This is a genomic window from Stenotrophomonas sp. Marseille-Q5258, assembly GCF_946900935.1.
GTDB lineage: Bacteria > Pseudomonadota > Gammaproteobacteria > Xanthomonadales > Xanthomonadaceae > Stenotrophomonas > Stenotrophomonas nematodicola.
Genome location: NZ_CAMPPN010000002.1, coordinates 1 through 56,378 on the forward strand (window position 1 = coordinate 1; position 56,378 = coordinate 56,378).

Annotated in this window: 49 protein-coding genes and 2 riboswitches (1 of these 51 running past the window's edge); of the genes, 25 read left to right on the plus strand and 24 right to left on the minus strand. The window is 69.0% G+C overall.

What is annotated here, in order from left to right; genetic code table 11:
- Positions 1-139 precede the first annotated feature (139 nt).
- Positions 140-1,990, minus strand: a complete 1,851-nt coding sequence (rpoD, locus tag OC534_RS01245) for an RNA polymerase sigma factor RpoD (protein ID WP_017357507.1) — start codon at positions 1,988-1,990, stop codon at positions 140-142.
- A gap of 89 nt (positions 1,991-2,079) precedes the next feature.
- Positions 2,080-2,520, minus strand: a complete 441-nt coding sequence (dtd, locus tag OC534_RS01250; RefSeq protein ID WP_017357508.1) for a D-aminoacyl-tRNA deacylase — start codon at positions 2,518-2,520, stop codon at positions 2,080-2,082.
- Positions 2,521-2,638: 118 nt separating this feature from the next.
- Here dtd and OC534_RS01255 point away from each other — a divergent pair, with 118 nt between their 5' ends.
- The 4 genes from OC534_RS01255 to OC534_RS01270 all read left to right on the plus strand — a co-directional run bounded on the left by OC534_RS01255 (position 2,639) and on the right by OC534_RS01270 (position 6,878).
- Positions 2,639-3,556 carry a lauroyl acyltransferase gene (locus OC534_RS01255; protein WP_017357509.1) on the plus strand — a complete coding sequence of 306 codons (918 nt, stop codon included), beginning with the start codon at positions 2,639-2,641 and terminating at the stop codon, positions 3,554-3,556.
- 67 nt (positions 3,557-3,623) lie between these two features.
- Entirely contained in the window at positions 3,624-4,760 is a 1,137-nt protein-coding gene (gene ribA / locus OC534_RS01260) for a GTP cyclohydrolase II RibA (protein ID WP_026071013.1), read from the plus strand.
- Between the two features lie 82 nt (positions 4,761-4,842).
- Positions 4,843-5,358 (plus strand): PH domain-containing protein, encoded by a 516-nt coding sequence (locus OC534_RS01265; RefSeq protein ID WP_136004458.1) that lies wholly within the window; start codon positions 4,843-4,845, stop codon positions 5,356-5,358.
- Complete coding sequence (locus tag OC534_RS01270; protein WP_229296489.1) at positions 5,355-6,878, plus strand: PH domain-containing protein; 1,524 nt, start codon at positions 5,355-5,357, stop codon at positions 6,876-6,878. The genes OC534_RS01265 and OC534_RS01270 overlap by 4 nt, the downstream gene beginning before the upstream one ends.
- A 22-nt stretch (positions 6,879-6,900) precedes the next feature.
- On the opposite strand, the gene OC534_RS01275 is transcribed toward OC534_RS01270, so the two are convergent.
- Positions 6,901-7,959: a CDP-glycerol glycerophosphotransferase family protein gene (locus tag OC534_RS01275; protein ID WP_026070936.1), complete on the minus strand. Its 1,059-nt coding sequence runs from the start codon at positions 7,957-7,959 to the stop codon at positions 6,901-6,903.
- Here OC534_RS01275 and OC534_RS01280 point away from each other — a divergent pair.
- On the plus strand, positions 7,958-8,776 hold the full coding sequence (locus tag OC534_RS01280; protein WP_017357127.1) for a glycosyltransferase family 2 protein: 819 nt from the start codon (positions 7,958-7,960) through the stop codon (positions 8,774-8,776). The genes OC534_RS01275 and OC534_RS01280 overlap by 2 nt on opposite strands.
- On the opposite strand, the gene OC534_RS01285 is transcribed toward OC534_RS01280, so the two are convergent.
- From OC534_RS01285 to def, 5 genes are all read right to left on the minus strand, one after another.
- Positions 8,761-10,050 carry an O-antigen ligase gene (locus tag OC534_RS01285; RefSeq protein WP_262071241.1) on the minus strand — a complete coding sequence of 430 codons (1,290 nt, stop codon included), beginning with the start codon at positions 10,048-10,050 and terminating at the stop codon, positions 8,761-8,763. The genes OC534_RS01280 and OC534_RS01285 overlap by 16 nt on opposite strands.
- A gap of 111 nt (positions 10,051-10,161) precedes the next feature.
- On the minus strand, positions 10,162-11,883 hold the full coding sequence (locus OC534_RS01290) for a glycosyltransferase family 39 protein (RefSeq protein WP_136004460.1): 1,722 nt from the start codon (positions 11,881-11,883) through the stop codon (positions 10,162-10,164).
- Positions 11,884-11,908: 25 nt separating this feature from the next.
- Positions 11,909-13,249, minus strand: coding sequence for a 16S rRNA (cytosine(967)-C(5))-methyltransferase RsmB (gene rsmB, locus OC534_RS01295; protein ID WP_262071242.1), 1,341 nt, complete (start codon positions 13,247-13,249; stop codon positions 11,909-11,911).
- A 1-nt stretch (position 13,250) separates the two neighbouring features.
- Positions 13,251-14,174: a methionyl-tRNA formyltransferase gene (gene fmt, locus OC534_RS01300; protein ID WP_017354355.1), complete on the minus strand. Its 924-nt coding sequence runs from the start codon at positions 14,172-14,174 to the stop codon at positions 13,251-13,253.
- A gap of 99 nt (positions 14,175-14,273) precedes the next feature.
- On the minus strand, positions 14,274-14,786 hold the full coding sequence (gene def, locus OC534_RS01305; RefSeq protein WP_136004464.1) for a peptide deformylase: 513 nt from the start codon (positions 14,784-14,786) through the stop codon (positions 14,274-14,276).
- A 126-nt stretch (positions 14,787-14,912) separates the two neighbouring features.
- On the opposite strand from def, the gene OC534_RS01310 reads away from it, so the two are divergent.
- The 9 genes from OC534_RS01310 (at position 14,913) to OC534_RS01350 (ending at position 24,521) form a co-directional block, all read left to right on the plus strand.
- Complete coding sequence (locus tag OC534_RS01310) at positions 14,913-16,046, plus strand: LysM peptidoglycan-binding domain-containing protein (RefSeq protein ID WP_017354357.1); 1,134 nt, start codon at positions 14,913-14,915, stop codon at positions 16,044-16,046.
- A gap of 93 nt (positions 16,047-16,139) precedes the next feature.
- Positions 16,140-17,270, plus strand: a complete 1,131-nt coding sequence (dprA, locus tag OC534_RS01315; protein ID WP_153164829.1) for a DNA-processing protein DprA — start codon at positions 16,140-16,142, stop codon at positions 17,268-17,270.
- 42 nt (positions 17,271-17,312) lie between these two features.
- On the plus strand, positions 17,313-17,786 hold the full coding sequence (locus OC534_RS01320; RefSeq protein ID WP_136004468.1) for a DUF494 family protein: 474 nt from the start codon (positions 17,313-17,315) through the stop codon (positions 17,784-17,786).
- A 37-nt stretch (positions 17,787-17,823) separates the two neighbouring features.
- Positions 17,824-18,567 carry a GYF domain-containing protein gene (locus OC534_RS01325; protein WP_017355384.1) on the plus strand — a complete coding sequence of 248 codons (744 nt, stop codon included), beginning with the start codon at positions 17,824-17,826 and terminating at the stop codon, positions 18,565-18,567.
- 48 nt (positions 18,568-18,615) lie between these two features.
- Positions 18,616-19,539 (plus strand): RDD family protein, encoded by a 924-nt coding sequence (locus OC534_RS01330; protein ID WP_262071243.1) that lies wholly within the window; start codon positions 18,616-18,618, stop codon positions 19,537-19,539.
- A 192-nt stretch (positions 19,540-19,731) separates the two neighbouring features.
- Complete coding sequence (locus tag OC534_RS01335) at positions 19,732-22,230, plus strand: DNA topoisomerase I (protein WP_262071244.1); 2,499 nt, start codon at positions 19,732-19,734, stop codon at positions 22,228-22,230.
- Between the two features lie 16 nt (positions 22,231-22,246).
- On the plus strand, positions 22,247-22,807 hold the full coding sequence (locus OC534_RS01340) for a Sua5/YciO/YrdC/YwlC family protein (RefSeq protein WP_136004474.1): 561 nt from the start codon (positions 22,247-22,249) through the stop codon (positions 22,805-22,807).
- A 56-nt stretch (positions 22,808-22,863) separates the two neighbouring features.
- Positions 22,864-23,667 carry a DUF4124 domain-containing protein gene (locus OC534_RS01345; RefSeq protein ID WP_136004476.1) on the plus strand — a complete coding sequence of 268 codons (804 nt, stop codon included), beginning with the start codon at positions 22,864-22,866 and terminating at the stop codon, positions 23,665-23,667.
- Positions 23,668-23,795: 128 nt separating this feature from the next.
- Entirely contained in the window at positions 23,796-24,521 is a 726-nt protein-coding gene (locus tag OC534_RS01350) for a DUF4124 domain-containing protein (protein ID WP_316044047.1), read from the plus strand.
- A gap of 10 nt (positions 24,522-24,531) precedes the next feature.
- On the opposite strand, the gene OC534_RS01355 is transcribed toward OC534_RS01350, so the two are convergent.
- Positions 24,532-25,308, minus strand: coding sequence for an SDR family oxidoreductase (locus OC534_RS01355; RefSeq protein WP_136004477.1), 777 nt, complete (start codon positions 25,306-25,308; stop codon positions 24,532-24,534).
- Positions 25,309-25,469: 161 nt separating this feature from the next.
- On the opposite strand from OC534_RS01355, the gene OC534_RS01360 reads away from it, so the two are divergent.
- Entirely contained in the window at positions 25,470-25,715 is a 246-nt protein-coding gene (locus OC534_RS01360) for a hypothetical protein (protein ID WP_136004479.1), read from the plus strand.
- Positions 25,716-25,821: 106 nt separating this feature from the next.
- Here the strand turns inward: OC534_RS01360 and sppA are convergent, their stop codons facing one another.
- From sppA to OC534_RS01380, 4 genes are all read right to left on the minus strand, one after another.
- Complete coding sequence (sppA, locus tag OC534_RS01365; protein ID WP_136004481.1) at positions 25,822-27,726, minus strand: signal peptide peptidase SppA; 1,905 nt, start codon at positions 27,724-27,726, stop codon at positions 25,822-25,824.
- Positions 27,727-27,799: 73 nt separating this feature from the next.
- Positions 27,800-29,167, minus strand: coding sequence for an MATE family efflux transporter (locus tag OC534_RS01370; protein WP_136004483.1), 1,368 nt, complete (start codon positions 29,165-29,167; stop codon positions 27,800-27,802).
- Positions 29,168-29,286: 119 nt separating this feature from the next.
- Complete coding sequence (locus OC534_RS01375; protein WP_136004485.1) at positions 29,287-29,853, minus strand: DUF3106 domain-containing protein; 567 nt, start codon at positions 29,851-29,853, stop codon at positions 29,287-29,289.
- Positions 29,846-30,850: a hypothetical protein gene (locus OC534_RS01380; RefSeq protein WP_153164832.1), complete on the minus strand. Its 1,005-nt coding sequence runs from the start codon at positions 30,848-30,850 to the stop codon at positions 29,846-29,848. Before OC534_RS01380 ends, OC534_RS01375 begins: the two co-directional genes overlap by 8 nt.
- 438 nt (positions 30,851-31,288) lie before the next feature.
- Here OC534_RS01380 and OC534_RS01385 point away from each other — a divergent pair, with 438 nt between their 5' ends.
- Entirely contained in the window at positions 31,289-33,514 is a 2,226-nt protein-coding gene (locus OC534_RS01385; RefSeq protein WP_262071245.1) for a primosomal protein N', read from the plus strand.
- Between the two features lie 41 nt (positions 33,515-33,555).
- Here OC534_RS01385 and OC534_RS01390 read toward each other — a convergent pair whose 3' ends face one another.
- The gene (locus OC534_RS01390) at positions 33,556-33,759 is read right to left on the minus strand and encodes a hypothetical protein (RefSeq protein WP_229296492.1); all 204 of its coding nucleotides are present in this window, start codon (positions 33,757-33,759) and stop codon (positions 33,556-33,558) included.
- Between the two features lie 103 nt (positions 33,760-33,862).
- Here OC534_RS01390 and OC534_RS01395 point away from each other — a divergent pair, with 103 nt between their 5' ends.
- A complete protein-coding gene (locus OC534_RS01395) occupies positions 33,863-34,483 on the plus strand; it encodes a glutathione S-transferase (protein ID WP_136004491.1) in 621 nt (206 codons plus the stop codon).
- A 72-nt stretch (positions 34,484-34,555) separates the two neighbouring features.
- Here the strand turns inward: OC534_RS01395 and OC534_RS01400 are convergent, their stop codons facing one another.
- The gene (locus OC534_RS01400; protein WP_136004493.1) at positions 34,556-35,305 is read right to left on the minus strand and encodes an NYN domain-containing protein; all 750 of its coding nucleotides are present in this window, start codon (positions 35,303-35,305) and stop codon (positions 34,556-34,558) included.
- A 163-nt stretch (positions 35,306-35,468) separates the two neighbouring features.
- Between OC534_RS01400 and OC534_RS01405 the strand changes: the two genes are divergently transcribed.
- The 3 genes from OC534_RS01405 to OC534_RS01415 all read left to right on the plus strand — a co-directional run bounded on the left by OC534_RS01405 (position 35,469) and on the right by OC534_RS01415 (position 39,730).
- The gene (locus OC534_RS01405) at positions 35,469-36,758 is read left to right on the plus strand and encodes an NAD(P)/FAD-dependent oxidoreductase (protein ID WP_017356740.1); all 1,290 of its coding nucleotides are present in this window, start codon (positions 35,469-35,471) and stop codon (positions 36,756-36,758) included.
- 278 nt (positions 36,759-37,036) lie between these two features.
- Entirely contained in the window at positions 37,037-38,125 is a 1,089-nt protein-coding gene (locus OC534_RS01410; protein ID WP_136004495.1) for a hypothetical protein, read from the plus strand.
- Positions 38,126-38,128: 3 nt separating this feature from the next.
- Complete coding sequence (locus OC534_RS01415) at positions 38,129-39,730, plus strand: hypothetical protein (RefSeq protein ID WP_262071246.1); 1,602 nt, start codon at positions 38,129-38,131, stop codon at positions 39,728-39,730.
- Positions 39,731-40,068: 338 nt separating this feature from the next.
- Here the strand turns inward: OC534_RS01415 and OC534_RS01420 are convergent, their stop codons facing one another.
- The 3 genes from OC534_RS01420 to OC534_RS01430 form a co-directional block, all read right to left on the minus strand.
- Entirely contained in the window at positions 40,069-40,392 is a 324-nt protein-coding gene (locus OC534_RS01420) for a DUF2004 domain-containing protein (RefSeq protein WP_017356744.1), read from the minus strand.
- 29 nt (positions 40,393-40,421) lie between these two features.
- Positions 40,422-40,769, minus strand: a complete 348-nt coding sequence (locus OC534_RS01425) for a ribonuclease E inhibitor RraB (protein ID WP_026070875.1) — start codon at positions 40,767-40,769, stop codon at positions 40,422-40,424.
- Between the two features lie 67 nt (positions 40,770-40,836).
- Entirely contained in the window at positions 40,837-41,109 is a 273-nt protein-coding gene (locus tag OC534_RS01430) for a GIY-YIG nuclease family protein (protein ID WP_026070876.1), read from the minus strand.
- A gap of 44 nt (positions 41,110-41,153) precedes the next feature.
- Positions 41,154-41,236: riboswitch (glycine riboswitch) on the plus strand.
- A 20-nt stretch (positions 41,237-41,256) separates the two neighbouring features.
- Positions 41,257-41,347: riboswitch (glycine riboswitch) on the plus strand.
- A gap of 88 nt (positions 41,348-41,435) precedes the next feature.
- On the opposite strand from OC534_RS01430, the gene OC534_RS01435 reads away from it, so the two are divergent.
- From OC534_RS01435 to OC534_RS01450, 4 genes are all read left to right on the plus strand, one after another.
- A complete protein-coding gene (locus tag OC534_RS01435) occupies positions 41,436-42,053 on the plus strand; it encodes a trimeric intracellular cation channel family protein (RefSeq protein WP_262071247.1) in 618 nt (205 codons plus the stop codon).
- 204 nt (positions 42,054-42,257) lie between these two features.
- The gene (locus tag OC534_RS01440) at positions 42,258-43,424 is read left to right on the plus strand and encodes an MdtA/MuxA family multidrug efflux RND transporter periplasmic adaptor subunit (RefSeq protein WP_262071248.1); all 1,167 of its coding nucleotides are present in this window, start codon (positions 42,258-42,260) and stop codon (positions 43,422-43,424) included.
- The gene (locus OC534_RS01445; protein ID WP_262071249.1) at positions 43,421-46,525 is read left to right on the plus strand and encodes an MdtB/MuxB family multidrug efflux RND transporter permease subunit; all 3,105 of its coding nucleotides are present in this window, start codon (positions 43,421-43,423) and stop codon (positions 46,523-46,525) included. The genes OC534_RS01440 and OC534_RS01445 overlap by 4 nt, the downstream gene beginning before the upstream one ends.
- On the plus strand, positions 46,522-49,587 hold the full coding sequence (locus OC534_RS01450; RefSeq protein WP_262071250.1) for an efflux RND transporter permease subunit: 3,066 nt from the start codon (positions 46,522-46,524) through the stop codon (positions 49,585-49,587). Before OC534_RS01445 ends, OC534_RS01450 begins: the two co-directional genes overlap by 4 nt.
- A 132-nt stretch (positions 49,588-49,719) precedes the next feature.
- Here the strand turns inward: OC534_RS01450 and aroG are convergent, their stop codons facing one another.
- The 5 genes from aroG to OC534_RS01475 form a co-directional block, all read right to left on the minus strand.
- Positions 49,720-50,793 carry a 3-deoxy-7-phosphoheptulonate synthase AroG gene (gene aroG / locus OC534_RS01455; protein WP_153164840.1) on the minus strand — a complete coding sequence of 358 codons (1,074 nt, stop codon included), beginning with the start codon at positions 50,791-50,793 and terminating at the stop codon, positions 49,720-49,722.
- Between the two features lie 276 nt (positions 50,794-51,069).
- On the minus strand, positions 51,070-51,825 hold the full coding sequence (locus OC534_RS01460) for a DNA alkylation repair protein (protein ID WP_262071251.1): 756 nt from the start codon (positions 51,823-51,825) through the stop codon (positions 51,070-51,072).
- Positions 51,822-52,316 (minus strand): MarR family transcriptional regulator, encoded by a 495-nt coding sequence (locus tag OC534_RS01465; RefSeq protein WP_026070877.1) that lies wholly within the window; start codon positions 52,314-52,316, stop codon positions 51,822-51,824. The genes OC534_RS01460 and OC534_RS01465 overlap by 4 nt, the downstream gene beginning before the upstream one ends.
- Positions 52,317-52,347: 31 nt before the next feature.
- Positions 52,348-53,640, minus strand: a complete 1,293-nt coding sequence (locus tag OC534_RS01470) for an ATP-binding protein (RefSeq protein WP_262071304.1) — start codon at positions 53,638-53,640, stop codon at positions 52,348-52,350.
- A 32-nt stretch (positions 53,641-53,672) separates the two neighbouring features.
- Positions 53,673-54,380, minus strand: a complete 708-nt coding sequence (locus tag OC534_RS01475; protein ID WP_136004508.1) for a response regulator transcription factor — start codon at positions 54,378-54,380, stop codon at positions 53,673-53,675.
- Between the two features lie 103 nt (positions 54,381-54,483).
- On the opposite strand from OC534_RS01475, the gene OC534_RS01480 reads away from it, so the two are divergent.
- A complete protein-coding gene (locus OC534_RS01480; protein ID WP_262071252.1) occupies positions 54,484-55,437 on the plus strand; it encodes a retropepsin-like aspartic protease in 954 nt (317 codons plus the stop codon).
- 23 nt (positions 55,438-55,460) lie between these two features.
- Here OC534_RS01480 and OC534_RS01485 read toward each other — a convergent pair whose 3' ends face one another.
- A protein-coding gene (locus tag OC534_RS01485) for an LLM class oxidoreductase (RefSeq protein ID WP_206147326.1) crosses the window boundary here: on the minus strand, positions 55,461-56,378 show its 3' portion. The gene runs 132 nt beyond the window's last position; the window shows 918 of its 1,050 coding nt (coding positions 133-1,050); its start codon lies beyond the right edge, outside the window; the stop codon is at positions 55,461-55,463.

The following is a 56,378-nucleotide window of genomic DNA, read 5'->3' on the forward strand; positions in this document are numbered from 1 at the left end:
CGTACCGCCCCCCCGACTGCCGCGCTGCACGCGGGCAGCCGACCGACGGTCGGCTCCACCGTCGGGGCACCCGCTCCCGCCACCCCATAAAAAAACCCCGCCGAAGCGGGGTTTTTTCATCAACGCACCAACGCGGAGATCAATCGATATCCAGGAAGCTGCGCAGCTGCTCGGAGCGGCTCGGGTGACGCAGCTTGCGCAGCGCCTTGGCTTCGATCTGGCGGATGCGCTCGCGGGTGACGTCGAACTGCTTGCCGACTTCCTCAAGGGTGTGGTCGGTGTTCATGTCGATGCCGAAGCGCATGCGCAGCACCTTGGCTTCCCTCGGGGTGAGGCCGGCCAGCACGTCGCGCACGGTTTCAGACAGATTGATGTTGGTGGTGTTCTCGATCGGGGACTCCACGTTGGTGTCCTCGATGAAGTCGCCCAGATGGGAATCCTCGTCGTCGCCGATCGGGGTTTCCATCGAGATCGGCTCCTTGGCGATCTTCATCACCTTGCGGATCTTGTCTTCCGGCATGTCCATTTCCTTGGCCAGCTCCTCCGGCGTGGCCTCGCGGCCGTACTGCTGGAGCATCTGGCGGGAAATGCGGTTCAACTTGTTGATCGTTTCGATCATGTGCACCGGAATACGGATGGTGCGGGCCTGATCGGCGATCGAACGGGTGATGGCCTGGCGGATCCACCAGGTCGCATACGTGGAGAACTTGTAGCCGCGGCGGTACTCGAACTTGTCCACGGCCTTCATCAGGCCGATGTTGCCTTCCTGGATCAGGTCGAGGAACTGCAGGCCTCGGTTGGTGTACTTCTTGGCGATGGAGATCACCAGACGAAGGTTGGCCTCGACCATTTCCTTCTTGGCCTTGCGCGCCTTGGCTTCACCGTAGGCCATCGCCCGGCTGATTTCCTTCAGCTCTTCCAGTTCCAGCCAGGTGGTCTTCTCGATGTCGATCGTGGCCTGCTGCTCGGCGATGATCTGGTCCTTCACATCACGCAGGGCCGAGGACCACTTCTGCTTGCGCTTGAGGGCGTCTTCCACCCATTCCAGGTTGGTCTGGTTGCCTTCCCAGGAACGGATGAAGTCCTTGCGCGGCATCCGCGCGGTCACGGTCGCCAGGTTCAGCACGCGGCGCTCGTGGGACTTGATGTCGGCCATGACGTCGCGCAGCTGCTTGACCAGCACGTCGGTCAGCGGCAGCGGCAGCTTCAGGGTCACGAACACGGCGGCCATGTCGTCGCGCAGCTTGGCCAGCGGCTTGCGGTCGCCCTTGGCCGCCGCCTTCTTGAACGCGGCATAGGCGTCGGTCAGCGCCTGCATGCGGCGCGCGACTTCTTCCGGGTCCGGGCCGGTCGGGCCGGCGTCTTCCTCGGCGTCGACGTCGTCGTCTTCGTCCTCGTCGGCATCAGCGTCGGCGTCGTCGCTGGTGTCTTCGGCCACGGCCGGGGCCGGGACTTCCTCGACCAGATCGTTGAAGCCGACGATCACTTCGGCCAGGCGCTTCTTGCCTTCCTTGTGCGCGTCGTAATCGGCGAGCAGGGTTTCGACCGACACCGGGAAGGTGCCGAGCGCAGCCTGGACCTGGCCCAGGCCTTCTTCGATACGCTTGGCGATGGCGATTTCGCCTTCGCGGGTCAGCAGTTCGACGGTACCCATTTCGCGCATGTACATGCGCACCGGGTCGGTGGTGCGGCCACCTTCGGTGTCGAGCGCGCTCAGCGCGGCGGCGGCTTCTTCGGCCGCGGTGTCATCGACTTCGCGGTTGCCGGTGTTGCCATCGTTGAGCAACAGGGTTTCGGCATCGGGTGCAACTTCATGGACATCGATGCCCATGCCGTTGATCATGCCGATGATATCTTCGATCTGCTCCGGGTCGACGATGTCGTCGGGCAGGTGGTCATTGACTTCGGCGTAGGTCAGGTAGCCCTGTTCCAGGCCCTTGCTGATCAGAAGCTTGATGTCGTTTTGCTGGGCAGGACGTTCGTTGGCCATGTAGTGCTCGCGCCACCGGCTGGGAGAGGGAATAGAACCTAGCATTATACCAGCCCGGCGCCCCGCCTTCCCGGGCGGTGGTCCCGGGGCTAGGGTCTGAGCAGGAAGGTCACGGGACCATCATTGACCAGGCTGACAACCATATGGGCACCAAACCGCCCGGTTTCCACCCCTGGGGCGTGCTTTTGACGGCATGTTTCGACCAGTTGGTTGAATCCACGTTCAGCCTCCGCAGGCGCGGCGGCGGTACTGAAGCCCGGCCGCATGCCGCTGGCGGTGTCCGCCGCCAGGGTGAACTGGCTGACCAGCAGCAGGCCACCCCCGGTATCGAGCAGCGATCGGTTCATTTTTCCGCCCTCGTCGCCAAAGACACGGTAACCAAGCAGGCGATCGGCCATCCGCCGGATCTGCGCGTCGGTGTCGCCCGGCTCCATGCCGACCAGGGCCAGCAGCCCTGGCCCGATCTGCCCGACCACGGCATCGTCGACGCGGACACTGGCTTGGCTGACGCGCTGGATGAGAACAAGCATGGCAGGGCTTCCGTGGCAGAGGGAGGACCACCTTAGAGCCTGGGGGTGCGGTTGGCGATCCGGACCGTGGGCGGGCTGCGGATGCTCCCGCACCGCCCAGCGGCTAGACTTCCACGTGATGAAACCGCATACCACCGCCCGCCTGGCCTATCGCGCCGCTGCCCTGTTCACCCGCCTGCCCTGGGCCTGGCTGCGTGGGTTCGCCGCCGCCCTGGCCTGGTTGTGGATCCGCCTCAATGCCCGCGAGAGCCGGGTGACCCGACGCAATCTGGAGCTGGCCTACCCCGAGCTGGCCCCGGCCGACCGCGCGGCGCTGCACAAGGCGGTGCTGCGCTCGACCGCGATGCAGGCCATCGAAACGCTGCGGCTGTGGACCCAGCCCCGCGAGCGCAACCTGGCCTGCCTGACCGAGCGTCACGGCGAGGCCCTGTACGACGCCGCGCTGGCCTCGGGCAGGGGCGTGATCGTGGCCGCCCCGCATTACGGCAACTGGGAGCTGCTGAACCAGTGGCTGGCCTCGCGCGGGCCCATCGCCATCGTCTACAAGGCGCCCGATGAAGCGGTGGGCGACGCCTTCCTGCAGCTGGTGCGTGGCGGCGACAACGTGCAGCAGGTGCGCGCCGAGGGCCCGGCCGTGCGCCAGCTGTTCAAGGTACTCAAGGACGGCGGGGCCACCGGCATCCTGCCCGACCAGCAGCCGAAGGCCGGCGACGGCGTGTTCGCGCCCTTCTTCGGCATCGAGGCGCTGACCATGACCCTGGTCAACCGGCTCGCCGAGCGTACCGGGGCGACCGTGCTGTACGGCTGGTGCGAGCGGATCGGCCCGGACATGCAGTTCGCCCTGCACATCGAGCCGGCGCCGCCGACGGTGGCCGACCCGGACCCGCGCACCGCCGCCAGCGCGCTCAATGCCGGGATTGAACGGATCGCGCGCCGCGATCCGAGCCAGTACCAGTGGACCTACAAGCGCTACACGCTGCGCCCGCCGGAAAGCGGCGAAGTGGACCCTTACGCCACCGAGGAACACCCGCACTGAATGCGACGCTGTGTCGCGCCCGGGCGCGATTGGAATCGTCGCCCCTCGTCCCCACTGTGAACCCACGATGTCCCCCACGGCCCCTGCCATGTCTGATGCTGCTTCTTCCCTGTTCGGCGATCCGGCCGCGATCCGCTGCGAGCGCGCGGTCGCCGAGCTGCGTGCCGGCCGCCCGGTGGTGATCGATGACAGCCACGGCCAGCGCCTGGCGTTCATCGCCCTGGACAGCAGCACCCGCAGCAGCTTCGGTGCCTTCGCCGAGGCCGCGGCCGGCCAGCACTACCTGTTCCTCACCGCCACCCGCGCGCGGGTGCTGGGCGTGGCGGCCGAACATGGCGCGCGCGTGCCGCTGGCCGGTATCGATTTCGATGCACTGCCATCGTTGGGCTACCTGCGCGAACCGGAGGCGATGCCGCCAGGCTGGAGCGCCGGCCAGGCGCTGGACGACGGCGCGATCGAAGTGGCGCGGCTGGGCCTGTTGCTGCCGGCCACGGTCGGGGTGCTGCTGGACCCGGCCGATACCCGCTTCGACAGCTGCGCGCAGGTCTCTCTGTGCGACCTGCACCAGGGCGCCGAGCAGGCCGCCCATGCCTACGAGCTGGTGGCGCGCTCGCCGGTGCCGTTGCGCGACGTCGGCATGACCGAGTTCGCGGTGTTCCGCGGCGGCGTCGCCCAGCGCGACCAGGTGGCGATCATCGTCGGCACCCCGGATCTGTCCGGCGTGGTGCCGGTACGCGTGCACTCGTCCTGCCTGACCGGGGATCTGTTCGGCTCGCTCAAGTGCGACTGCGGCGATCAGCTGCGCCGCGGCCTGCGCAAGCTCAAGGATCTTGGCGGTGGCGTGCTGCTGTATCTGGACCAGGAAGGGCGCGGTACCGGTATCGCCGCCAAGATGCGCGCGTACGGTTATCAACATGACGGCCTGGACACCATCGACGCCGATGCACAGCTCGGCTTCGGCGCCGACGAACGCCGCTACGGCAGCGCGGCGGCGATGCTGCAGGGCCTGGGCGTGTCGCGGGTGCAGCTGCTCAGCAACAACCCCACCAAGGCCCAGCGCCTGCGCCATGCAGGTATCGAGGTGGTGGAGTGCGTGCCGGTCACCGGCGACATCACCGTCGAGAACGAGCACTACCTGCGCACCAAGGCCGAGCGCGCGGGGCACCTGCTCGATGTCGACGCGCTGATCCAGGCCGCGCAGTAACCGGGCAACCTGCTACCGTCTGCGCCACGGGCGCCGGTTGCTGACGCGGGCGTCCGGCCCTGTCCACGCCGAGCGCCCTGCCTTGACCGAGTCCATCGATCCCGTCGTGCCGCCCGCGCTGCCGCTTCCGGCAGCCTGGCAGCCGTTGCCGCTGCGTGCGGCCTCCATTGCCGCAGCCAGCGGCGCGCTGACCGGCGCGCTGCTGCCCGGCGGCGCGCTCGGTGCCGGCTGGTTCCTGCTGGCGCTGCCCGGGCGATGGTGGGGCGTGGCCGCGATGGTGGTGCTCGGCGCACTGATCGGCGCGGTGATTGGCTTCCGCCGTCAGCGCCGCACGTCGTGGCGCCTGGATGCGCGCGGGCTGGGCCTGCGCCGCGAGCTGCTGTGGCAGCAGGAAACCCATGTCCCGATCTCGCGCGTACAGCACCTGGACCTGCGTCGCGGGCCGATCGAGCGTAGTGCAGGGCTGGCCACGCTGGTGGTGCACACCGCCGGCAGCCGCATGAGTGCGGTCTCGATCAGTGGCCTGGACCAGGCCGATGCCGAGCGCCTGCGCGACACCCTGGCCCACCAGCTCGACCAGGACGACGACGCCCTGTGAGCACCCCGGCCCCCGAAACTCCGGCACCCGAGCAACGCCTGCATCCGTGGTCGTGGTTGTTCGTGCTGCTGATGCAGCTGCGCCAATCCCTGCTGCCGCTGGTGGCGCTGGTGGTGTTCGGCAACCGCGGCGACCGCGACCAGCTGTGGCTCACACTGGGCCCGCTGATCGCCGTGGTGGGGCTGGTAGCGTACGCCCTGCTGCAGTACCTGACCTACCGCTACCAGATCGGGCGCGATGCGATCACCGTGCGCAGCGGGGTGGTGTCGCGCAACCGCCGCGAGATTCCGTTCGCGCGCATCCACAACGTGGTGGTGCACCAGAATCCGCTGCACCGGCTGTTCGGCGTGGCCGAGCTGAAGCTGGAATCGGCCGGCGGCAACCGGCCGGAAGCGGAGATGCGCGTGCTCAAGCTGGACCAGGCACTCGCACTGGAAGCACTGGTCCGCCAGCGTGGGCAACCGACGGTGGCCGTCGCCGCGCCCGGCGCGACCGAACCGCCACCACTTCCCACCGACCCGGTGCTGCTGCGGCTGGGCGCACGCGACGTGCTGCGCATCGGGCTGCTGTCCGACCGTGGCTGGGTGGTGGTGCTGGCGGCCGTGGGCGCGGTGATGCAGTTTGTGCCGAGCGGGACGGTCTCCGACGTACTCGACAACGGCAGCCGGCAGGCGTTCGGCTACGCCAGCCACCTGCATCCCAGCACTTGGATGTGGGTCGTGGCCGGTGCCTCCGCGCTGCTGGTGTTCTGGCTGCTGCTGCGGGCGCTGTCGGTGACGCTGGCCTTCCTGCGCTACCACGGTTTCCAGCTCAGCGAGCACGAGCGACGCCTCACCGTGTCCAGTGGCCTGCTGACCCGGTTGCGCACCAGCGTGGCGCGGCGTCGGATCCAGGCCTGGACCCTGCGCGAGAGTCCCCTGCAGCGCCTGTTCGGGCGTCGCCATCTGGGCATCGACATCGCCGCCAGCACCCCGGGCGATGGCGAACGGCGCGACCTGCGCGAGCTGGCCCCCTTGGCCACGCCGGCCGCGTGCGATGCGCTGGTGCAGCACCTGCTGCCGCATGCGCAGTGGCCGCCGGCCACGTGGCAGCCGGTGGATCGGCGCGGCTGGTGGCGGCTGTGCCTGCCGGCGCTGGTGATCGCTCTGCTGCTGGCTGCCGGTGCCGTGTGGGAAGACCAGCGCTGGGGCCTGCTGGTGCTGCTGTGGCTGCCGTGGTCGGCGTTCAGCGCGCGGCGGCGTATGGCGCGCATGGGCTACTACGTGGACGACGCACTGGTGGCCGTCCGCGGCGGCTGGTGGCACCGCTGGTGGCGGTTCGCCGAGGTGGACAAGGTGCAGGCGCTGCGCCTGTCACGCTCGCCGCTGGACCGTTGGCTGGGCACTGCCAGCCTCTGGCTGGATACGGCCGGTGCCGGCGGCAGCCTCCCGCTGTGCCTGCGCTACCTGCCCGACGCCGAGGCCCGCGCGTTGCAGGCGCAGCTGGGCGATGCGCTGGCCAGGCGCCGGCTGCACTGGTAGACGCGCGGCCGGGGGCCCACCCTCAGCGCCTGGACGGCCCCCAGTATCCCAGGTCGCGGCGGATCTGCAGGCCCCGCGTCCAGGCGCCGAACGGTTTGCGTTTGAGGCGGCCCAGTTCCCCGGCCAGGAAGTCCTCGGTGGCCGCGATCACCCGTTCGCTGGAACAGCCGTCGCGATAGGGATGGATCGCATCGGCATAGCGGCGGATCTCGGCCATCAAGGCCGGCTCCGGCGCCAGTGCGCGCGCCAGCATCGCCGGCAGCTGCGCCGCATCGTCGAAGTCGATCATGTGCGGCTGCGGCACCCGGTTGCGGAAGGTCACCACCGGTTTGTGCTGCACCACGAACTCGGACACGATCGACGAGGTGTCCGACACCAGCACATCCGCCGCCCGCTGCGCGGCCATCACCTGCTCGGGCTCGATAAAGGCGGCGTTGGCGCCGGCCAGCGCGCGGTAGCGGTCAAACAGCGCGGGGGGACATTTGGGATGCAGGGTCAACAGCCAGTAGCGGTCGCCGCGGGCGATGTCGGCGGCGATCGGGTCATACAGGTGCGGCGCCGCACTCAGCCGCTCGGTGAAGGTGGAGCCGAACAGGATCACCGGGCGCGCCTGGGCAGGGGCGCGCAGGGCGGCCGACAGGCCACCGTCATCGCGGAACAGCGGGTCCAGCTTGGGCCAACCGGTTTCGGCGACGGCGAAATGGCCATCGCGCATGGCGAGGTCACGGAACGGCGTGGTGGTCGCCGGACCCTGCGTGCAGTACAGGTCGAACAGACCGCGCACCCGGAAGTGGCCGCGCGCGCTGTCGCGCTTCTGCACGTTGAAGCCGTGGAAGACCTGTACTTTGGCCCCGGCAATGAACGGCGGCACCCAGTTGGCGGCGCTGAACACCGCGCGCGGACGCAGCGCCAGCGCCTGCTTGAGGTCTATTCCGGGCACCCCCGGCAGCGTTGCGCCGGCCGCGCCGTCGACGAACCAGGTCGACACCGATTGCCCGGATGCGTGCAACGCCTCGGCCAGTGGGGCGAGAATAGGCAACGCATAGCGTTCCGTCGCAAACAGCAGGTACTCGGCCATCATGTCCTCCACGACCGCTCCCGTTGAACGGCCTCGCATCTCGGCCTGCATTATCGCGTTCAATGAAGCCGACCGCATCGGCGACTGCCTGGCCTCACTGGCCTTCTGCGACGAGATCATCGTCGTGGACTCCCATTCCACCGATGCCACCGTGGCCATCGCCAGCGCCGCCGGTGCCCGCGTGCTGCAGCGCGCGTTCGACGGCTTCCGCAGCCAGAAGGCCTTCTGCGTCGCGCAGGCCAGCCACGACTGGGTGCTGTGCCTGGACGCGGACGAGCGCGTCGACGACACCCTGCGCGCCTCGATCCAGAGCGCCCAGGCTGGCGGCTTCGCCGGCCATCACGGCTACCGGTTCGCGCGGCTGTCGGCCTACTTCGGCAAGTTCCTGCGTCACGGCAACGCCTATCCGGACCGGGTGATGCGGCTGTTCGACCGCCGCCACGGCGGCTGGCGCGGCAAGCGGGAGATCCATGAAGCGGCCAGCGTCGACGGTACCGTCGGCACCCTGCGCGGCGACCTGATCCATTACCCCTACCGTTCGCTGGAGCAGCAGCTGGCCAAGACCCAGCGCTATGCGCGGATGATGGCCGAACACGAGTTCGCCCGCGGCAAGCGCGCCACGCTGGGCAAGCTGGTGCTGGCCCCGGCGTGGCGCTTCTGGCGCGGCTGGCTGTTCCGCGGCGGGTTCCGCGATGGCTGGCACGGACTGGTGTACGCCTACGTGCGCGCCAACTACGTGCGCCAGAAGACCATCATGTTGTGGATGCTGCAGATCGGCCAGCCGGTGGCGGACCCGCCCCGGGATCAGCCGCCGGCCTGAGCCGGGCGCTGGCGGTGGGCGTGTCCCTGCAGGACCGACAGGCCGGTCAGCAGGGCAACGATGGTGACGTAGAAGCTCGCGGTGATCTGGTGGGCGAACATCGACTGGGTCAGGCCGCACAGGACGTAGGCCACCACCACCATGATCCCGGCTGCGGCCGGTCCGCGGAAGCCGATCTGGCCACTGCGCCGGTGCAGCCTGGCAAACACCAGCAGCGGCACGCCGTACACGGCCAGCAGCAGCAACAGCCCGGGCACCCCCTGGGTGGCCGACCACTCGGCCAGGTCATTGTGCGCGTGGCCCAGGTGGCAGCGCGGCTCGTCCGGGTCTTCGCGGCACACCGGCAGGCGAAGCATCGCGCTGTCGAAGTGGCCGATCCCCACCCCGATCAGCGGGTGGTCGAAGAACGTCTCATAGGCCACCTGCAGGCGTTCGACACGGGCGCCGGCCGAGGAATCGCTGTCGCCGCGCTCCATCCGCACCACATCGTGCTGCAGTTCGGTCAGGCGCACCTGCTCGCGCAGGCCGGGGACGGTCAACGCCAGCGTGCCGGCGATCGCCAGCAGCGCCAGCAGCACCGACAGCCGCGCCCGCCCGGTCCGCCAACGCAGGCTCATCGCCATCACCACCAGCAGGGCCACCAGCGCCGGCCATACGCCGCGGCTGCCACTGAGCACGATCGTGACGCAGCCGGCGATCATGCCCACGATCACCCACGGCCAGCGGTGGTGCGGGCGACAGAACACGAGCAGCACCATCAGCATCAGCACGATGTCGGCCAGCACGATCGCATTGGTGCTCAGTTCGGCGCGGGGCGCCCCCCCCATCACCTGCACCACCGACAACACCATCACCGCCAGCAGGCCGACCAGCGAACCAGCCCACAGCCAGTGCAGCGCCGGGCGCAGCGCGCAGACCCACAGAATGATCCACGGGATCACGACGAAGCGGGAGCGGTTGTCGATATCGCGCAGGCCCTGCTCGAACAGCAGCATCGACACCAGCGACAGTGCGATCACCGCCAGCATCAGCCAGCCCAGCACCACCAGCGGACGACCGGCCATGACCCGCGCGCGCCACAGCTCCAGCGGTGCCAGCAGGCTGCCCAGCAACAGCAGCAGGCCGTACGGCAGCAGGTTCTGCGGCACGCTGAGGATCAGCGCCGGCAGGCAGAACAGGCCGATGTTGGCGACCCAATGCGCCACGCCGAGACGGCCCTGCAAGGGCGGGAATGACGCCACGTCGGTCGTGCTGGACGCGCCTTGCTGCTTCATTGCCAACCTCGATTACCACGCCCAGGCCGCAAGGCCCATTGACACGACCGGCGCGACCGGCGCCCACGGAGCGGCCTGCGGACCTGGATGGCCCGATGACCCCGGCTATCTTTACTCATCGCCATCGATTCTGTGCAACTCGCGTTCGCGCTTCTGTTCAGCCGCCGTGGCCGTACAGGGACCGCGGATATCACTGGCCCGCACCAACCACCAACGACGCCGGTTGGCGACCCCGGCCAGCGTGGCGCTGTCGCGATCCACGCAGCCCAGCAGCGCGTCTTCCTGCACCAGCAGCCAGCGCTGCGCGGGGGCCTGCATCTGCCACTCCACGCCGTCGCGCAGCTGGTTGTCCCAGCGTCGGTTGAATCCGAAGGTGGTGGCCGCGCGGTCGGCCATCAGCAGGTTCTGCTCCTTCCAGGCCACCAGGCCCAGCTCCGCATCCGGGCCGATCCGCTGGCCGACCTGCTGCATCAGCCCGCGCGCGGAACTGGAATCGTTGAACAGCGGATAGCCGATCAGCCCGTAGGCCACCCAGGCCATCGCCAGCGTGGCGATCGCCGCCACGTGGAAGCGCCGGCGCCCGCTGAACACCAGGCTCATCACCGCGCCGCAGCCCAGTGCGATGCCGATCCAGGCCAGGCCGCTGGTCACCGCGGTGTCGATGCCGCGCTTGATGATCAGGCTGCGTTCGAAGCCGGGCTCGCCCCCGAGCATGGCGATGCCCACGCCCAGCAGCGCCAGTGCCAGCACGGCAGTGAAGGCGCCCATCAGCCATTGCACGTCGCGCCGCCGCAGCAGCCCGGGCAGCAGCGGGGCCAACGCCAGGCAGAACATCGGCAGCGCCGGCAGGATATAGACATCGCGCTTGCCGTGCGGGATCGAGAAAAACAGCACGATCAGCAGCCACCAGCCCAGCAGCATCAGGTAGCGTGGATCGCGCCGCCGCAGCCGCCGCCACCAGGCCGGAACCGCCCACGGCAGGACCAGGAAGGCGGGAAGCCACATCGACGGCATGGTGGCCAGGAAGTACCACCACGGCTGGTGGTGATCCCAGGACTGGGCGTAGCGCTTGGCGGTCTGGCGGAACAGGATGTCGTCCAGGTAGGCCCGGTACTCGGCCGAACCGCTGCCCAGCGCGGTCAGCACCATCGGCACGAACCACATCGCGATGGCCAGCACGAATGCCAGCGGCGCCAGCCAGAAGCGGGCATCGCGGATGTGCAGCCTGACCCGCGGCCATCCGAGCAGCGACGCCGTGGCCGCGGGCACAATCATCAGCAGCGCGAGCACACCCACGCCCTTGGTGATCACGCCCAGCCCGGCCGCGAACCAGCCCAGCCACCACCATCGCCACGCCGGCCCACACAGCAGGTGGCGCAGCAGGCCGTAATTGGCCAGGGTGATGAAGAACACCACCAGCGGATCGATCTGCGCCTTTTTCGACTGGAAGGTGAAATGCACCGCAAACAGCAGCGCCCAGGCGGCATACAGCCCCACCCGCCGCGTCCACAGGCGCCGTCCCAGGTCGTAGACGCAGGCCAGCGTACCCAGCGCCGCCAGCAGCGACGGCAGCAGGAACGCCACGCGCCAGTCGCCGATCAGGCGATACAGGATCGCCTGCGACCACATCAGCATCGGCGGCTTGTCCGAGTAAAGCTCGGTGCCGCGATGCGGGAACAGCCAATCGCCACTGGTCACCATCTGTTTGGCGACCAATGCGAAGCGGGGTTCATCGGAGGGCCACGGGTCGCGCAGGCCAAGACCGGCCCCCAGCACAAGCAGGGCCATCAGGGCGAGCAACCAGAACTCTCGGGACGCGCGGGTGTTGAGCATGGGGCGCGATTCTAGCGGTGTTGGCCTAACCCTTCTTTAGCAGACGCGCATAGAAGAAGCCGTCAGCGCCGTTTTCACCCGGCAGGCGCTGTCGCCCGGCCCAGGAATCGTGGCCGAATGCGTCACCCAGCGGCAGGAAACCGGCGTTGCGCGTGCGCTGCAGGAAGGCCTCCACCTGGAACTGGTTTTCCTCGCGCAGGATCGAGCAGGTGGCATACAGCAACGTGCCGCCAGGCGCGAGCATCGTCCAGCAGGCATCCAGCAGGCGGGCCTGCAGCGCGACCAGCGCCTCGATATCGGTCTCGCGCCGATGCAGCAGCACATCGGGCTGGCGGCGGATGATGCCGGTGGCCGAACACGGCGCGTCCAGCAGAATCGCGTCGAACGGCTGGCCATCCCACCACGCGGCCGGATCGCCCGCATCGCCGGCACGCACCTGCGCGTGTTCGCCGACGCCGGTGCGCGCGAAGGTCTCGCCGATGCGCTTGAGCCGGCGTGGATCGATGTCCAGCGCGAGCAGGTGCAGGCTGGGGTCGCGTTCGAGCAGGTGGGCGGACTTGCCGCCCGGCGCGGCGCAGGCGTCCAGCACCCGGATTCCCGGGCGCAGCGACATGGCGTCGGCGACCTGCTGGGCCGACAGGTCCTGGACCGACAGCGCGCCTTCGGCAAAGCCCGGCAGGGCCGATACGGCCACCGGCGTCGGCAGGCGGATCGCGTCCGGCGCGATCGGCGACGCCTCGGCGGCGATGCCGGCCGCCTCCAGCCGCTGCAGCATCGTGTCGCGATCGCCGTGCTGGCGGTTGACCCGCAGCCACAGCGGTGCCGGCTGCAGGCTGGCCTCGAATACCGCATCGGCCTGGTCCGGCCAGTCCTGTTCGATCCTGTCGGCCATCCACAGCGGGAACGCCGCGCGCGCCGGCTGCGGGGGGATGCCCTCGCGCTGGGCGCGGCGCAGCAGCGCGTTGACCATGCCGGCCTGGCGTTCGCGGCCCAGCGCGCGCGCGGCATCGACCGTGGCCGACAGCGCGGCGTGCGCCGGCAGTTCCAGCGCATCCAGCTGGGCGAAGCCGACCAGCAGCAATGCGCGCAGTTCGTCTTCGCGCACGCTCAGCGGGCGCTGCATCCACTGCGCCAGTGCCGCGTCGTACGCATTGCGCCGGCGCAGCACCGCAAAGCACAGCGCTTCGAGCAGCGCGCGGTCGCGGCTGTCATCGAGCGTGGGCAAAGCGGTGGAGAGCTCGGCCTTGAGCGACCGGCCGCGGCCGATCACCTGGGCCAGCACCTTGGCGGCCAGCACGCGGGTGGGCACGCCGGGCGCCATCGCAGCGCGCGGCGCGGCCTGTTTTTCCTGCCGGGGATGGGCCATCTCAGGCGCCCACGGCCAGGTCGCGGCGGGCATTGAGGTAGTCCGCTGCGGTGATCGCCTTGCCGCCTTCGCGCTGCAGCACGCGCAGGCGCAGCGCGCCCTGGCCGCAGGCGATGTCGATGCCTTCGCGGGCCGCCGCCAGCAGGGTGCCGGGCGCCTTGCCCTTGTTGTCGGGCAGCGCCACTGCACCGTGAATGCGCACGCGCTCACCGGCCAGCTGCGCTTCGGCAATCGGCCAGGGATTGAAGGCCCGCACGGTCCGTTCGAGCTGCTGGGCGTCCTGCGCCCAGTCCAGCCTAGCCTCGGCCTTGTCCAGCTTGTGCGCGTAGGTCACGCCGGCCTCGGGCTGCGGCTGGGCGATCGGCTTGATGCCGGCACGCAGCAGACCCAGGCCATCGGACAGCACCTGCGCACCAAGCTCGGCCAGGCGGTCGTGCAGCTGGCCGCCCAGCTCGCCCGCCGCAATCGGGGTGTGCTGGCGCAGCAGCACCGGGCCGGTATCCAGGCCGGCCTCCATCTGCATCAGGCACACGCCGGTTTCGGCGTCGCCGGCCTGGATCGCGCGCTGGATCGGCGCGGCACCGCGCCAGCGCGGCAGCAGCGAGGCGTGCACGTTCCAGCACCCGTGGGTGGGAATGGCGAGCACGGCCTTGGGCAGGATCAGGCCGTAGGCCACCACCACCATCAGGTCCGGCTGCAGGTCGTGAAGCTGCTGCTGCGCTTCGGGGGTCTTCAGGCTTTCCGGCTGGAACACCGGGATGCCGCGCGCGATCGCCTCCAGCTTGACCGGCGAGGGCATCAGCCCGCGCCCGCGACCGGCCGGGCGGTCGGGCTGGGTGTACACCGCAACCACCTCATGGTGGCGGGCGGCGGCCCGCAGCGACGAGACGGCGAACTCCGGCGTACCGGCAAAGACAATCCTCATGGCGACCCCACTTGCAGAAAGAAAAACGGCGCCGGTGGCCGGCGCCGCGACACCGGAAGCGGCACGCGGTCCTGCCGCGTGGCCGTTTCCGCGACCATCTCAGGCAACGTGCTTGCGCTGCTTGGCCAGCTTCTTGCGGACCATCTCGCGCTTGAGCGGCGAGAGGTAATCGATGAACAGCTTGCCGTCCAGGTGGTCCATCTCGTGCTGGATGCACACCGCCAGCACGCCGTCGGTGGTCAGTTCCTGGGCCACGCCCTGGCGGTCCAGGAAGCGCACCGTGATCTGGTTGGCGCGGGTGACGTCGGCAAAGATGCCCGGGACCGACAGGCAGCCTTCCTGGTACACCTGGCCGCCTTCATTGGCGACGATCTCGGGATTGATGAACACCCGCGGGGTGTCCTTCTCTTCGCTGACGTCGATCACCATGAAGCGCTTGTGCACGTCCACCTGGCTGGCGGCCAGGCCGATGCCCGGCGCCTCGTACATGGTGTGGAACATGTTGTCGATCAGCTCCTGGAAGGCAGGCGTGGTCACTTCGGCAGCGTCGATCAACGCGGCCTTGGTGCGCAGGCGCGGATCGGGAAACTCAAGAATGGGCAGGATGGCCATGACAATTACCGGTAGGGGGCGCCGCTGGGAACGGCGTATGGGGCGATTCTATCGCCAACGCTTGCCCTGCGCCCCGGTTTCTGGACTATAGTGCGGGCACCTGTTGGGGAATCAGGCACCACACTCATGTTTGAACGTACTCGTACGGTCGTCGCCGTGGCGCTGCTGACCGTCGCTACCTATGCTACCGCCGTTGAAATGAATGGCGGGCACCCGGATACCTATGTCGTGCGCAAAGGCGACACGTTGTGGGACATTTCCGCGCGTTTTCTGAAAAAACCGTGGCTCTGGCCGGAAATCTGGCAGGCCAACCCGCAGGTCAGCAACCCGCACCTGATCTACCCGGGCGACGTGCTGAGCCTGGCCTATCTGGATCGCGTCGTCGGCCAGCAGCCCGGCCCGCGCCAGGAAGCCCCGATCAACGCGATTCCGCTGGAGCAGGTGGAGCCGTTCCTGAAGCAGCTGAGCGTGGTCGACGAGATCGACTCGCTGCCCTACGTGGTCAGCCTGGAAGACAACCGTCTGCGTGCCACCACCGGCCAGATCGCCTACGTGCGCGGTCTGGACCAGGCCCAGGTGGGCCAGCGCTGGGCCGTGGTCCGCCCGACCGTGCGCTACGCCCTGCCCAAGCCGACCGAAGACCTGAACGCCAACGGCGACGTCATGCCCGGCAGCGGCAACCTCTGGAAGGACTTCACCGTCCCGACCAAGCGCCAGGCAACGCTGGGCTATGAGCTGGCCCAGCTCAATGTGGGCACCGTGACGCGCGTGGCCAGCGGCAACGTGGAAGTGACCACGCTGACGCTTCAGGGCCGGGTTGACGGCCGCGAAGTGCGTGCCGGTGACCGCCTGGTGCCGGTGGAAGCCAATCCGTACGACCTGCAGTTCTACCCGCACGTGCCCGCTGCCCAGACCGAGGGCCTGGACATCCGCATCCTGGCCGTGACCGACATGTTCTCGGCCGGTGGCCCGCGCGATGTGATCGCCCTGTCCGCCGGCCGCGCCGATGGTGTGGACAACGGCACGGTGGTCTCACTGTGGCGGCAGGGTCGCCATGTCGCGCACCGCATGCAGTACCCCAACTCCTCGCGGATGGACGACGCGCTGAGCACGGGCGCCGGGCGCGTCACCCTGCCCGACGAGTATGCCGCCCATGCGATGGTGTTCCGCACCTTCGACAAGGTCAGCTACGCGCTGGTGATGCAGGGCGTCAAACCGGTCCATGTGGGCTACGCAGCCAAGCATCCGGACGCCCAGTAGGGACAGACCGCTGGTCGGTACGCGGAACATCCCTACGCAAGACTCCGACGGCGCCCCAGGGCGCCGTCGGCGCATCCGGCCTACGGTGGGGGGATGACCACCCTTGCCCCCTCCCCGCTGCTCACGTTGTTGCTGGCGGGCGGCCCGACCCGCCCCCGCCGCCGCCTGCTTCATGAGCATGGTGATGCCGAGCGCGCCTTGGCCGCCGGCCCCTCGGCCTGGCGCGCAGCCGGGTGCGACGCCGCGCAATGCGGGCGACTGCAGACGCCTGATTCCGCCGCGCTGGCACGGTCCCTGCGCTGGCTGGAGCACGACAACCACCATCTGCTGGCCTGCACCCACACCGACTATCCGCCCCTGCTGCGGCAGATGCCCCAGGTGCCGCTGGCGCTGTTCGTCCAGGGTCAGCCGGCGCGGCTATGGCACCCCGGCGTGGCGGTGGTGGGCAGCCGCACGCCCAGCCCTGCCGGCGGAGAGCTGGCCGCCGAATTTGCCGGGGGTCTGGCGCGGCAGGGACTGTCGGTGATCAGCGGGCTGGCCGCCGGCGTCGATGCCCGGGCGCACGCGGCGGCGCTGGACCAGCCCGGCGGTTGCACCGTGGCGGTGGTTGCCACCGGCCTGGACCGGACCTACCCGCCACGACATGCCGCCCTGCAGGCGCGGATCGCGAGGGAGGGCGCGGTGGTCAGCGAGTACCCGCCGGGCACCACCGCCCACGCGGGCCAGTTCCCCGCCCGCAACCGCATCATCGCCGGGCTGGCGCTGGGCACCCTGGTGATCGAGGCGGCCGAGCGCTCCGGGGCGCTGATCACCGCGCGGCTGGCGGCCGAGGCCGGGCGCGAGGTGTTTGCCCTACCCGGCTCGGTGCGCAACCCGCGCGCGCGGGGCTGCCACCGCCTGATCCGCCAGGGGGCGGCGCTGGTGGAAGACGTGGCTGAGGTGATCGCGGGCCTGGATCCCCTGGCCCAGACCCTCGCCCAGGCCTTGCGAACGCGCCTGGGCACCCCCACTGAACAGGCACGGGCAGGCCGTGTGAGCGCCGCCCCCTCCTCCGACCCGGACTACCAGTGCTTGTGGCAGGCACTGGACCACGACCCAACAGGTATGGATTCCCTGATCCAACGCAGCGGATTGACGGCGGCCCGGCTGTCGGCCATGCTGCTGGTCATGGAACTGGACGGAAAGGTAATGGCCATGCATGGCCGCTACTGTCGAAAACCCTAGTTTCTTCACCTCCACAGCGTCATGGACGCAGGCCGAGGGGCAATGAAAGAGAGCATTCTGGATGTCCTGCTGTACCTGTTCGAACACTACTTCAGCGAAGACGCGGATCTTGTGCGTGATCGCGACACCCTCCAGAACAGCCTGATACAGGCCGGCTTCAGCCCCGCAGAGATCAACAAAGCCTTCGATTGGCTCGATGCCCTGGCCGAACAGCGCCCGGCCGTGGCCCAGCCGCGCGTGGACGGTCCGGTCCGGATCTACCACGGCCCGGAACTGGACAAGCTGGACGTGGAATGCCGCGGTTTCGTGCTGTTTCTGGAGCAGCACGGCATCCTTGACGCCGGCCAGCGCGAGCTGGTGCTCGACCGTGCGATGGCCCTGGACCAGGACGAACTGGACCTGGACGACCTCAAGTGGGTGGTGCTGATGGTGCTGTTCAACCAGCCTGGTGCCGAAGCCGCCTACGCCTGGATGGAAACCCAGATGTTCATTGACGAACCCGAACCGCTCCACTGACCGTACACTGAGCGCCTTGCGCATTCAGGAGCGGGCCGTGAGCGAGTGGTTCTATGCAGAAGGAAATCGTCAGCAGCGTGGGCCGCTGACGTCTGATGAGTTGATCGCGCTGTTCCAGTCCAGCCGCATCGCGCTGGATACGCTGGTATGGCGCGACGGCATGCCGCAGTGGCAGGCCCTGCGCACCGTGGCCGACGAGATCGGCCTGGTGCAGGCCCCGAGCGACCCGCCGGCCGGAGTCGACGCCGACAGCCCTGCCGCCCAGCTTCCCCCGCAGATTCCGGCCGGCCCCTATGCCAGCCAGCCGCCGCCGGCACAGCCGGTGGCCGTGCCGCAGAAGAGTCTGTCCGGCTGTGCCATCGCCGGCATCGTCGCGGCCGTCCTCGGCGTGGGTGGCCTGGCGCTCATCGGCATTCTGGCCGCGATCGCCCTGCCCGCATACCAGGACTACACCCACCGCGCAAAGGCCAGCGCGGCCTACGTCGCGCTGGCGCCGATCAAGACCCAGGTCGAGGAGTTCGTCGCCACCAACGGGCATTGCCCGGTCAATGACGATGAAGGCTTCCTGCCGGCCGATGGCTACGCGCTGGACGGCATCTCCGCGCTGCGCATCGGCCGTTTCGACAACAACCATTGCGGCATCGAGGCCGAGCTGTCGATTCCCGGCAGCACCGGCCTGGACGGCACGCTGCTGTGGCTGGACTACGATGGCGACGCCCGGCACTGGGAATGCACCGGCGGCGCGGACGACAAGTACCTGCCGACGGTCTGCCGCGGCTGAGCAACGCCTTACTTCTTCCACGGACGAGAGCAACAGGGGACACATGCAATGACCGAGTGGTACTTCGCCGACGGCGCACAACGCCAGGGGCCACTGCCCGCCGACGATCTGCGCCTGCGCTTCCAGCGCGGCGAGATCACCCTCACCACGCTGGTCTGGCGTGAGGGCTTCGACCAGTGGAAGGCGCTGGGCGATGTGGTTGAAGAACTGCAGCTGCAGAATCTGACCAACGCCACCGGGAACCTCGGCAGCGGGTTCGACCTGCGGGGCGATTACATCGCCATCGAGAACGGTACCGCCCCGCTGCCGGGCACCGGCGGCGGCACCTACTCGCCGTACAGCGTCCCGGCCAGTACCGGCAGCTATGCCGGTGCAGGCGTGGTGCAGGGCGGCGAGGTGGTCTATGCCGGCTTCTGGAAGCGGTATGCGGCCTACTTCATCGACTATGTGGTGCTGACCCTCTGCGGCGCGGTGATCGGCGGCATCGTCGGCGCCATCTTCGGCCTGGCCGTCGGTGCGATGGCGGGGTCGGACGCCGGGTCGAGCACCTCGGACATCGTCGGCGGTCTGCTCGGCATCGTGATCTCACTGGTGTACTACGCCGAGTTCCACGCCTCGGCCGGCGGCGCCACGCTGGGCAAGATGGCGGTGGGCATCAAGGTGGTGCGCAGCGATGGCCAGCGCCTGACCCGCGGCCGTGCGGTGGGCCGCTACTTTGCGACCTTCGTCAGCACCCTGACCCTGATGATCGGCTATCTGATGGCCGCCTTTACCGAGCGCAAGCAGGCGCTGCACGACCTGATGTGCGACACGGTGGTGGTCGACAAGTGGGCGTTCACCGAGAACGCGCACCTGCAAAACCGTGAACTGGGTACCGTCACGATCGTGATTCTGGTGCTGGCTGGCCTGTCCACGCTGGCCCTGATCATCGCCGCCGTGGCGATGGTGGGCGTGCTGGCCGCGATGGCCTGACGGGCGCACCCTCACACCGGGCCGCTTGACACGGGCAGCTCCGGCGTGATTCCTCTAATAGGCAGGAAAGCTGAACGCCCGGCGCATACCCGGGCGTTCAGTTTATGGATATCGCCCGCTGCCCTTCACTAATGCGGCCATTTGCTCCACCCTAGCGCCCTCCCCGGGCTGCTGCCCATAGAAATAGACGCCATGCCCAAGCACCTGCTCATCGTCGAATCGCCTGCCAAGGCCAAGACGATCAACAAATACCTCGGCAAGGACTTCACCGTCCTGGCCTCGTATGGGCATGTGCGCGATCTGGTCCCGAAGGAAGGCGCGGTCGATCCCGACAACAACTTCGCGATGCGCTATGACCTGATCGAGAAGAACGAGAAGCATGTCGATGCGATTGCCAAGGCCGCCAAAGGGGCCGACGACATCTTCCTGGCGACCGATCCGGATCGCGAGGGTGAAGCAATCAGCTGGCACATCGCCGAGATCCTGAAAGAACGCGGGCTGGTCAAGGACAAGCCGATGCAGCGCGTGGTCTTCACCGAGATCACGCCGCGCGCCATCAAGGAAGCCATGAGCCAGCCGCGCGCGATCGCCGGCGACCTGGTCGATGCCCAGCAGGCGCGCCGCGCGCTGGACTACCTGGTGGGCTTCAATCTCTCTCCGGTGCTGTGGCGCAAGGTGCAGCGCGGCCTGTCCGCCGGCCGCGTGCAGAGCCCGGCGCTGCGCATGATCGTCGAGCGCGAGGAAGAGATCGAAGCCTTCATCGCCCGCGAGTACTGGAGCATCGATGCCGAGTGCGCGCACCCCTCGCAGCACTTCAATGCACGCCTGATCAAGCTCGACGGCAAGAAGTTCGAACAGTTCACGGTGACCGACGGCGACACCGCCGGGGACGCGCGGATGCGCATCCAGCAGGCCGCGCAGGGCGCGCTGCACGTCACCGATGTGGCCAGCAAGGAGCGCAAGCGCCGTCCGGCGCCGCCATTCACCACCTCCACGCTGCAGCAGGAAGCCTCGCGCAAGCTCGGTTTCACCACGCGCAAGACCATGCAGGTGGCGCAGAAGCTGTACGAAGGCGTGGCGATCGGCGATGAGGGCACGGTTGGCCTGATCTCGTACATGCGTACCGACTCGGTGAATCTGTCGCAGGATGCGCTGGCCGAAATCCGCGACGTGATCGCGCGCGATTACGGCATTGCCGCGCTGCCGGACAAGCCCAACACCTACCAGACCAAGTCCAAGAACGCCCAGGAAGCGCACGAAGCGGTGCGCCCGACCTCGGCACTGCGGACCCCGGCCCAGGTCTCGCGCTACCTCACCGACGACGAGCGCAAGCTCTACGAGCTGATCTGGAAGCGTGCAGTGGCCTGCCAGATGATCCCGGCGACGCTCAACACGGTCAGCGTGGATCTCTCGGCCGGCAGCGAACACGTGTTCCGCGCCAGCGGCACCACCGTGGTCGTGCCCGGCTTCCTGGCCGTGTACGAGGAAGGCAAGGACAACAAGAGCGCCGAGGACGACGATGAAGGCCGCAAGCTGCCGGCGATGAAGCCCGGCGACCGCGTGCCGCTCGAACGCATCCTGGCCGAACAGCACTTCACCCAGCCGCCGCCGCGCTTCACCGAAGCGGCGCTGGTGAAGGCGCTGGAAGAGTACGGCATCGGCCGTCCGTCGACCTACGCCTCGATCATCCAGACGCTGCTGTTCCGCAAGTACGTGGAAATGGAAGGCCGCAGCTTCCGTCCGTCGGACGTGGGCCGCGCCGTGTCAAAGTTCCTGTCCAGCCACTTCACCCAGTACGTGGACTACGACTTCACCGCCAAGCTCGAGGACGAGCTCGATGCGGTGTCGCGTGGCGAAGAGGACTGGATTCCGTTGATGGCCCGCTTCTGGGAACCGTTCAACAAGCTGGTCGAAGAGAAGAAGGAATCGGTGGACCGGGCCGAGGCCAGCGGTGCCCGCGAGCTGGGTACCGATCCCAAGACCGGCAAGCCGGTCAGCGTGCGCCTGGGCCGTTTCGGGCCATACGCGGCAATCGGCAGCACCGCCGAAGATGCCGAAGACAAGCCGAAGTTCGCCTCGCTGCGTCCCGGCCAGTCGATGCACACCATTTCGCTGGAAGACGCGCTGGAACTGTTCCTGATGCCGCGTGCGCTGGGCCAGGACAACGGCGAAGACGTCAGCGTCGGCATCGGTCGCTTCGGGCCGTTCGCCAAGCGTGGCAGCACTTACGCCTCGCTGAAGAAGGAAGATGACCCCTATACGATCGATCTCGCCCGAGCGGTGTTCCTGATCGAAGAGAAGGAAGAGATCGCACGCAACCGGATCATCAAGGAGTTCGAAGGCAGCGAGATCCAGGTGCTGAACGGTCGCTTCGGCCCGTACCTCAGCGACGGCAAAATGAACGGCAAGATCCCCAAGGATCGCGAGCCCGCCTCGCTGACCCTGGCCGACGTCCAGCAGTTGATGGAAGAAACCGGCAAGCCGGTGCGCAAGGGCTTCGGCAAGAAGGCCGCCAAGAAGGTCGTGGCCAAGAAGGCCGCGGTCAAGAAGGAGGCTGCGCCGAAGAAGGCGGCGGTGAAGAAGACGGCGACCAAGAAGGCCGCCACGAAGAAGGCCGCCCCCCGCAAAACGGCCGCCAAGAAGGCCGTGAAGAAGACGGTGGCCAAGAAGGCCGTCGCCAAGAAGGCCTGACCCCCGGTAGCACCCGATGAACGTACTCACCCCGGACACCGCCCTGCCTGCGCTGCGCGCTGGCGGGGTGATCGCCTACCCCACCGAAGCGGTGTGGGGCCTGGGCTGCGATCCCGGCCACGAAGCGGCGGTGATGACGCTGCTGACGATCAAGCAGCGCCCGATCGAGAAAGGCATGATCCTGGTCGCCGCCGATACCGCCCAGCTCGACGGCTGGGTGGACCTGGAGGCGCTGCCCGCCGCGCGCCTGGCCGAGGTACGGGCCAGTTGGCCCGGCGCCAACACCTGGATCGTACCGGCCGGCCCACGCGCCCCGCGCTGGATCACGGGCGAGCACACCGGCATCGCCGTGCGGATCAGCGCCCACCCGCTGGTGGCCGCGCTGTGTCGCGCCTGGGGCGGGCCGCTGGTATCCACCAGCGCCAACCTCGCCGGCCAGCCGCCGGCACGCCAGCGCGGCGAACTGGACCCGGCCCTGCTGCCCCTGCTGGCGGGCATCGTCGACGGCGCCACCGGCGGCCTGGCCCAGCCGACCCCGATCCGCGACGCACTCAGCGGCCAGGTGCTGCGCAGCTGAGCCGGCCGCCTGCGCCGGGTTTTGCGCGGGCCGCGGCAAAGCCGCACACTGTGGTCATGCGCCCCCGCCCTGCCCTGTGGTTGCCGTTGTTCCTGCTGCTCGGTCCCGGCCCGGCCGGTGCCCAGCAGGATGCCAGCGTGCGCATCTACCGCTGCGTGGGCAGCACGGGCGCGGTGTCGCTGCAGGATGCCCCGTGCAGCACCGGCAAGCAGGAAGTGCGCGACATGCAGCGCCCGCGCGACCCGGCCCCGCGCGTGGTCCGCAGCGATGCCGATCCGGCCACGCCCGCGGCCACCCGCGCGCCCGAGCGTGAGGTTCGCCACGTGTACGTGCAGCCACCACAGCCGATGTATGAATGCGTCACCAGCGACGGCGACCGCTACGTCAGCGACAGCAATGAGGGCAACCCGCGCTGGGTGCCGGTGTGGACCGGTGTGTATCTGCCCTATCCGCCTGGTCGGCCGGGTCCGCGTCCGCCGGGTGGCGGCCGGCCACCACCGCGCCCGCTGCCACCGGTGGTGCCGATGGACAGCGGCTCGGTGACCTCAAGCGGCGGATCGGTGTCGATCTCGGGGCAGGGTTCGCATGTCGGCGGCCGTCTGGCGTTCGGCGGCGGCAGTTCGCAGTGGGAGGGCAACGGCTATCCGCGGCCCGGCTACGGCGGGCTGGAGATGCCGGCCGGCAACGTGCTGGTCCGCGATGCCTGCCACCCGTTGCCCCAGCAGGACGTATGCTCACGCCTCAACGACCGGCGCTGGGAACTGCAGCGGCGTTACAACAGCGCCCTGCAGAGCGAACGCGATGCGATCAACCGCGAACAGCGCAGCATCGATGCGCGGCTGGACCGCGACTGCAATTGACGCGTTTCGGCGCAAGGAGGCACACATGCAAGAAGCCGATGAAACCACGACCGGCCCGGCCAGCATCATGCTGGAAGATCCCGACGGCAATCCGATCCTGCTCGACCAGCACGTATGAATCCCACCGCATGATGTCTTTCTTTCCGCGCGCCTGCGCGCTGGCCGGGCTGGCACTGATGCTGCCGGCCACGGCCGAGGACGCGGTGTTCTACCGCTGCACGGCCGCCGACGGCGGCCTGACCATCCAGAACGCCGCCTGCCCGCCCGGCAGCCAGCAACGCATCCAGCGCATTGCGATGCCCGCCCGTACGGCCCCCGCCGCCACGCCGGCACCCGCACCAGCGGCGTCACCGGCGCCCCACGATGCCGCCGTGCCGGTACCGCGTCCAGGGGTGCTTGCACCGGGCGCGCTGCCGGTGCTGCAGGCCGGGCCCGCCGACGACAGCGGCAACGGCATCCTCGACAGCGACACACTGCGCCGCGACGCCGCCACGGCATCGGCCGCCGACGCGGCGGCGCCCAAGGCGCCACTGCCGCCGATCTTCCGCTGCGAGTCCACCGAGCGGGGCACCTACCTGCATGAGCTGGAGCCGGCCCCGCCGATCTGCCTGCTGATGTCGGTGACCGGCCTCGGCGGCGGCAACACACCGGTCAACGCGGCCGGTTGCGAAGTGGTACGCGACACCTGCGAGGCAGTGCCGGAACCGCAACGCTGTGCCAGCTGGCAGCAGCGCTTCCGCGACGCCCGCGGGCGCGAACGCTTCGCCACGGCGGACAATCATGCCGCCGCCACGGCCGAGCGCGAGCGCCTGCATGCGGTCCTGGCCGCCAGCGATTGCGCCGTGCCGGACTGACGCGGGCGCGCTAGAACCCGTAGCGGAGGAAGCCGCCATCCACGGCGATGCACTCGCCTGTGATGTAGCTGGCGGCGGGCAGGCACAGGAACCCCACTGCGGCGGCCACTTCATCGGGCTCGCCGATCCGGCGCATCGGCGTGCGCTCGATCACCTGGTCGTAATAGTCCGGATCGGACAGCGGACCGGAGGTGCGGCGGGTGCGGATGTACCACGGCGCCACCGCGTTGACGCGGATGCCGTCCTCGGCCCATTCCACCGCGAGGTTGCGGGTCAACTGGTGCATCGCCGCCTTGGTCATGCCGTACACCGCGCCGCTGCGGACGTGGGTCAGGCCGGAAACGCTGCCGACATTGACGATCGCCGAGGACGCATGCCGGGTCAGCAGCGGATGGGCGTAGCGCGACAATTCAAACGCCGAGAACAGGTTGGTCTCGAAGATGCCCCGCCATTCGTCCTCGGTGTACTCGATGGCCGGCTTGGTGATGTTGCCGCCGGCGTTGTTGACCAGCAGGTGCAGGCCATCGGTGTGGTCTTCCACCCAGTCGAGGATCTCGCGGCGGTCCTCGTCGTCGGAGACATCGGCGGCCAGGCCGTGGATCTCGCGATCGGGGAAGGCATCGGCCAGTTCATCGCGCGCCATCTCCAGCGCATCGGCGTCGCGACCCACGATCAGCAGGTCGGCACCGAACCCGAGCAGCTCCCGCGCGATCGCCAGGCCGATGCCGGCACTGGCGCCGGTGATCAATGCGGTCTGTCCATCCAATCGCCAACGTTGCGTGCTCACGGTGTTCTCCTGCCGATGGGCCGCGCGGCGGCCGTGGAATCGTCTGTGCGGGCACCACACGGCGCCCCGGGCGACAGGATAACGCGCATGCGCATCCTCACACAGGCCGCGCCGGGCGGTGCGACACTGCCGTCTCCGCCCGTGTGTGTTGCGAGGTTGCCATGTCCCTGCGAACCCTCCTGTTGCTGCCGACGCTGCTCCTGCTGGGCGCGTGCAACCGTCCAGCGCCAGCGCCCCCGGACACCCCGCCCGAACCGCAGGCCACGCAGATGCGCGATGCGATCCAGCGGCCGCTGGATCGCGCCAAGGCCGCACGCGACATGCTGGAAAAAGCACCGGACCTGGATGCCGCCGAGCGCGCCGCCACCGACACCCCGGCAACGCCGGCTCCGCCGGTATCGCGCTGACTGCGGGGTCGCAGCGTCGCGCCCTGTCCGGACGGCTGGCGCCGAGCGGACCCCTGAAAAAAAAAGCCCGGCGTTTGCCGGGCTTTTTGATTTCACGCTGAAGCGGTCAGAAGCCGCAGAAGCAGTACGCCAGCGCCTTGACCGGTGCGCTGCCGCGCGGATCGCGCGCCGCGTCTTCGACGAAGCGCAGCTGGGTATCCAGTTCCGGCATCGACCGGGCCAGCATCATGCGTGCCATGCCCGACTCGCTGAGCATGTAACCGCCCATGCGGCTGCCGGCAAACCCGCTGACGAACTGCGCGAACGGCGTGGCACCCTTCTCGATGTAGCGCACGCGGTACGCATCGCTCTTGCCGAGCTTGGCACGCCCTGCCGCGTCGACGACCGCCTCCTTCAGCCCGCCGAACGCGTCGACCAGCCCGCGCTCCTTGGCCTGGGCGCCGCTCCACACGCGACCACGGGCCACCTCATCGACGGCCTCGACCGGCTTGCCGCGGGCCTCGGCGACCTTGCCGGTGAAGTCGGCGTAGCCCTTGTTGATCACCGACTGGATGACCTGGCCCACGGCCGGGTCCATCGGGCGGGTGATGTCGTAGGCACCGGCGAAGCGCGTGGTGCCCACACCGTCGGTGTGCACGCCGATCTTGTCCAGCGAACGGCTGACATTGGGGATCATCCCGAAGATGCCGATCGAACCGGTGATGGTCGAGGCGTCGGCATAGATGCGATCGGCGTTCATGCTGATCCAGTACCCACCCGAGGCGGCCAGGTCACCCATCGACACCACCACCGGCTTGCCGGCGGCCTTCAGCGCGACCACTTCGCGACGGATCTGCTCGGAGGCGAACACTTCACCGCCGGGCGAATCCACGCGCAGCACCACGGCCTTCACATCCTTGTCGTCGCGCGCTTCGCGCAGCAGCGCGGCGGTGGACTCGCCACCGATGCGGCCGGCCGGCAGGTCGCCGCCGGAGATCTCGCCGGCAGCCACCACCACTGCCACCTGCGGACGCGCATCCACCGGCGAACGGCGGGTGTCGAGCAGCGCCAGGTAGGCGTCCATGTTGACGTTGCGGTAGCCACCGTCGGCGTCGCCATCGGCCACACCACGGTCGGCCAGCAGGTCCTCCACTTCCTCGCGGGTCTTCAGGCCATCGACCAGCTTCTGCTGCAGGGCGAACTTGGCCAGGTCGCCACCGGCGGCGGCCACGCCTTCGGGCATGGTGTCGATACCGGCTGCCAGCTGCGCGGCATCCAGCTTGCGGGCCTTGGCGATGTCGCCGAGGTAGCGCTGCCACACGTCGTTCATCCAGAACAGGTCCGCTTCCTTGGCCTGCGGCGACGCGGCGTCGAGCACGTACGGCTCCGCGGCGGACTTGAACTCGCCCACCTTGAACAGGTGCACGTCCACGCCCAGCTTGTCCTGCAGGCCGGTGCGGAAGTACTGCCGGTAACGGCCGAGGCCTTCCAGCACCACCGAGCCCATCGGATCGAGATAGACCTCATCGGCCTGCGAGGCCAGCAGGTACTGCGACTGGCTCATGTTCTCGCTGAAGGCCACGACCTGCTTCTTGGCCGCGCGCAGGTCCTGCAGCGCCGCGACCACTTCGCGCATCGAGGCGAAACCGCTCGGCTGCAGTTTGTCCAGCTGCAGCACCACGCGCTCGATCTTCTTGTCGTCGCGGGCCGCTTCGATGGCACGGATCAGGTCGCGCAGCTGCACTTCCTCGGCGCTGTTGTCGCCCACGGCGCGGGCCAGCGCGCGGCTGACCGGATCGGCGCTGAACTGCTCCACCAGGCGGCCTTCCGGCGCGATCACCAGCGTGGTCCGGTCCTGCAGCGGCTTGCTGGCCCCGGCGCCCTTGCCCATCGCGACGATGAACACAATCAGCAGCAGGAACAACAGACCGAAGAACAGCAGGTTGAGGATCAGCCTGCGGGTAAAGTTCATCACATCCCACAGCCCGATGAAGAAGCTGGCGACGGGATTGCGACGCGCGGGTTGGTTCATGGAAAACTCCAGGTTGGCTTCTTGCCGTATTGCCAGAATAGCCGGTGCCGGCGGATCCGGCATCGGACACAAGTCAGGGTGACGCCTGGGCGAGCCCGATGCGGCGGCTGCTGACGCGAAGACGCCAGGCCATCAGGATCGCCGCCGCGGTCAGGCCCAGGATCAGGCCCAGCCACATGCCCTGCGGCCCCATGCCCAGCCCCAGGCCCAGCCCGGCGCCGAGCGGCATGCCCAGCCCCCAGTACGAGAACATGGCGATGAACATCGGCACCCGGGTGTCCTTGAGACCGCGCAGCGCGCCGGCCGAGAGCACCTGGATGCCGTCCGGGAACTGGAACGCGGCCGCGTACAGCAGCAGCGTGGAGGCCAGGGCGGCCACGCCCAGGTCGGCGGTGTAGACGCCGACGATGGCGTCGTGGCCGAACAGCAGCACCAGCGCCGACAGCGTCTGCGTGCCCAGAATGATCACCAGACCGGCATTGGCCGCGCGCCGCACGCCCAGCCCGTTGCCGCTGCCGACCGCATGGCCCACGCGCACGGTGGTGGCCTCGGCTACGCCCATCGGGATCATGAAGCACAGCTGGGCCACGTTGATTGCGATCTGGTGCGAGGCTGCTTCGGTGGCGCCGAGGCGGCCGATCAGCAGAGCGGTGACGATGAACAGACCGCCTTCCATCAGAACGGTGATGCCGATCGGCAGGCCGGTACGCAGCAGGTCCCAGATTGCCGCCCAGCGCGGCAGCTCAACGTGCGAGAACAGCTGCAGGTGGGCGAAGCGCCTGGTTTTCCACAGGTAGCCGGCAAAGCACAGCGCCTGGAGCCACATCATCGTCGCCGAGGCGATGCCCAGCCCTTCGGCGCCCATTTCCGGGAAACCGAGCTTGCCGTAGCAGAGCACATAGCCCAGCGGCGCCAGCACCAGCAGGCCGCCGAAGCCCAGGATCATGGTTGGCAGCGTCCAGTGCATGCCCTCGCTGAGATAGCGCATGCAGAAGTACAGCGTCAGTGCCGGGCCGCCCCAGCGCACCGCATGCAGGAACGCGGTCGCACCGGGCACGATGTCCGGCGCGATGCCGAATGCCGGCAACAGCGGCGGTACCACCGTGAGGAAGGCGAACATGATCAGGCCCAGGCCGAGCGCCAACCACAGCGCCTGGCGGAACAACGGACCGATCTCACGCTCGCGTCCGGCACCGTGCAGCTGCGACACCGACGCGGTCAGCGAGATCAGGGTGCCGATCGGAATCAGCATCGGCAGCCACAGCAGCGCGGTACCGATGGTGACCGCGGCGAGCGTCTGCGTGCCGTGGTGGCCGGCGATGACGTTGTCGACGAACGAGATCAGGCCGGTGGAAACGTGGCCGAGCACCAGCGGCAACGCAAGCAGACCGGTGGCGCGCACTTCCCGGGAAAGGCGCGGCGTGGGGGTAGCGATGGACATGGGGATCACAGACGGCAACTACGGTCGCGCGCGGAGGGCACAGGCACCGGGTTGCGGCCCGCCATCTTACGCGCGCGGCATGACAAAACCCACGATGCCAAGTGAATGGGCGCGCGGTGTCAGTGGCCGACGTGCTGCTTCAGCCACGCATCGCGGGCGCCCGGCGCCAGCGCCAGGAACTGGCTGCGCACCTGCTCCCGTTCCTGCGGCGGCGTGCGCTGGGCGATCAGGCTGAGCTGGGCGAGCTGGTCCACGCTGAGCTGGCGCAGGACCGCCAGCGCCGGTTCGCGCTGCTCGGCCGGCAGGTAGCCGAACAGGCCCTGCAGCTTCGGGAACGATTGGCCGAGGTGCGGCCCGAGCAGCCAGCCATCACGGAAGCGCTGGTCCTGCTGGGCGAAACGCTCGCGCAGGGTCTGCTGCTGGGCCGGCGTGAGCGCGGCAATGCGGCGTGCCCCGTCGCGGACACGGGCGCGCTCGGACTCGGGCAGCGACTGCCAGATGGCATAGCGGGCGCGCAGCTCGGCCAGCTGGGCCGGGTCCAGCGCGCTGGCGGTGGTCGGAATGGCGGTGCGGGTGGCCGGCACCGGCGTGGCCTCCGACGGCAGCGGCAATGGCACCGACGTCGCCGCCGCAGGGACCGACAGGGTCGCGGCCAGGCAGGCCATCAGCAGGATCGGCTTATTCATCGGCGCCTGCCGTCTCCAGGCCGGCGGTAGCGGGTTCAGGGCGGCTGGGTTGCGGCTGTGACTCGTCCACCGGCACCGGGCCGCCCGCGGCGAACCAGGCGTACAGATCGGCATCGCGGGCCACCGCCAGGTCCGGATCGGCGAGCATTGCCGCATCGCTGGCCGCATGGGCGGCGGCGGCGGGCGCGATGGTCGGCGGATCGGCCTCGGGCAGGGCTTCGGTGCTGACCGGATTGTCCACGGCCACCGCGCCGTCGGGCACGCTGGCGGCCGGATCGACCGCGGAACGGCTGTGCTTCCACCACGTGGCCCCGCCCAGCAGCGCGGCCACCGTCCCCGCCACGATCACCAGGCCGCGCCACGGCACACGGCGCCCCTGGCGGCGGGCCCGGACGCGGGGTGCCGGTGCGGCGTCGGTCTTGACCGGGGTGCGCCACGACGCCGCATCGCTGGGCGCGGCGGGCGCCGCCACCGGCTGCTGCAGGCGCTGCAGGCGCGTGGCCGGCACCTCGCGCAGGCGCTGCTGGACCTGCTCGGCCAGCGCGCGCCAGCCGGCTGCGTCGGGATGGCCCTGGGCATCGCGCGGGCACGCCTCGGCCAGCGCCTGCTGGTAATCGGCGACCGGCAGATCCAGGATCTGTGCCGCAGCGGCCTCGTCCAGGCCCCCGCCGACACGCAGCAGCAGCGCCAGCCGGGCCGGCGGTGCCAGCGTCGGCAGATGGGCCAGCCCGGGCGGCCACTGTCCCCCCGCAGCGGGCACGCGGATCGGGTGGCGGTGCGCCAGCAGGATCCAGAACCGGTCCGGCCATTGGGCCATCGGCACATCGCTGGCGATGCCGGCAAAGGCGCGCATCACCGCCACCAGTGCCTGCTCGGCCACGGTGGGGTCGCCACACTGCAGCTCGGCCACCACCAGGGCACGGCGTTCAACGCCGCGGAGAAACGCCGACAGCGCACCGGCTGCAGTAGAAGAAACGGGGGCGGTCGCAGCCGTCATAGCAACTCCATCAAGTGGGGAAATGATAGCGATTGCGCCGGCCCGTCGGGCATGCCGATGTAGTTGACATGTGAAGGCCCATGCCGACCTCGATGTCGCAATCAGCCGCAGGTTGTGCACAGCACCAACGAAATCGGCAGGAAGTGGCAGCGCCTCACGGGACCGGGGGATGTTTCAACTTTGTTTCACAGGTATCTTGTTGTTTTTATTGACTATTGTTATGTGGCTATTTTTTGACCAATCCGACACGAAGGTCGGAAGTTCCTTACCCATCGTCCCAAGATCGGCAGTCGCACACAGACTTATCCACAGAAGATGTGGATAAGCCTGAATCTCCAATCCACACCGATATTTAGGTGCGATTTATTCTTCTCGCCGCATGGCGAGACTGTCTCGATGCACGGCCGACGGGTCCGGTCGGGCCGCTACACTGCACCGATGTCCAGCCCCGTTCTGCCCCGGTCGGCGTCTGCCCGACCCGATCCGACCCCGTCCTTCCCGACCCTGCGCGTGGCCCTGCCGGTGCCGCTGCCGCAGCTGTTCGACTACGCGCCGCCGCCCGGGACCGCCGCCGTACCGGGCCAGGTCGGTTGCCGGGTACGGGTGCCGTTCGGGGCGCGCGAGCTGATCGGCATGGTGGCCGCGGTCGGCGCGGTGGACAGCCCGGACAGCCTGCGGGAGGCGCAGGCGTGGATCGATCCGCAGCCGCTGCTGGGCGGCGAACTGTGGGCCTCGTTGCAGTGGCTGGCGCGTTACACCCACGCCCCGCTCGGTGAGGTGGTGAGTACGGCGCTGCCGGCGCCATTGCGGCGGGGCGATCCGGTGCCGGACACCCATCCGTGGGGCTGGCAGCTCACCGCCGAGGGCACGCAGCAGCGTGAGCGGCTGCGCGCGGGTACCCGCCCGCAGCGCCTGGCAACCTGGCTGGCCGACGGGCCGGTGGACGAGGACCGGCTGGATGGCCTCATGGACGACTGGCGCAGCGCCGCACGGTCGCTGGCCAAGCGCGGACTGGTGGAGCGGGTGGCGCTGGCCCATTCGGCGCCGGCGGTCAGCGTGCGCGCCGCGCCTGCGCCCAATCCCGAACAGGCCGACGCGATCGCCGCGATCAGCGCCGCCAGCGGTTTCGCCCCGTTCCTGCTCGACGGCGTGACCGGCAGTGGCAAGACAGAGGTGTATCTGCAGGCCATCGCCACCTGCCTGGCGCAGGGCCGGCAGGCACTGGTGCTGGTGCCGGAGATCGGCCTCACACCGCAGACACTGTCGCGCTTCCGCACCCGCTTCGGCATTCCGGTGCATGCGCTGCATTCGGGCCTGAACGACAACGAGCGCGCCCGCGTATGGGCCGCCGCCGCCCGTGGCGAGGCGCAGATCATCGTCGGCACGCGCTCGGCGGTGTTCACCCCGCTGCCCAACGCCGGGTTGATCGTGGTCGATGAAGAGCACGACGGCAGCTACAAGCAGCAGGACGGCATCCGCTATCACGCCCGTGATTTCGCGCTGGTGCGCGCCAAGGCGCTGGATGTGCCGGTGGTGCTGGGCAGTGCGACGCCGTCGCTGGAATCGCTGCACAACGCGCAGGCGGGGCGTTACATGCACCTGCGCCTGAAACAGCGGGCCGGCGAGGCACGGCCGCCGCGCGTGCGGGTGCTGGACGTGCGCAAGCGGCCGCTGCGCGATGGGCTGTCACCGGACGTACTGGACGGCATCGCCCAACACGTGCAGGCCGGGCACCAGGTGCTGGTGTTCAAGAACCGCCGCGGCTACGCGCCGGTACTGCTGTGCCATGACTGCGGCTGGACCGCGCCCTGCCAGCGCTGCGATGCACCGATGACCGTGCATGCCGGCGGGCGCCGACTGCAATGCCATCACTGCGGTGCGCGCCAGGCGGCACCGTTGGCCTGCCCGGACTGCGGCAGCCTCGCTCTGCAGCCGCAGGGGATCGGCACCGAACGACTGGAGGAGCATCTGGTCGAGGCATTCCCCGAGGTGCCGGTGATCCGCATCGACCGTGGCACCACCGGCAAACGCGATGCACTGGAGACCCAGCTGGCCACGCTCGGCGACCAGGCCGGCATCCTGGTCGGCACGCAGATCCTGGCCAAGGGTCACGACCTGCCCAAGCTCACGCTGGTGGTGGTGGTGGGCATCGACGAAGGGCTGTTCTCGGCCGACTTCCGCGCCAGCGAGAAGCTGGCCCAGCAGCTGATCCAGGTGGCCGGTCGGGCAGGACGCGCCGAGCATCCCGGCGAGGTCTGGTTGCAGACCCATCATCCGGGACATCCCCTGCTGGACACCCTGGTCAATGGCGGCTACCACGCGTTTGCCGCGGCAGAGCTGCAGCAGCGCGAAGCGGCCGGGTTCCCGCCGTTCGCGCATCTGGCTCTGCTGCGTGCCGAAGCGCAGCAGGTGGAGCATGCCACCGCCATGCTGATGGCGGTGCGCGCACTGGTACCGGATGACGCGGTGATCGAACGCTACGGCCCGATGCCGGCCCCGATGCCGCGCCGCGCCGGCTATCAACGCGTGCAGCTGCTGCTGTCGGCCCCCGCGCGCGGACCGTTGCATCGGGCGCTGGACCAGGTCACCCCGCAGATCTCCGCACTACCGCAGGCGCGGCGCGTGCGCTGGTCGCTGGATGTGGACCCGACTGACCTGTACTGAACGCTGCGCGCGTCGGCCCGCGCCCTCTCCGATACGCGATGTCAGTGCTGCAGCAAGGCCAACGGTCGCGCGTCGGCGTTGGCGCGTCCCTCTGCGAAACCCTCGACCACATCCGGCACGACACCGCTGACCAGCAACACCAGCGCGGCCGCCACCAGCATGGTGCGGCGGTTGCGGCGATAGCCCACCACCAGCAACACCGCGCCGACCACCAACAGCCCCAGTTCCAAGACGTACATCCCCATCCGTTTCGCTCCTTGAAGGTGACCGTGACGCGGTCGATCGGCGTATCGTAGCCGCACCGCGCGGCCATGTGGCGCGCATTCCATTCGAACGGGAAGCCTGACCATGCTGAAGATCTGGGGCCGTCGCAATTCCAGCAACGTGCGCAAGGTGCTGTGGTGCGCCGAAGAAATCGGAGCGCCGTACGAGTCGATCGAGGTTGGCGGCGCGTTTGGCGGCACACAGTCGCCGGAGTACCGTGCGATGAATCCCAACGGCCTGGTGCCGGTGATCGAAGACCACGGCCTGCCGCTGTGGGAATCCAACACCATCGTGCGCTATCTGGCCGCGCGTTATTCGCTCGGCACGCTGTATCCGGACGATGTGGTCGAGCGTGCGCAGTCGGAGAAGTGGATGGACTGGACCACCTCCACCTTTTCCGGCGCCTTCCGCGATCTGTTCTGGGGCACGCTGCGTACCGCCCCGGCCGACCGCGACGACGCGCGCATTGCGGCCGCGCTGGTGCGCTCGGGTGAGCTGCTGGCGATGGCCGACGATGCATTGTCGCGCCAGCCCTGGTTGTCCGGCGAGCGCTTCGCGATGGGCGACATTCCGCTGGGCGCCTTTGCCTACGCGTGGTTCGAAATGCCCATCCAGCGCCCCGCGCTGCCGCACCTGGCCGACTGGTACGAGCGCCTGAAGCAGCGGCCCGCGTACCAGCGCGGTGTCATGACGGCGTTGACCTGAGCCGGGGACCTCGCCGGTAGCGACGACCGCTGGTCGGCTCAGGCGCGCAGCGCAGCCGGCCAACGGTCGGCGCTACCGGGCGCTTTTCCTGGGGAGCGCGCGGACGTAGGTCGACTTGCCGTCCTTCTTCATTTCGAACAGGCCCGTCGCGGCCAGCAGCTCGCTCAGCTTGGCGTAGCCGTAGTTGCGCGAGTCGAACGAGGCCTGATTGCCGATCTGGCTGCCGACCGGGCCCAGGTGCGACCAGCCATCCTCGGCTTCGGCCGACGCCACCGCGCGGCGCAGCATCTGTACCAGGCGGGTGTCGCTGCGCAGCTCCGGGCCGGTCTTGCGCGGCCGCGCTTCCTCGTTGTCCTGCTCCACTTCCGGGTCGGCAGCGTGGCCCTGTCCCAGCGCTTCGAGGTAGGTGAACTTCGAGCAGGCGTTGACGAACGGCTCCGGCGTTTTCTTCTCGCCGAAGCCATACACCTTCACCCCGTCGGTCAGCAGGCGCATCACCAGCGGGGTGAAATCCGCATCGCTGGAGACGATGGCGAAGCCGTCCAGGTTGCGCGCATACAGCATGTCCATCGCATCGATCACCATCGCCATGTCCGACGCATTCTTGCCCCGGCTGTACGCGAACTGCTGGATGGGGCGGATCGCGTAGGCGTGCAGCACCGATTCCCAGCCTTTCAACCGCGGGCTCTTCCAGTTCCCGTAGGCGCGGCGCACGTTGGCCACGCCATAGCGCGCCACCTCGGCCAGTACCACGTCGATCTTCGACGACGGCGCATTGTCGGCATCGATCAACAGGGCGATGCGCTTTTCCGGTTCGGACATCTCGACCTCCAGTGCGGATGGACACAGGCCGCCGGCAAGCGCGACCGCTGCTGAACCCAGTATCGACCATCCACGTGAACATCGCGCGTCACGTGCGACGATACGACGCGTCGACAACGTTCCCACGGTGCCGGATGGCCGGCCCCAGCCCAGGAGTGACTGCATGACCCGCGCCCCCCTGCCCCACCTGGTCGTCATCGGTGGCGGTTTCGCCGGCCTCTGGGCCACCCGCGCATTGGCCAGGGCGCACGTCCGCATCACCCTGGTGGACCGCCGCAACCACCACCTGTTCCAGCCGCTGCTCTACCAGGTGGCCACCGCCGGCCTGTCGGCACCCGATATCGCCGCACCCCTGCGGCATATCCTCGGCAACCAGCGCAACGTCGAGGTGCGACTGGGCGAAGTCACCGCGATCGACAAGCACGCCCGCAGCATCACCCTCGCCGACGGCAGCCAGCTCGGCTACGACATGCTGATGCTCTGCACCGGGGCCACGCATGCCTACTTCGGCCACGACGAATGGGCCGCCGACGCGCCAGGCCTGAAAACCCTGGACGATGCGATCGCACTGCGCCGCAAGCTGCTGCTTGCCTTCGAGCGCGCCGAGGCCGAACCGGACCCGGCGCGCAAGGCCGCCTGGCTCAGTTTCGCCGTGGTCGGCGGCGGCCCGACCGGTGTGGAACTGGCCGGCACGCTGGCCGAGATCGCGCGCCACACATTGCGCAACGAGTTCCGTCATATCGACCCGGCCAGCGCCAAGGTCCGCCTGGTGGAGGCCGGTCCGCGCGTGCTGTCCAGCTTCCCCGAGGTGCTGTCGCTGAAGGCGCGTCGCCAGTTGGAGAAGCTCGGCGTGGATGTCCTGACCGGCACGCCGGTGACCCACATCGATGGCGAGGGCTTCCAGCTGGGCGACCGGTTCTTTGCCGCCCGCACCGTGGTCTGGGCCGCTGGCGTGGCGGCATCGCCGCTGGCCCGCACGCTCGACGTCCCGCTGGACCGCGCCGGCCGCGTGCCGGTGCAACCCGACCTCACGCTGGACGGTCACCCGGAGATCTTCGTGGCCGGCGATCTGGCCGCCATCAGCCAAGCCGACGGCAAACCGGTACCGGGCGTTGCGCCCGCCGCCAAACAGATGGGCAAGCACGTCGCCGCGACCATTCGCGCGCGGCTGGAGGGCAAGCCCACGCCGGGCCCCTTCGCGTACCAGGACGTCGGCAACCTGGCCACGATCGGGCGCATGGCGGCGATCGTGCACCTGGGCAGGCTGCAGCTGTCCGGCGTGCTCGCCTGGTGGTTCTGGCTGGCCGCGCACGTGTTCTTCCTGATCGGCTTCCGCAACCGCATCGTGGTGCTGCTCAACTGGGCCGTGGCGTACTGGAGCTACCAGCGCAGCGCGCGGATCATCTTCGGCGACGACCGCGACGACCGACGGCTCCGTCCCCCGTCACCCTGAGCCCGGCGGCACTCAGCCGGGCGGGCGACGGGCGACGGGCGACGTCGATGCGTGGCGTGCGCAGGTGCCTTACGCTGGCGGTGACGGCCTCCGGTGCGGTGTCGCCCCGCTTCGCCGGCCACACGTCGCGGACTGTCCCGCAGGCAGCGTGCAGGCGTTGCGCATGGTCGTGCGCGTCGCCATCGCGGGTCACCACGTTGCGACCACGCGGACCCGGATTCGACGACCGCCGGGATCGGCGGTAGAGTCGCGGCAGTTTCTTCAGGGGGAGAAGCCGCATGACGCATCACCGTCAGGTACGAGGCTGGCCGCTGGCCCTGTCGGCCCTGCTGGCCGGTTGCAGCGCGACCACCGGTATCGGCGTGAAGGACGTCCCGTACCCGACGGTGCGCAGCAGTTGGGCGCAGGCCGGCATCACCGATGCACGCCAGCCGTTCTCCGCCGTGTTCTGCCGGCACCTGCAGGCCACGCCCGCCACGGCGATGCAGGACTGCGCGCGGTGGTGGTGGCCGATCGAGGCCGGGGCCACCGGCGTCGCCGACCGGCCCCTGTCCGACCCGCTGCCCGCCACACGCGATCTGGTGATCATCCCCGGCATCTTCGGCGAGTGCGTGGCACCGTGGGTAACGCCCTTCTCGCACGACCATGCGGCGCTGGCAGCGCTGGGCTACCGGGTCAGCGTGGCGGACGTGGAGGGGCGCGCGTCCGCGGCGCGCAACGCCGACCACCTGCATACCCACCTGGCCCGGCTGCCGGAGGATGCCAACGCCGTGATCATCGCCTATTCCAAGGGCGCCACCGACGTGATGCTGGCGGTCAGCCAGCCACAGGCTGCTGCGTGGCGGCACAAGGTATCGGCCCTGATCGCCGTGGCCGGCGCGGTGCAGGGCTCGCCGCTCGCCGATGACGGGCACACGCTGTATCGCGACCTGGCGCGGTTCGATCTGCCCACCTGCGACCGCAGCGATGCCGGGGGCGTCCGCAGCCTGACGCATGCGGAGGCCATGCGCGTCGCCGACGCCTTTGCGGCATCGCGTCCGCCGTTTCCCACCTACAGCGTCGTCGCCGTTGCCGAACGTGGCAACGTCAATTCCCTGCTCGCCGGCACGCACGCGTGGCTGTCGCTGATCGACGCGCGCAACGACGGACAGGTGCTGCTGGAAGACGCCGTGATTCCCGGCAGCACGGTGCTGGGTGTGTTCCGTGCCGACCACTGGTCGATCGCGCTGCCGTTCGAGGACAGCCCCGCCCCGCTGATGCGCCCGTTCCGGCGCAACAACCACTTCCCCCGCGGCCCATTGGTCCGGGCAATGCTGGAGTTCACTGCCCCAGTGGCCGCGTCACGTGTCACCACCAAGGAGGAGTAGTGCATGCACAAGGTGCTGGTTGCCGCCGCGTTGGCGGCGTGTTCGGCGTCGGCGTTGGGCGCGGAGGAAACGACATCGCCCACGCAGGTGTTCTTCCTGGCGGATCCGCAGATCCACAACGTGTACGGCGCCGCGCTGAAGCAGATGTTTCCGGTGTCCAACTGGGTGTCGGGCGTGGCGATCCGGCCGCCGGAGGTCAACCTGCTGGCGCCGCTTGTGCTGAGGCACTCACTGACCCGTGGGATGGAACAGCTGCCAGCGGACAATCGCCTGGTCGTCGTATTGGGAGATGGAACCAACATTGGCTGTAGCGGCGAGGCCGAGGTATTCGATGCGGAGTTTCGGCGTTCCGATACCACGATCCGCCTGATGGCACACGGCAATCACGACAGTTACCTGATGGGCACCGTGAACTCGTATGGGCCCCGCCCAGAGGATACCCGCCCGCTTGATCACATGAGCAGGGCGCCGCTGCCGGTGGACGAAACCTGGTACACCGCGACGCCGTCTCCTGTGGTCACCGGCACCAGTATGGCCAACCGCAACTGGGCCGACGGCTGCTATCAGCCTGTCCGGAACGGGGGGCAACCCGGCACCCCGATGAACAAGGTGCGCTGGATGGCACGCTATGCAGCGAGCCTTGAGGCGCAGGGGTTGGTCCAGACACCGGGCGGCACGGCAAAGCACGGGGGACTGCGATTCACGGGTAGCGCCGTGCCTGGGACACCGCTGGCTGCACTGAACTATCGCTCCGAAGGCATCTGGTACCGCCCGAAGCAGTCCACGACGCCTGGACACTCGGACTACGCCCGCAGCTGGAACTCGTACATGGTGCAGGCCGTCGACCTGGATGCGCGACACACGCTGGTGCTGATCGATACGTCCGTGTGCCAGAACGCCCGCGGCGGTCCCTCGTATGTGCTCAGCAATGCCGGACAGAATGCCTGTCTCGGCTGGGAGCAGTACGCAACGCTGACAAGGATGCTGGATGGCATGGCGGATGAGAGGAGCCTGATTGTCGGCGGTCATTTCCCGCTCAACGATCTCAAGGGAGATCGCAGGAAACTCATCGCGCTGTTCAACAAGGTGCGCCCCGCAGGGTGGACCTACGTCTCGGGGCACACCCACCACGCAATCACCAGCAGGAAATACGGCAACGGTGTGGATGTGAACATCGGCTCCACAACCGACTGGCCGATGGAAAGCCACGTCCTGGCCTTCGCCGCTGATGCGCCTACGGTGGTGGACACGAAGTCGCTGGTGATCGGGACCACCATTGCCCAGCCGATGACGTATCGGGCAGGAACGCAGATGGGCGGAAAGTACTCCGAGCTGTGCCGCCATCTCCCCGTGGCCAGGGCCCTCGCCGACGCCTCCCCGGAAACAGCGGGCACGCTGTGGGTGTCCCCCTCACTGACGACGACACAGTGCGACGCCATCCAGGCCGACTGGGCGAAGCACGCCCAGGTTTTGATGGACGACCAGGAGCGGATCTCCAAGCGCTTCGACGACGAGCCGCGATACCGGGACTTCGTGCTGTCGGTTGCGGCAAGCGCCAGCCTGCACGAGCACAGGTCCTTCAGCCTCGGCAACTACCTCCCCTGAGCGCTCCCTGCAGCGCCCGGTGCCTGCCGGGCGCTGCATCCGCGCCCCACGTCAGTCGTCGATGGCGTCGATCACGCCGGTGCCGTGGCGGACGCCCACGGTGAAGATCGGCCCTGGTCCGATTCGCGGCTCCGGTCTCACGCATTGGCGGAATCGGCGTCCAGCGGCACGCCCACCGCGCACAGCCACATTGACGCCGCCACGCGCGGGGCGGCACCCGACGCGCCGCTCATTGCAGCCGCGCCGGCTCTGCCTCGCCAGCGGTCCCCGCCCGCCCCATCTTCCATCGTCGTCATGACACGCTGCTCCTTGTGTCGGGTCGTGCGGGACGGACCCGGTCAGCTTTCCATCGAAATGCCGTCGATCACGCCTGCGTCGTCGAAATGGACCGACAGCACGTACTGGGTGACGTCGCCCGGCAGGGTGAAATCGATGTACTCCATTTCATCTTCCCCCCATGCCGAGGCGAACTGGAGCAGGCCGATGATGCTGGCGGTATCCGGTTCGGTCTGGCCAAGGTATTGGCGCCAGTAGCTGGCCGGCAGTTCCTCGCGATGATGGCTGGCGAACAGGTCGACCCCGTCCTCTGCGGCCTCGGTACCGATGGCCTGTTTTATCGCGGCCAGGGCATCGGCCTGCCGCTGCGTTGCAATGTCGGTCATGTGCGTTCCTTGTTCATGCGGGCGTGCGGTCAACTGGCCTGCGACATGCAGCCCCAGCCGTCGACCTTGCCACTGTAGGACACCGCCTCGCTGACCAGCAGGCCTTCAAAGCCGGCGATGTTCTGGTAGGTCGGGATCATCAGCGGATGCACCACCACCTGCCACGGGAAGTCCTCGTTCTCTTCATAGGCGGAGAACGACACCTTCTGCTCGTTGCGCAGCAGGTGCACCGCAAACGCGATGGCGACGTCTTCGGTCGGGAAGATCAACGCGAAGTCCACTTCGCGGGGAATGGTCAGGTCGTCGCCGTCCTGCAGCATGTTCCACAGCACATCGCCGTTTTCGTCTTCCGGGTACAACGCAACATCGCGGGTCATGGCAATCCAGGGTGGGTGGTCTGCAGGGATTGTCGGCCAGGATCGCGTGGGCGACCAGTGGGTCTGCTCAGGGCGCCTGCAGCCACGCCAGCTTGCGTGCGCGCGGCTGGCGCTTGAGCGCCCATTCGGCCTTCGAGGCTGCCGCGCGGTCGGGGTAGGCGCGCATGGCCAGCACTTTCACCGGCGGATTGGCGCGGGTGTAGCGGGCCCCCTTGCCGGCCAGGTGGGCCTGGAAGCGAGCCGCCACGTCGGTGCTGATGCCCGCGTAGAAGCTGCCGTTGCGGCATTCGAGCAGGTACAGATACCAGCAGGCGGACGCGGTGGGCGGTTCAGCGGACATACCGGGATTATCCCCCGGACCGGTGCCGCTGGCTGCTAGAATCCGCCCCGGATGCAGGAGAGAGGCGCCGCGCTGGCGCCCGCCGAAGGCGCAGGCTCCCATAATCGCTCAGGCCGGTGGCCCGATACGCCACCAACCATGCATCCGACACGCCGATCTGGAGAGAGGTCTTCAATGACCCGCCGAAGGGGCACGTGGCCTGGCCACCGAACTCTCAGGCAAAAGGACAGCGGGAGCGGCAACGGTATCCCCCTCTCACGACAGTGCACCGCGCTGGCGTGCGTCGTGCGTGGTTCCGTCCCCGTTTGTCGTGTCCGGAGCCCCCCATGCTGCTCTCCCTGATCTACCTCATCGCCATCTCCGCCGAAGCCATGACCGGCGCACTGTCTGCCGGGCGGCGGCGCATGGACCTGTTCGGCGTGGTCATCATTGCCTGCGTCACTGCGCTCGGTGGCGGCTCGCTGCGCGACATCGTGCTGGGCCACTACCCGCTGGGCTGGGTGAAGCACCCGGAGTACCTCGGCTTCACCATCTGCGCGGCGCTGATCGCCACCTGGGTGGCGCGCTGGATGCACCACTTCCGCCGTACCTTCCTGGTGCTGGACGGGCTGGGCCTGATTGCGTTCACCCTGATCGGCTGCGCGGTGGCGCGCGAAGGTGGGCATACCGCGCCGATCGTGCTGATCGCCGGCATGTTGACCGGTGCATTCGGTGGCGTGCTGCGTGACGTGCTGTGCAACGAAGTGCCGCTGATCTTCCAGAAGGAACTGTATGCGGTGATCACCCTGATGACCGGCGCGGCCTGGCTGGTGCTGCTGGAACTGGGGATGTCGCTCAATGCAGCCACGCTGTGGTGCCTCGGCGGCGGTTTCCTGTTCCGCCTGCTGGCGATCCACTTCAAATGGGAAATGCCCAAGTTCGTGTACCGCGACGAGGTGCATTGAGCCGCTGACGCACACATGACCAAGGTCATGTGAGCGCAGGGGGCCGCGCGCGTTACCATAGCGGCCCCGTCCTCGCCGACGGCATCCAGCCACGCTGCGGCATTCGACTGCGGCCCCGCCAGACATCCCCACTTCGTCCCGCCTGCCCCCACGGGCCGGTATCTCATGGACGCGCCAACCGCTGGTCGGCGCGCAGGATGCCCCATGTCTGCCCCGCTGCCCCCGTCGTCGCGTACCCGCCGTCTGTTCAAACCGCTGTTGCTGCTGGCCGTGCTGGCCGTCGCCGCGATCGCCTGGCGTGTGTTCGCGCCGGCACCGGCGGACAAGGCCGCCCCTGCCGCCGCTGCCACCCCGGTCCGCGTGGCCACGGTAGCGCGCGAGGACCTGGTGGTGCGGTTGAAAGCGCTCGGCACGGTGACCCCGCTGCACACCGTGAGCCTGCGCAGTCGCGTCGAGGGTGAACTGCTGCGGCTGGCGTTCCGCGAGGGCCAGCACGTCAACGCGGGCGATCTGATCGCCGAGATCGACCCGCGCCCCTACCAGGTGCAGTTGGCGCGTGCATTGGGCACCCAGCAGCAGAACCTGGCCGAGCTGGACAACGCCCAGACCCAGCTCAGACGCTTTGTCGAACTGCAGAGCAAACACTTCGTCTCGGCGCAGGAACTGAGCGACCAGCAGAGCCGAGTGCGCCAGCTGCAGGGCCGTCGTCAGACCGACCAGGCCGCCGTGGACGAAGCACGTCTGCAACTGCAGTACACCCGCATCACCGCGCCGGTGGCCGGGCGCATGGGGCTGCGCAACGTGGATGTGGGCAACCTGGTGCGCAGCGGCGACACCGAGCCGCTGGCCACCATCACCCAGACCATGCCGATCAGCGTGCTGTTCACCGTGCCCGAGCCGGACCTGCCGGCAGTGGTCGCCGCGGTGCGCACCACCCCCCAGCTCACGGTGGAAGCGTGGGACCGCGAAGAACGCCAGGCGCTCGGTGACGGGGTGCTGTCCAGCCTGGACAACCGCATCGACACCGCCACCGGCACGCTGAAGCTGCGCGCGCAGTTCGCCAATGCCGACGAAACCCTGTTCCCCAACCAGTTCGTCAACATCCGCCTGCAGGTCAGCAGCAGCGACGCGGTGGTGATCCCCAATGCGGCCGTGCAGTTCGGCAGCAAGAGCACCTATGTGTATGTGATTGCCGCCGATGACACCTCGCACCTGCGCAACGTGGTGCTCGGCCCCGCCGACGGCGAGCGCGTCTCGGTCCGCGAGGGGCTCAGGGCCGGCGAGCGGGTGGTGGTCGAAGGCATCGACGGTCTGCGCGAAGGCGCCAAGGTGGAGGTGGTCGCGCAGGACCCGGCACGGACCGGCGCATGAACCTGTCGCGTCCCTTCATCGAGCGCCCGGTAGCCACCACGCTGCTGATGGTGGCGCTGCTGCTGTCCGGGATCATGGCCTACCGGCTGCTGCCGGTGGCCGCACTGCCACAGGTGGACTACCCGATCATCCAGGTGACCACGCTGTACCCGGGCGCAAGTCCGGGGGTGACCACCCGCGCGGTCACCGCCCCGCTGGAACGCCAGCTCGGGCAGATTCCCGGCCTGAAACAGATGTCGTCCACCAGCTCCGGTGGGGCCTCGGTGATCACCCTGCAGTTCTCGTTGGAGGTGGTGCTGGGCGTGGCCGAGCAGGAAGTGCAGGCCGCCATCAACGCCGCCGACAGCGTCCTGCCCGATGACCTGCCGGTGCCGCCGGTGTACCGCAAGGTCAATCCGGCCGACACGCCGATCCTGACCCTCGCGGTGACATCGCAGGGCCTGTCGCTGCCGCAGGTGCACGACCTGGTGGATACGCGCATGGCGCAGCGGCTGTCGCAGCTGCCCGGGGTGGGCCTGGTCAGCCTGGCCGGCGGCCAGCGTCCGGCGGTGCGGATCCGGGCCAATCCGTCCGCACTGGCCGCCAACGGCCTGAGCATGGCGCACATCCGCCAGGCGATCGGCGCAGCCAACGTGAATGTGCCCAAGGGCAGCTTCGACGGCCCGACCCGCGCGATCATGCTCGATGCCAACGACCAGATGCGCTCGGTGGCCGAGTACCGTGCGCTGATCCTGGCCTACAAGGACGGCGCGCCGCTGCGGCTGGGCGATGTGGCGACCATCGAGGACGGCGCCGAGAACCGCCAGCTCGCCGCGTGGTCGGGCACCACCCCGGCGGTACTGGTCACGATCCAGCGGCAGCCCGGCGCCAACGTGATCGCCGTGGTCGACCAGGTGCGCGCGCTGCTGCCGCAGTTGCAGGCCTCGCTGCCCAAGGGCGTGGATGTGACGGTGATGAGCGACCGCACCGAGTCGATCCGCGCCTCGATCCGCGGGGTGCAGCACGAGCTGCTGATCGCGATCGCGCTGGTGGTGATGGTCACCTTCGTGTTCCTGCGCAACATCCCGGCCACGATCATCCCGTCCATCGCGGTGCCGCTGTCGCTGGTGGGCACGTTCGGGGTGATGCTGCTGGCCGGGTTCTCGCTCAACAATCTCACCCTGATGGCGCTGACCATCGCCACCGGCTTCGTGGTCGACGATGCGATCGTGATGCTGGAGAACATCGCCCGGCATCTGGAGCGCGGCGAGACGCCCCTGCAGGCCGCGCTCAAAGGCGCGCGACAGATCGGCTTCACGCTGATCTCGCTCACCCTGTCGTTGATCGCGGTGCTGATCCCGCTGCTGTTCATGGCCGACGTGGTGGGCAGACTGTTCCATGAGTTCGCCATCACCCTGGCGGTGGCCATCGGCATCTCGCTGCTGGTCTCGCTGACGCTGACCCCGATGATGTGCGCACGGCTGCTCAAGGCCGGCCACGCCACGCGCCGCGACAGCGACGGCCGCGAATCGGCGCAGCAGGGCGATCCGTTCGACCGTGTGGTCGCCCTCTACGACCGCCAGCTGCGCTGGGTGCTGCAGCGCCAGCCGCTGATGCTGGCCGCCACGGTGGCGACCCTGCTGCTGACGGCGGTGCTGTACCTGTGGGTGCCCAAGGGCTTCTTCCCGGTGCAGGACGCCGGGCTGATCCAGGGCATCAGCGAAGCCCCGCAGTCGATCTCGTTCCAGGCGATGGCGCAGCGCCAACAGGCGCTGTCCTCGGCGCTGCTGGCCGACGAAGACGTGGCCAGCCTGTCCTCGTTCATCGGCGTGGACGGCAACAACGCCACGCTCAACAGCGGGCGGCTGCTGATCGAACTCAAACCGCATGCGCAGCGCGATGCCGATGCGCAGGCGATCATCGCGCGGCTGCAGCAGCGCGTGGCGCATGTTCCGGGCATCCGCCTGTACCTGCAGCCGGTGCAGGAGCTGGGCATCGAAGACCGGATCAGCCGTACCCAGTACCAGTTCACCCTGACCAGCCCGGACAGCGATGCGCTGGCCGTGTGGACGCCCCGCCTGCTCGCCCATCTGCAGCAGGCGCCTGCACTGGCCGACGTGGCCAGCGACCTGCAGGACCAGGGCCTGCAGGCGCACGTGCTGATCGACCGCGTGGCCGCCGCGCGCCTGGGCATCGGTGTGGATGCGGTGGCCGATGCGCTGTACGACGCGTTCGGACAGCGCCAGATCTCCACCATCTTCACCCAGGCCAACCAGTATCGCGTGGTGCTGGAAGCGCGGCAGGACGCCGCGTTCGGACCCGACGCGATCGCGCGCCTGCATGTGACCGGCCCGGACGGACGGCAGGTGCCGCTGGCCGGCATCGCCCGCATCGAGCAGCGCCCGGCGCACCTGCTGATCAACCACGTCGGCCAGTTTCCGGCGGTGACGTTCTCGTTCAACCTGGCCGAGGATGCCTCGCTTGGCGAAGCGGTCGCGGCGATCGACGGCGCACGCGCGGCGATCGGCCTGCCCACCAGCGTGGAGCTGCGCCTGCAGGGCGCCGCCGATGCGTTCCGCGCGTCGCTGTCGAGCACGCTGTGGCTGGTCCTGGCGGCCGTGGTGGTGATGTATCTGGTGCTGGGCGTGCTCTATGAGAGCTTCATCCACCCCATCACGATTCTCTCCACCCTGCCCTCGGCCACGGTGGGCGCGCTGCTGGCGCTGCTGCTGAGCGGCCGCAGCCTGGACCTGATCGCGGTGATCGGCATCGTGCTGCTGATCGGGCTGGTGAAGAAGAACGCGATCATGATGATCGACTTCGCGCTGGAGGCCGAGCGCGAAGCGGGCCTGCGCCCGCGTGAGGCCATCCACCAGGCGGCGCTGCTGCGCTTCCGCCCGATCCTGATGACCACCCTGGCTGCGCTGTTCGGCGCGATCCCGCTGATGTTCGCCAGCGGCTCCGGCGCGGAACTGCGCCAGCCGCTGGGCGTGGTGATGGTGGGCGGGTTGATCGTCAGCCAGGTGCTCACGCTGTTCACCACGCCGGTGATCTACCTGTTCTTCGACCGCTTCCGCCGTCGCCCCGCCAGCGCTGCCGATACCGCCGAGGCGCAGGCGTGACACCGCTGTCGCGCGCGATCGGCTGGTTCGTGCAGCACCCCGTCGCCACGGTGCTGCTGTCGGTGGCGGTGGTGCTGGCCGGTCTGCTCGGGCTGCGCCTGCTGCCGGTCGCGCCGCTGCCACAGGTGGACTACCCGGCCATCAATGTCAGCGCCAGCCTGCCCGGGGCCAGCCCCGAGTCGATGGCCGCCAACGTGGCCACGCCGCTGGAGCGCGCGCTCGGCACGATTCCCGGGTTGACCGGGATCGATTCGGCCAGCACGCAGGGCTCCACCCAGGTGGAGCTGACGTTCGCGCTGGGCCGCAACGTGGACGATGCCGCGCGCGATGTGCAGGCCGCGATCAACGCCGCACGCGCGCAGTTGCCGAGCGGCATGCCGGGCATGCCGCAGTACCGCAAGGTGAATCCCTCGCAGGCGCCGATCCTGGCGTTGGCGCTGAGCTCGGACAGTCTCTCGCCAGGCCAGATCTACGATGTGGCCTCGACCGTGATCGCGCAGAAGCTGGCGCAGATCCCCGGCGTGGGCGAGGTACAGGTGGGCGGCAGTTCGCTGCCGGCGGTACGCGTGTCTCTGGACCCCAACGCGCTGAACCAGTACCGCATCGCGCTGGACGATGTGGCCGCGGCGATCCGCAATGCCAATGCGCTCAAACCGCTCGGCACGATCGCCAGCCGGTCGCGGCAATGGCAGCTGGAGGCAACCCTGCAGCTGCGCACGGCTGCCGAGTACCGGTCGCTCGTGGTCGCCATGCGTGACGGCAGGCCGGTCCATCTGGGGGACGTGGCGGCGGTCAGCGAAGGGGTCGAGGACCGTTACGCCAGCGGCTTCCACAACGCACGTCCGGCGGTGCTGCTGATTGTGAGCCGCCAGCCGGATGCCAACATCATCGAGACCGTCGATGCGATCACCGCGCAGATGGATACCCTGCAGGCACTGCTGCCGGCCAGCATCGACATGCAACTGGTGATGGACCGCTCGCCGGTGATCCGCGCCACCCTGCGCGAGGCCGAGCTGACCCTGCTGCTGGCGGTCGCGCTGGTGGTGCTGGTGGTACTGGCCTTCCTCGGCCACTGGCGCGCGGCGCTGGTGCCGGCGCTGGCGATCCCCGTGTCGCTGCTGGGCGCGCTGGCAATCATCGCGCTGCTGGGGTTCTCGCTCAACACACTGTCGCTGATGGCGTTGATCGTCGCCGCAGTGCTGGTGGTCGATGACGCCATCGTCGTGCTCGAGAACATCGCCCGCCATCGTGAGCTCGGCGCGTCACCGCTGCAGGCCGCTTTGCGCGGTGCCGGCGAGGTGGGCGCCACGCTGCTGTCGATGAACATCGCGCTGGCCGTGGTGTTCGTCTCGATTCTGTTCCTGGACGACTTCGTCGAGAAACTGTTCCGCGAGTTCTCGTTGACCCTGGTCGCCGCGATGGGCGTATCGCTGCTGGTGTCGCTGAGCCTGACCCCGATGCTGTGCGCGCGCCTGCCCGGGCAGGCGCGGCCTGGCCCCGGCATCGGACTGCAGCGTGCGGGCACCGCGCTGTTCGAGCGCCTGCGCAACGCCTACGTGGGCAGCCTGCAGGCGATGCTCCGCTGGCTCGCGCTGCCGCTGCTGCTGTTTGCCGGTGTGATCGCGCTGAACGTGTGGCTGTTCCAGCAGGTGCCCAAGGGCATCGTGCCCAAGCAGGACACCGCGCAGCTGCGCGGCTTCGCGCGTGGCGACGACGGGCTGTCCTTCCAGGTGATGCAGCCCAAGATCGAGGCCTATCGCCAGCTGCTGCTGGCCGATCCGGCGATCAGCGACATCATCGGGTACATCGGCGGGCGCAGCGGGGTCAACAACGCCTTCATCATGATCAAGATGAAGCCGCTGGCCGAGCGGAAGGTCTCCAGCCAGCAGGTGATCGACCGCCTGCGCGCCAACATGCCGAAGATCCCCGGTGGCGGGATGTTCCTGTGGGTGGACCAGGACCTCAAGCTCGAGGGCGGCGGTGACAGCGGCCAGTACGAGCTCCAGCTCCTGTCCGGCGACCTGGCCGCGCTGCGCCAGTGGACGCCGCGGGTCGACGATGCGCTGCGCGCCCTGCCCGAAGTGGTGGACGTGGCGTCCAAAGGTGACGAGGGCATGCGCCAGGTGGTGCTGGACATCGACCGCGATGCGGCCGCCCGGCTGGGCGTGGACATGCGCATGATCGCCTCGGTGCTCAACAACGCCTTCAGCCAGCGCCAGGTGGCCACCCTGTACGACACGCTCAATCAGTATCGGGTGGTGATGGAACTGGACCCGCGCTACACGCAGGACCCCTCGACGCTGGAGCAGATCCACGTGATCGGCAAGGATGGCCAGCGCCTGCCGCTGTCGTCCATCGCCCGCTGGGACTACGGCATGGCACCGGACCGGATCTACCACAGCCAGCAGTTCGCCTCGGTCTGGATCGAGTTCGCGCTGGCCCCCGGCGTGAGCCTGGAGCAGGCGGTGAAGGCGGTGGACCGCGCGATGGCCGGGATCATGCTGCCTACCCAGGTGCAGGCGCGGCTCAGTGGCGAGGCCGGCGGCTTCGAGAAACTGCGCGCACGCCAGCTGTGGCTGATCCTTGGCGCGATGCTGGCGGTATACCTGGTGCTCGGCGTGCTGTACGAGAGCGTCGTGCAGCCGCTGGCGATCCTCTCCACCCTGCCCTCGGCCGGCGTCGGCGCGCTGCTGGCGTTGATGGCGTTCGGCAACGAATTGAATCTGATCTCGCTGCTCGGATTGTTCCTGCTGGTCGGGGTTGTGATGAAGAACACCATCCTGATCATCGACTTCGCGCTGTCGGCCGAGCGCGAGCGCGGCCTGTCGCCCTGCGATGCGATCTGCGAGGCCGCACGGCTGCGCTTCCGCCCGATCCTGATGACCAGTGTGGCCGCCCTGCTCGGTACCCTGCCGTTGATGCTGGCCACCGGCGAAGGCTGGGAGATGCGCCAGCCGCTGGGCATCGCCATCGTCGGCGGGCTGTTGGTCAGCCAGTGGCTGACCCTGTACACCACCCCGGCCATCTACCTGGCGTTGGCCCGGCTGCGACGCCCCGCGTAGCGCCGGGTTCTGCCCGGCGGCGTTCTGCCGTGACACACGCGCCACCACCGCCGTCGCATCGTCGTCGGACGATGCGACGATGCGGCGATGCCATGCTTCAGCGGGATCACCGTTGCCGGCGTCGCCCCACTTTCAGGCCGCTTCGCTGACCCGCGCGGCACGCCGGGCGCGGACCGCCTGCGCCAGCGACTCGAGCACGGCCAGGGAGCTGTCCCAGCCGATGCAGCCATCGGTGATGCTCTGCCCGTAGACCAGCGGCTGGCCCTCGACCAGATCCTGCCGGCCCGCTACAAGGTGGCTCTCGACCATCACACCGACGATGCGCTCTTCGCCGTTGGCCAGCTGCGCGTTGATGTCGGCGATGACCTTGGGCTGGTTTTCCGGATTCTTGCTGCTGTTGGCGTGGCTGGCGTCGATCATGATGCGCGCGGGCAGGTGCGACTTCGCCAGCGTCTGGCTGGTTGCCTCGACATGGGTGGCGTCGTAGTTGGGGGTCTTGCCGCCGCGCAGGATCACATGGCAATCGGGGTTGCCGGCGGTGGCAACAATGGCGGTGCCGCCTTCCTTGGTCACCGAGAGGAAGTGGTGCGGGTTGGAGGCCGCGCCGATCGCATCGGCGGCGATCTTGATGTTGCCGTCGGTGCCGTTCTTGAACCCGACCGGGCACGACAGCCCAGACGCCAGCTCGCGGTGCACCTGGCTTTCGGTGGTCCGCGCACCGATCGCGCCCCAGGCCACCAGGTCGGCGATGTACTGCGGCGAGATCACGTCCAGGAACTCCACGCCGGCCGGCAGGCCCAGCTTGTTGATGTCGCGCAGCAGGCCACGCGCCACGCGCAGGCCCTTGTTGATGTTGAAGCTGCCGTCCAGGTCGGGATCGTTGATCAGGCCTTTCCAGCCCACCGTGGTGCGCGGCTTCTCGAAGTACACGCGCATGACGATCTCCAGCGCATCGGCATACGCATCGCGCAGCGGCTTGAGGCGCTGGGCGTACTCGATGGCGGCCACCGGATCGTGGATCGAGCACGGGCCGATCACCACCGCCAGACGGTCGTCGCGGCCATGCAGGATCTCGTGCAGCGCGGCGCGCGAGGCGCTTACCGTGTCGGAGGCTTCATCGTCACAGGGCAGCATCGCCAGCAGCTGGGCCGGCGGGGTCAACGGTTCGATCTTGCGGATGCGCAGGTCGTCGGTGTGCGGGGGCATGGGGGAACTCCTTGGAAGGTGGGGGTCCCCAGCGCGGCGGCAACAAAAAAGCCGCCAGGTGCGCTGGCGGCTTTCGGGAATGCGTCTGAAGCTTTCTTCAGGGTGAGCGCATGCCTTCCTCCGCCGGTGGCTTCGGAAAGTAATACCAAAAGTAGGCATTGGCGGGGCGTGCGTTCATTGGGGACTAGTGATAACACAGGGTTTCAGGGCTGCCAACTGTTTCAAACGCAACTGGCGCGCCGCGTTCAGGCGTGGACGCGGTCGCATCGCGGCGGCTTACCCGGCCTTGTCCAGCAGGCGCAGCGCGCGCTTGCGCACGTATGCATTGGCCGCGCCGTCATGGCGTTCGGCCCAGGCCGCGCACAGCGATCGCACCCACGCCGGCTGGCTCTTGCCGGCGTCGTTCAACCAGTTGCCCACCGAGTCCTGCACGTAACGCGATTCATCGCAGCACAGCGCTTCCAGCAGCGGCTGCGCGTGCTGCGGTTCCTGCTTGAACAACGCGATGTGCGCGGCCCACACCCCGCGCGGACGCAGCGCTTCGCAGGCGAAACGGCGCACGTTGGGGGACGCATCGGCGGTCCAGCCGTGCACATGCGCCAGCACCCGCCGCGGCTCGGCGGCGATGTGCGGGCGCAGTGCGAGCCACGCCCATTCGCGCACGCCGAAATGCGGATCGTCGGCCAGCGCGCGCATCGCATCGAGCTTGTGCTCCAGTGTCAGGCGCGGGTCGCTGCCGATCAGATAGCAGGCCCAGCCACGCACGGTGTCGCTGGTATGGCGCTGCCAGTGCTGCGGATCGCCGAGCGCATGCGCGCGCAGCAGCGTCGCCGCGCCCTGCATGCGCAGGGTGATGCCGCTGTTGGCGGCCTTGCGCATGCTGTCCACGGCCGAGGCCGGCAGGGATGGGGCGACAGCGGCAAGCAGGCGGGCGAAATCCAGCGAGAGGATCTCGGCCAGATGCGCCGCTTCGACCCGGCCCGCATCCAGCTGGGCACGGCGCTCGCGTGACAACGGCGGCTTCTTCGTCATGCGATCTTCCCCGCATCGGTGCGTGCCCAGATGCGGCACAGCATGCCACTGAGCAGGCTGCGTTCCTGATCGCTGAGATCGGCGAACAGGCCGCCGATCCACTGCGTGTGCTGGTCGAACAGCTGCACCGCGAGCGCCTCGCCCGCAGCGGTGAGACGCACGTTGACCCGGCGCCTGTCGTCCGGATCGGGGTGGCGCTCCAGCAGCGCATCCCGCGCCAGGCCGTCGAGCAGCCCGGTGATGGTGGCGCGGGTCACGCCGGCGCGCTCGGCGAGCTGGTGTGGCGACAGGGGCTGCTCGGCCCCCTGGAGCAGGAACAGCAGCACGAAGCGGCCTTCGCTCAGCCCCAGCGGGGCCAGGCGGTGCGCGCAGTCCTGGTCGATCGCGCGGGACAGCGACAGCAGTTGGAAGCACTGGGTCAGACCCTCGTGCTCGGCGTGGCCACGGCGCTGCAGTTCGCTGAGAAAGGCCTGGTGTTTGGGTTCCAGCATGCGGGCACGGATCAAGTAATACGGCGGCTAACTATATCGGAAAGCACAGACGAACGATCAACCCGCCTCCCGGCCGGTCCACCAGCTGCAGTTGGCCACCGTGCTGACGCACCGCGCCCTGCACCACCGCCAGGCCCAGGCCGGTGCCGCCGGTGCTGCGGTTGCGCGAGGTTTCATGGCGCTGGAAGGGTTGCAGCAACCGCGCCTTCTCCGCCTCGGGAATGCCCGGGCCACGATCGGCAACGTCCACCCACAGCGCCTCCGCCGTGCGCTGGACGGCCACCTCCACCGCGCCGGCATAGCGCGCGGCGTTGTCGATCAGGTTGTCCAGCGCGCGCCGCAGGAGCAGCGCGTCGCCGTGCCAGGGCAGGTGCGCGGGCAGATCGGCATGGATCTGCACGCCCCGCAGGCGCGCGCACTGTACGCAGTCGTCCAGCAGCGCGCCCATCTCCACGGGCCGCATCGAGGCCGGCTCCAGTTCGCCGCGGGCGTAGTCGAGCACCTGTTCGATCATGGCGTTCATGCGCTCGATGTCGGCCACCATCCGCGCGGCCTGCGCAGGCGGTGCGGATTCCGCGCGCAGGCGCAGGCCGGTCAAGGGAGTACGCAGGTCGTGCGCCACGGCGGCGAGCATGCGCGTCATGTCCTGCGCCTGGTCGCGCAGGCGCTCGCGGCCGGCGTTGATCGCACTGGCCAGCACCTGCACCTCGCGCGGGCCATCATCGGGCAGCCGCGTCATCGCGTGCAGGGTCACCTCAGCGCTGGCATCGGCCAGCCGCCGCAGCGGACGCCCGATCCGACGTGCGGCCCAGGTCGCCAACGGGGCCAGCAGCAAGGTGCCGCCGAGCAACGCCAGCAGCACCTGCCGACGCCACGCGGCAACGTCGCTGACGTCGCTGCCCAGCACCTGCCAACGGCCGTCGGCGCCGCGCACGCCCAGTTCGAACGCCGGCCACTGCAGCGCTGCCAGCAGCGCGCCCTGCGTCCGTACCACGTCGGGGTCGGCGCTTGCGCTGACCGATGCACCGCGGGCGAACACCTTGATGTCCGGGGCTTTGTCGGCCCCTTTCCAGACCAGCCTGACGTGCTCGACCGGCTGGCCCAGCTGCTGGGCGGCCAACTGCGTCAGCCAGGGACTGGCATACCCGCCAGGCGGCACCTCGCGCAGGGTCACGCGCATCCCTTCCGGCCCTGGCGCGCGTGCGCCGCGCAGCACCTCCACGGCACGATCCAGCCGCATCTGCGGTGGCGCGGGCCGTGGCATCCAGCCGATCACGACCAGGCTCACCAGAGTGGCGAGCAGCAGGCTGCTCACCGCCAGCATCGCGATCCAGGCAGCCGTAGACCAGCGCCGGGTCACAGCGTCTCCACGGTGGCGTCGAACCGGTAGCCTTCGCCCCGCAGCGTGTGGACGAGCGCCTCGCCGCCGACAGCCGCCTGCGCCAGCTTGCGACGCAGCCGGCTGATGGCCAGATCCACGGCGCGGTCCACGCTGTCATGCGCGTCGCCGCGGGTGAGCTGCATCAGCCGCTCGCGATCGAGCACGCGGCCGGGACGCTCGGCCAGCGCCTGCAGCAACGCGAACTCGCCACGGCTCAGCAGCACTTCGGCGCCATCGGGCGCCCACAGACGACGCTGCTCCGGCAGCAGGCGCCAGCCGGCAAAGCGCAGCTCGACCACGGCCTGCCCCCGCAGTTTGTCCTGCCGGCGCAGCAGCGCGCGCACGCGCGCGATCAGCTCGCGCGGATCGAAGGGTTTGGCCAGATAATCGTCGGCCCCCATTTCCAGACCGATGACGCGGTCCGGCGTGGCCCCCATCGCCGACAGCATCAGGATCGGGATGGCACGAGCCTGCAGCCGTCGGCAGACCGACAGGCCATCCTCACCCGGCATCATCCAGTCCAGGATGATCGCGTCGGGGCGCTGGACCGCCAGCAACCGGTCCAGCGCCTGCGCATCGGCGGCCACGCGCACGCGGAATCCGTGCCCTTCCAGGCACTCGGCAAGGGCGTCGCGGATGCTGGTGTCATCGTCGACCACGATGATGTCGGCGGTTGCGTTCATGCGTGCAGTATCGGGCAGCTCTGTATCGGCACGGTATCAACGCGGACATTCCCGCGATACGGCAATGCGGGTCAATGACGCCTCCTTTCCACGGCGATTTCCCATGCACCCTGCCCTGCTCCCGCTGTTTGCCGCCACGGCCGCGGCCGTCCCCACCGCCCCGATCGCCCCCGCCGCGACAGCACCGGAACATGTGCTGCCGATGTGGATGCAGGCGATGCACCCTGCCATCGCCGTGCGCCTGGATGGACGCGCAGAGCCGCTGCGGTTCGTGGTGGACAGCGCCGCAGGAGCCACCCTGCTCGACAGCCGGATCGCCCGCCGCTATGGCCTGGAAGACGTCGGCAACCCGACCACCGGGCAGATCCGCGGCGCGTCCGCCAGCAGCGCCACGGCGAACCGCATGCGGCAGGCCGACTGGGCGATCGGCAGCATGACGCTGAAGATCGTGGGCATGCACTCGGACCTGTCACGCCTGTCCGCGCCGGAAAAGGCGGTCACCGTTGACGGCATTCTCGGCAACGACCTCACGCGGCGCTGGGATACCCGCTGGGATTTTGCCGCGAAGGAACTGCAGTTGTGGACGGCCGGCCAGCTCGCCGGGGGGCCCCATTGCCAGACCAATGCGATGCCGGAACGACGTCGGGGTCTGGAGGGCTTCGGCTTCATCACCACCCGCCTGGGCGACGCCGGCATCGAGGCGATTGCAGTGGTGGATACCGGGGCCGCGCAGACCGTGCTCAACGCCGCCGCCGCGCAGGCCCTGGGGCTGCGCACTGATGGCAGTGATCCGCGGGTGGTCCCTCGCGAGAAAGGCACCGAGGGGCTGGGCGGGCAACCTCAGCCAAGCTGGCTGTACACCCTGCCCGCGCTGCGCAGTGGCGCGTGGCAGCATCCGGCCTTCGAGGTACGGATCAGCGCGCTGCCGGTGTTCAAGGCGATTGGACTGGAGGATCGGCCGGCGTTGATCCTGGGTGCCGACGCGATGCTCGACAGCCAGGTGGACATCACCGCCGGTGCGGCGCGCATCTGCCTGCAGCGCCCCACCGCCGGCTGAGGGCTGGCGATGGGGCCTGCGTGTTACCAGCGCACGGGCGCTGCGGGTGGCCCGTCATGCGAGGGGAACAACGGCAGCACGTACTCGGCCAGCTCCTGCAGCACCTCTGCGGCGGGCCGCTGCGAGAACTGGATGCCGAGCGCGGCGTGGTTGACGCCGGCCCGTTGCCACTCGCCGAGCAGCTCGATCAGCCCGTTGCGGCCGGTCCGCAGCGTGTAGCCGCCATTGAGCGGGGTGCGTGGATGGTTCGGGTCCTCCACCAGATCCAGCCATTCATTGGTGACATGCGGCCGGAAACCACCGTCGGGAATGAGACGGCGCCACGCCCGGATCTTCTCCGCCAGACGCTGCGGCCCACCGGCATGGTGGGTCGCATCGGGATAGGTGAGCCAGCCATCGGCGTGCTGCCCCACCCAGTCGAGCGTCTGCCGGGAGGTACCGGTCACCAGCAGCGGAATCGCGCCGGCCACCGGTTTGGGCAGCAGTTCCACGCCCTGCAGCACGCCCAGCGGCGAGTCGATCTGCAGCGGGCCGGACTGCATCAACTGGCGTACGTAGGCGACCGACGCGGCGAAGCGCTCGCCGCGCGTGGCGTGATCCAGCCCATACGCGGGGAACTCGACCGGTCGATCCCCGGAGGCGATACCCAGCACCAGGCGCCCGCCGGACAGCTGGTCGAGGGTGGCCGCCGCCTTGGCCAGGTCGATCGGGTGCCGCAGCGTGAAAATCGCGCTGCCCGTGGCCAACGCCAGCCGCTCGGTACGCGCGGCAAGGAAGGCGAGATAGGTGAAGAGATCGAACACCTGCCCGGCGTCGCCGAACAGCGGATCGAACAGCGGCACGTCGCGCACCCAGGTCGCGGCGAAACCATCGCGGTCCAGTTGGCGCACCAGATCCGCCTGCCCGGCCAGCACCTGCATGTCGCCCTGGTAGACGCGCAG

What these genes read in the sequence shown, in the direction of transcription:
- OC534_RS01370 (WP_136004483.1), bottom strand. Translation starts at nt 29,167, where the DNA reads ATGTCCATCGCTACCCCCACGCCGCGCCTTTCCCGGGAAGTGCGCGCC.
- OC534_RS01340 (WP_136004474.1), top strand. Translation starts at nt 22,247, where the DNA reads ATGAACGTACTCACCCCGGACACCGCCCTGCCTGCGCTGCGCGCTGGC.
- OC534_RS01475 (WP_136004508.1), bottom strand. Translation starts at nt 54,380, where the DNA reads ATGAACGCAACCGCCGACATCATCGTGGTCGACGATGACACCAGCATC.
- OC534_RS01360 (WP_136004479.1), top strand. Translation starts at nt 25,470, where the DNA reads ATGTCCCTGCGAACCCTCCTGTTGCTGCCGACGCTGCTCCTGCTGGGC.
- OC534_RS01435 (WP_262071247.1), top strand. Translation starts at nt 41,436, where the DNA reads ATGCTGCTCTCCCTGATCTACCTCATCGCCATCTCCGCCGAAGCCATG.
- OC534_RS01255 (WP_017357509.1), top strand. Translation starts at nt 2,639, where the DNA reads ATGAAACCGCATACCACCGCCCGCCTGGCCTATCGCGCCGCTGCCCTG.
- OC534_RS01280 (WP_017357127.1), top strand. Translation starts at nt 7,958, where the DNA reads ATGTCCTCCACGACCGCTCCCGTTGAACGGCCTCGCATCTCGGCCTGC.
- OC534_RS01395 (WP_136004491.1), top strand. Translation starts at nt 33,863, where the DNA reads ATGCTGAAGATCTGGGGCCGTCGCAATTCCAGCAACGTGCGCAAGGTG.
- OC534_RS01330 (WP_262071243.1), top strand. Translation starts at nt 18,616, where the DNA reads ATGACCGAGTGGTACTTCGCCGACGGCGCACAACGCCAGGGGCCACTG.
- OC534_RS01275 (WP_026070936.1), bottom strand. Translation starts at nt 7,959, where the DNA reads ATGATGGCCGAGTACCTGCTGTTTGCGACGGAACGCTATGCGTTGCCT.
- dtd (WP_017357508.1), bottom strand. Translation starts at nt 2,520, where the DNA reads ATGCTTGTTCTCATCCAGCGCGTCAGCCAAGCCAGTGTCCGCGTCGAC.
- aroG (WP_153164840.1), bottom strand. Translation starts at nt 50,793, where the DNA reads ATGCCCCCGCACACCGACGACCTGCGCATCCGCAAGATCGAACCGTTG.
- sppA (WP_136004481.1), bottom strand. Translation starts at nt 27,726, where the DNA reads ATGAACCAACCCGCGCGTCGCAATCCCGTCGCCAGCTTCTTCATCGGG.
- def (WP_136004464.1), bottom strand. Translation starts at nt 14,786, where the DNA reads ATGGCCATCCTGCCCATTCTTGAGTTTCCCGATCCGCGCCTGCGCACC.
- OC534_RS01350 (WP_316044047.1), top strand. Translation starts at nt 23,796, where the DNA reads ATGATGTCTTTCTTTCCGCGCGCCTGCGCGCTGGCCGGGCTGGCACTG.
- OC534_RS01285 (WP_262071241.1), bottom strand. Translation starts at nt 10,050, where the DNA reads ATGAAGCAGCAAGGCGCGTCCAGCACGACCGACGTGGCGTCATTCCCG.
- OC534_RS01335 (WP_262071244.1), top strand. Translation starts at nt 19,732, where the DNA reads ATGCCCAAGCACCTGCTCATCGTCGAATCGCCTGCCAAGGCCAAGACG.
- fmt (WP_017354355.1), bottom strand. Translation starts at nt 14,174, where the DNA reads ATGAGGATTGTCTTTGCCGGTACGCCGGAGTTCGCCGTCTCGTCGCTG.
- OC534_RS01290 (WP_136004460.1), bottom strand. Translation starts at nt 11,883, where the DNA reads ATGCTCAACACCCGCGCGTCCCGAGAGTTCTGGTTGCTCGCCCTGATG.
- OC534_RS01460 (WP_262071251.1), bottom strand. Translation starts at nt 51,825, where the DNA reads ATGACGAAGAAGCCGCCGTTGTCACGCGAGCGCCGTGCCCAGCTGGAT.
- OC534_RS01410 (WP_136004495.1), top strand. Translation starts at nt 37,037, where the DNA reads ATGACGCATCACCGTCAGGTACGAGGCTGGCCGCTGGCCCTGTCGGCC.
- OC534_RS01380 (WP_153164832.1), bottom strand. Translation starts at nt 30,850, where the DNA reads ATGACGGCTGCGACCGCCCCCGTTTCTTCTACTGCAGCCGGTGCGCTG.
- OC534_RS01400 (WP_136004493.1), bottom strand. Translation starts at nt 35,305, where the DNA reads ATGTCCGAACCGGAAAAGCGCATCGCCCTGTTGATCGATGCCGACAAT.
- ribA (WP_026071013.1), top strand. Translation starts at nt 3,624, where the DNA reads ATGTCCCCCACGGCCCCTGCCATGTCTGATGCTGCTTCTTCCCTGTTC.
- OC534_RS01320 (WP_136004468.1), top strand. Translation starts at nt 17,313, where the DNA reads ATGAAAGAGAGCATTCTGGATGTCCTGCTGTACCTGTTCGAACACTAC.
- OC534_RS01445 (WP_262071249.1), top strand. Translation starts at nt 43,421, where the DNA reads ATGAACCTGTCGCGTCCCTTCATCGAGCGCCCGGTAGCCACCACGCTG.
- OC534_RS01310 (WP_017354357.1), top strand. Translation starts at nt 14,913, where the DNA reads ATGTTTGAACGTACTCGTACGGTCGTCGCCGTGGCGCTGCTGACCGTC.
- OC534_RS01385 (WP_262071245.1), top strand. Translation starts at nt 31,289, where the DNA reads ATGTCCAGCCCCGTTCTGCCCCGGTCGGCGTCTGCCCGACCCGATCCG.
- OC534_RS01345 (WP_136004476.1), top strand. Translation starts at nt 22,864, where the DNA reads ATGCGCCCCCGCCCTGCCCTGTGGTTGCCGTTGTTCCTGCTGCTCGGT.
- rpoD (WP_017357507.1), bottom strand. Translation starts at nt 1,990, where the DNA reads ATGGCCAACGAACGTCCTGCCCAGCAAAACGACATCAAGCTTCTGATC.
- OC534_RS01420 (WP_017356744.1), bottom strand. Translation starts at nt 40,392, where the DNA reads ATGACCGACATTGCAACGCAGCGGCAGGCCGATGCCCTGGCCGCGATA.
- OC534_RS01425 (WP_026070875.1), bottom strand. Translation starts at nt 40,769, where the DNA reads ATGACCCGCGATGTTGCGTTGTACCCGGAAGACGAAAACGGCGATGTG.
- rsmB (WP_262071242.1), bottom strand. Translation starts at nt 13,249, where the DNA reads ATGGCCCATCCCCGGCAGGAAAAACAGGCCGCGCCGCGCGCTGCGATG.
- OC534_RS01415 (WP_262071246.1), top strand. Translation starts at nt 38,129, where the DNA reads ATGCACAAGGTGCTGGTTGCCGCCGCGTTGGCGGCGTGTTCGGCGTCG.
- OC534_RS01480 (WP_262071252.1), top strand. Translation starts at nt 54,484, where the DNA reads ATGCACCCTGCCCTGCTCCCGCTGTTTGCCGCCACGGCCGCGGCCGTC.
- OC534_RS01405 (WP_017356740.1), top strand. Translation starts at nt 35,469, where the DNA reads ATGACCCGCGCCCCCCTGCCCCACCTGGTCGTCATCGGTGGCGGTTTC.
- OC534_RS01465 (WP_026070877.1), bottom strand. Translation starts at nt 52,316, where the DNA reads ATGCTGGAACCCAAACACCAGGCCTTTCTCAGCGAACTGCAGCGCCGT.
- OC534_RS01375 (WP_136004485.1), bottom strand. Translation starts at nt 29,853, where the DNA reads ATGAATAAGCCGATCCTGCTGATGGCCTGCCTGGCCGCGACCCTGTCG.
- OC534_RS01440 (WP_262071248.1), top strand. Translation starts at nt 42,258, where the DNA reads ATGTCTGCCCCGCTGCCCCCGTCGTCGCGTACCCGCCGTCTGTTCAAA.
- OC534_RS01390 (WP_229296492.1), bottom strand. Translation starts at nt 33,759, where the DNA reads ATGGGGATGTACGTCTTGGAACTGGGGCTGTTGGTGGTCGGCGCGGTG.
- OC534_RS01430 (WP_026070876.1), bottom strand. Translation starts at nt 41,109, where the DNA reads ATGTCCGCTGAACCGCCCACCGCGTCCGCCTGCTGGTATCTGTACCTG.
- OC534_RS01470 (WP_262071304.1), bottom strand. Translation starts at nt 53,640, where the DNA reads ATGCTGGCGGTGAGCAGCCTGCTGCTCGCCACTCTGGTGAGCCTGGTC.
- dprA (WP_153164829.1), top strand. Translation starts at nt 16,140, where the DNA reads ATGACCACCCTTGCCCCCTCCCCGCTGCTCACGTTGTTGCTGGCGGGC.